This window comes from Bacillus sp. FSL K6-0042, assembly GCF_038006685.1.
GTDB classification, from domain to species: Bacteria; Bacillota; Bacilli; order Bacillales; family Bacillaceae_G; genus Bacillus_A; species Bacillus_A pseudomycoides.
Genome location: NZ_JBBOVS010000001.1, coordinates 3,775,371 through 3,833,041 on the forward strand (window position 1 = coordinate 3,775,371; position 57,671 = coordinate 3,833,041).

Annotated in this window: 46 protein-coding genes, 22 tRNA genes, 3 rRNA genes and 2 pseudogenes; 54 read left to right on the forward strand and 19 right to left on the reverse strand. The window is 39.1% G+C overall.

All coding sequences use genetic code 11. The features are described 5' to 3' along the window. Positions 1–218: 218 nt before the first annotated feature. A complete protein-coding gene (locus tag MHH45_RS19300; RefSeq protein WP_016112329.1) occupies positions 219–1,544 on the reverse strand; it encodes an ArsB/NhaD family transporter in 1,326 nt (441 codons plus the stop codon). A gap of 277 nt (positions 1,545–1,821) precedes the next feature. On the opposite strand from MHH45_RS19300, the gene kapD reads away from it, so the two are divergent. Next, complete coding sequence (kapD, locus tag MHH45_RS19305) at positions 1,822–2,445, forward strand: 3'-5' exonuclease KapD (protein ID WP_016112328.1); 624 nt, start codon at positions 1,822–1,824, stop codon at positions 2,443–2,445. Between the two features lie 42 nt (positions 2,446–2,487). Here the strand turns inward: kapD and MHH45_RS19310 are convergent, their stop codons facing one another. Further along, positions 2,488–2,871, reverse strand: coding sequence for a kinase-associated lipoprotein B (locus tag MHH45_RS19310; protein WP_016112327.1), 384 nt, complete (start codon positions 2,869–2,871; stop codon positions 2,488–2,490). A gap of 153 nt (positions 2,872–3,024) precedes the next feature. Here MHH45_RS19310 and MHH45_RS19315 point away from each other — a divergent pair. The 3 genes and pseudogenes from MHH45_RS19315 to MHH45_RS19325 all read left to right on the forward strand — a co-directional run. Beyond that, positions 3,025–3,162: pseudogene (locus MHH45_RS19315) on the forward strand (ThiJ/PfpI family protein); the annotation flags it as partial. Next, positions 3,161–3,337, forward strand: coding sequence for a hypothetical protein (locus MHH45_RS19320; RefSeq protein WP_003201612.1), 177 nt, complete (start codon positions 3,161–3,163; stop codon positions 3,335–3,337). The pseudogene MHH45_RS19315 and the gene MHH45_RS19320, both read left to right, overlap by 2 nt. 69 nt (positions 3,338–3,406) lie before the next feature. After that, positions 3,407–3,946 carry a superoxide dismutase family protein gene (locus MHH45_RS19325; protein ID WP_016132148.1) on the forward strand — a complete coding sequence of 180 codons (540 nt, stop codon included), beginning with the start codon at positions 3,407–3,409 and terminating at the stop codon, positions 3,944–3,946. A 35-nt stretch (positions 3,947–3,981) separates the two neighbouring features. Here the strand turns inward: MHH45_RS19325 and MHH45_RS19330 are convergent, their stop codons facing one another. Next, positions 3,982–5,133 carry a MalY/PatB family protein gene (locus MHH45_RS19330; RefSeq protein ID WP_016112324.1) on the reverse strand — a complete coding sequence of 384 codons (1,152 nt, stop codon included), beginning with the start codon at positions 5,131–5,133 and terminating at the stop codon, positions 3,982–3,984. Between the two features lie 117 nt (positions 5,134–5,250). Here MHH45_RS19330 and MHH45_RS19335 point away from each other — a divergent pair, with 117 nt between their 5' ends. Continuing rightward, positions 5,251–5,502 (forward strand): DUF1871 family protein, encoded by a 252-nt coding sequence (locus tag MHH45_RS19335; RefSeq protein ID WP_016132146.1) that lies wholly within the window; start codon positions 5,251–5,253, stop codon positions 5,500–5,502. A 201-nt stretch (positions 5,503–5,703) separates the two neighbouring features. Here the strand turns inward: MHH45_RS19335 and MHH45_RS19340 are convergent, their stop codons facing one another. Both MHH45_RS19340 and MHH45_RS19345 read right to left on the reverse strand, forming a co-directional pair. Continuing rightward, a complete protein-coding gene (locus MHH45_RS19340) occupies positions 5,704–6,543 on the reverse strand; it encodes an alpha/beta fold hydrolase (RefSeq protein ID WP_016112322.1) in 840 nt (279 codons plus the stop codon). Positions 6,544–6,652: 109 nt separating this feature from the next. Continuing rightward, entirely contained in the window at positions 6,653–7,639 is a 987-nt protein-coding gene (locus MHH45_RS19345) for a 2-hydroxyacid dehydrogenase (RefSeq protein ID WP_016132145.1), read from the reverse strand. A gap of 89 nt (positions 7,640–7,728) precedes the next feature. On the opposite strand from MHH45_RS19345, the gene MHH45_RS19350 reads away from it, so the two are divergent. From MHH45_RS19350 to yugI, 3 genes are all read left to right on the forward strand, one after another. Then, on the forward strand, positions 7,729–8,226 hold the full coding sequence (locus tag MHH45_RS19350) for an Lrp/AsnC family transcriptional regulator (RefSeq protein WP_003201624.1): 498 nt from the start codon (positions 7,729–7,731) through the stop codon (positions 8,224–8,226). Continuing rightward, a complete protein-coding gene (locus tag MHH45_RS19355; protein ID WP_016132144.1) occupies positions 8,223–9,413 on the forward strand; it encodes an aminotransferase in 1,191 nt (396 codons plus the stop codon). Before MHH45_RS19350 ends, MHH45_RS19355 begins: the two co-directional genes overlap by 4 nt. A gap of 305 nt (positions 9,414–9,718) precedes the next feature. Then, positions 9,719–10,063, forward strand: a complete 345-nt coding sequence (gene yugI, locus MHH45_RS19360) for a S1 domain-containing post-transcriptional regulator GSP13 (protein WP_016112319.1) — start codon at positions 9,719–9,721, stop codon at positions 10,061–10,063. A gap of 115 nt (positions 10,064–10,178) precedes the next feature. Here the strand turns inward: yugI and MHH45_RS19365 are convergent, their stop codons facing one another. Next, positions 10,179–10,412 carry a DUF378 domain-containing protein gene (locus MHH45_RS19365; RefSeq protein WP_088094264.1) on the reverse strand — a complete coding sequence of 78 codons (234 nt, stop codon included), beginning with the start codon at positions 10,410–10,412 and terminating at the stop codon, positions 10,179–10,181. 356 nt (positions 10,413–10,768) lie between these two features. On the opposite strand from MHH45_RS19365, the gene MHH45_RS19370 reads away from it, so the two are divergent. Further along, the gene (locus MHH45_RS19370; protein ID WP_016132143.1) at positions 10,769–12,121 is read left to right on the forward strand and encodes a glucose-6-phosphate isomerase; all 1,353 of its coding nucleotides are present in this window, start codon (positions 10,769–10,771) and stop codon (positions 12,119–12,121) included. Positions 12,122–12,423: 302 nt separating this feature from the next. Continuing rightward, on the forward strand, positions 12,424–12,834 hold the full coding sequence (locus MHH45_RS19375) for a YugN-like family protein (RefSeq protein WP_016112317.1): 411 nt from the start codon (positions 12,424–12,426) through the stop codon (positions 12,832–12,834). Here MHH45_RS19375 and MHH45_RS19380 read toward each other — a convergent pair. Both MHH45_RS19380 and MHH45_RS19385 read right to left on the reverse strand, forming a co-directional pair. After that, positions 12,824–13,819: a potassium channel family protein gene (locus MHH45_RS19380; RefSeq protein ID WP_016112316.1), complete on the reverse strand. Its 996-nt coding sequence runs from the start codon at positions 13,817–13,819 to the stop codon at positions 12,824–12,826. The two genes, MHH45_RS19375 and MHH45_RS19380, sit on opposite strands and share 11 nt — an antisense overlap. A gap of 104 nt (positions 13,820–13,923) precedes the next feature. Then, entirely contained in the window at positions 13,924–14,604 is a 681-nt protein-coding gene (locus MHH45_RS19385) for an MgtC/SapB family protein (protein WP_003201638.1), read from the reverse strand. A gap of 809 nt (positions 14,605–15,413) precedes the next feature. Between MHH45_RS19385 and MHH45_RS19390 the strand changes: the two genes are divergently transcribed. From MHH45_RS19390 to MHH45_RS19530, 29 genes are all read left to right on the forward strand, one after another. Next, positions 15,414–16,965, forward strand: a 16S ribosomal RNA gene (locus tag MHH45_RS19390). 145 nt (positions 16,966–17,110) lie between these two features. Next, positions 17,111–20,032: ribosomal RNA gene (locus MHH45_RS19395) — 23S ribosomal RNA — on the forward strand. Positions 20,033–20,134: 102 nt separating this feature from the next. Then, positions 20,135–20,250: ribosomal RNA gene (gene rrf / locus MHH45_RS19400) — 5S ribosomal RNA — on the forward strand. Together the 16S, 23S and 5S rRNA genes with 22 tRNA genes alongside form the textbook arrangement of a ribosomal RNA operon. 4 nt (positions 20,251–20,254) lie before the next feature. Next, positions 20,255–20,330: transfer RNA gene (locus MHH45_RS19405), tRNA-Val, on the forward strand. Positions 20,331–20,336: 6 nt separating this feature from the next. Further along, positions 20,337–20,412, forward strand: a tRNA-Thr gene (locus MHH45_RS19410). A gap of 9 nt (positions 20,413–20,421) precedes the next feature. Beyond that, positions 20,422–20,497 (forward strand) — tRNA-His (locus tag MHH45_RS19415). A gap of 24 nt (positions 20,498–20,521) precedes the next feature. Next, a tRNA-Leu gene (locus MHH45_RS19420) sits at positions 20,522–20,602 on the forward strand. A 29-nt stretch (positions 20,603–20,631) separates the two neighbouring features. Continuing rightward, a tRNA-Gly gene (locus MHH45_RS19425) sits at positions 20,632–20,706 on the forward strand. Between the two features lie 16 nt (positions 20,707–20,722). Further along, positions 20,723–20,811: transfer RNA gene (locus MHH45_RS19430), tRNA-Leu, on the forward strand. A gap of 3 nt (positions 20,812–20,814) precedes the next feature. Next, positions 20,815–20,888: transfer RNA gene (locus tag MHH45_RS19435), tRNA-Arg, on the forward strand. A gap of 10 nt (positions 20,889–20,898) precedes the next feature. Continuing rightward, positions 20,899–20,972: transfer RNA gene (locus MHH45_RS19440), tRNA-Pro, on the forward strand. A 14-nt stretch (positions 20,973–20,986) separates the two neighbouring features. Continuing rightward, positions 20,987–21,059 (forward strand) — tRNA-Ala (locus tag MHH45_RS19445). A 16-nt stretch (positions 21,060–21,075) separates the two neighbouring features. Further along, positions 21,076–21,152, forward strand: a tRNA-Met gene (locus MHH45_RS19450). A gap of 4 nt (positions 21,153–21,156) precedes the next feature. Continuing rightward, positions 21,157–21,233 (forward strand) — tRNA-Ile (locus MHH45_RS19455). 17 nt (positions 21,234–21,250) lie between these two features. Beyond that, positions 21,251–21,343: transfer RNA gene (locus tag MHH45_RS19460), tRNA-Ser, on the forward strand. A 26-nt stretch (positions 21,344–21,369) separates the two neighbouring features. Continuing rightward, positions 21,370–21,446: transfer RNA gene (locus tag MHH45_RS19465), tRNA-Met, on the forward strand. A gap of 2 nt (positions 21,447–21,448) precedes the next feature. Next, positions 21,449–21,524 (forward strand) — tRNA-Asp (locus MHH45_RS19470). 11 nt (positions 21,525–21,535) lie between these two features. Beyond that, positions 21,536–21,611: transfer RNA gene (locus MHH45_RS19475), tRNA-Phe, on the forward strand. A gap of 14 nt (positions 21,612–21,625) precedes the next feature. After that, positions 21,626–21,701: transfer RNA gene (locus MHH45_RS19480), tRNA-Thr, on the forward strand. A 10-nt stretch (positions 21,702–21,711) separates the two neighbouring features. Further along, positions 21,712–21,787 (forward strand) — tRNA-Lys (locus MHH45_RS19485). 12 nt (positions 21,788–21,799) lie between these two features. Further along, positions 21,800–21,870, forward strand: a tRNA-Gly gene (locus MHH45_RS19490). A 10-nt stretch (positions 21,871–21,880) separates the two neighbouring features. Continuing rightward, positions 21,881–21,957 (forward strand) — tRNA-Ile (locus tag MHH45_RS19495). Between the two features lie 4 nt (positions 21,958–21,961). Then, positions 21,962–22,036: transfer RNA gene (locus tag MHH45_RS19500), tRNA-Asn, on the forward strand. Positions 22,037–22,044: 8 nt separating this feature from the next. Beyond that, positions 22,045–22,135: transfer RNA gene (locus tag MHH45_RS19505), tRNA-Ser, on the forward strand. A 6-nt stretch (positions 22,136–22,141) separates the two neighbouring features. Further along, positions 22,142–22,213: transfer RNA gene (locus MHH45_RS19510), tRNA-Glu, on the forward strand. A gap of 464 nt (positions 22,214–22,677) precedes the next feature. Further along, a complete protein-coding gene (locus MHH45_RS19515; protein ID WP_016116844.1) occupies positions 22,678–23,550 on the forward strand; it encodes an RNA polymerase sigma-70 factor in 873 nt (290 codons plus the stop codon). Between the two features lie 247 nt (positions 23,551–23,797). Next, positions 23,798–24,241 carry a carboxymuconolactone decarboxylase family protein gene (locus MHH45_RS19520; protein WP_016116843.1) on the forward strand — a complete coding sequence of 148 codons (444 nt, stop codon included), beginning with the start codon at positions 23,798–23,800 and terminating at the stop codon, positions 24,239–24,241. Positions 24,242–24,706: 465 nt separating this feature from the next. Next, positions 24,707–25,651 (forward strand): L-lactate dehydrogenase, encoded by a 945-nt coding sequence (locus MHH45_RS19525; protein ID WP_016116842.1) that lies wholly within the window; start codon positions 24,707–24,709, stop codon positions 25,649–25,651. Positions 25,652–25,925: 274 nt separating this feature from the next. Beyond that, positions 25,926–26,357 carry a GNAT family N-acetyltransferase gene (locus MHH45_RS19530; protein WP_016116841.1) on the forward strand — a complete coding sequence of 144 codons (432 nt, stop codon included), beginning with the start codon at positions 25,926–25,928 and terminating at the stop codon, positions 26,355–26,357. On the opposite strand, the gene MHH45_RS28105 is transcribed toward MHH45_RS19530, so the two are convergent. Continuing rightward, on the reverse strand, positions 26,341–26,541 hold the full coding sequence (locus tag MHH45_RS28105; protein ID WP_139350079.1) for a TasA family protein: 201 nt from the start codon (positions 26,539–26,541) through the stop codon (positions 26,341–26,343). The genes MHH45_RS19530 and MHH45_RS28105 overlap by 17 nt on opposite strands. 538 nt (positions 26,542–27,079) lie before the next feature. Between MHH45_RS28105 and glgB the strand changes: the two genes are divergently transcribed. The 5 genes from glgB (at position 27,080) to MHH45_RS19555 (ending at position 35,337) form a co-directional block, all read left to right on the forward strand. Further along, positions 27,080–29,017: a 1,4-alpha-glucan branching protein GlgB gene (glgB, locus tag MHH45_RS19535; RefSeq protein WP_016116840.1), complete on the forward strand. Its 1,938-nt coding sequence runs from the start codon at positions 27,080–27,082 to the stop codon at positions 29,015–29,017. Continuing rightward, positions 28,965–30,095, forward strand: coding sequence for a glucose-1-phosphate adenylyltransferase (locus tag MHH45_RS19540; protein ID WP_016116839.1), 1,131 nt, complete (start codon positions 28,965–28,967; stop codon positions 30,093–30,095). Before glgB ends, MHH45_RS19540 begins: the two co-directional genes overlap by 53 nt. 18 nt (positions 30,096–30,113) lie before the next feature. Beyond that, positions 30,114–31,148 carry a sugar phosphate nucleotidyltransferase gene (locus MHH45_RS19545; RefSeq protein ID WP_016116838.1) on the forward strand — a complete coding sequence of 345 codons (1,035 nt, stop codon included), beginning with the start codon at positions 30,114–30,116 and terminating at the stop codon, positions 31,146–31,148. 332 nt (positions 31,149–31,480) lie between these two features. Further along, positions 31,481–32,917 carry a glycogen synthase GlgA gene (glgA, locus tag MHH45_RS19550; protein WP_016116837.1) on the forward strand — a complete coding sequence of 479 codons (1,437 nt, stop codon included), beginning with the start codon at positions 31,481–31,483 and terminating at the stop codon, positions 32,915–32,917. 11 nt (positions 32,918–32,928) lie between these two features. Continuing rightward, positions 32,929–35,337, forward strand: coding sequence for a glycogen/starch/alpha-glucan phosphorylase (locus MHH45_RS19555; RefSeq protein ID WP_016133373.1), 2,409 nt, complete (start codon positions 32,929–32,931; stop codon positions 35,335–35,337). Positions 35,338–35,748: 411 nt separating this feature from the next. On the opposite strand, the gene MHH45_RS19560 is transcribed toward MHH45_RS19555, so the two are convergent. After that, positions 35,749–36,471, reverse strand: a complete 723-nt coding sequence (locus MHH45_RS19560) for a lipase family protein (protein WP_016116834.1) — start codon at positions 36,469–36,471, stop codon at positions 35,749–35,751. 195 nt (positions 36,472–36,666) lie between these two features. Between MHH45_RS19560 and MHH45_RS19565 the strand changes: the two genes are divergently transcribed. Then, positions 36,667–37,449, forward strand: coding sequence for a MerR family transcriptional regulator (locus MHH45_RS19565; protein ID WP_016116833.1), 783 nt, complete (start codon positions 36,667–36,669; stop codon positions 37,447–37,449). Positions 37,450–37,486: 37 nt separating this feature from the next. Here the strand turns inward: MHH45_RS19565 and MHH45_RS19570 are convergent, their stop codons facing one another. Then, the gene (locus MHH45_RS19570; protein WP_016116832.1) at positions 37,487–38,269 is read right to left on the reverse strand and encodes a TIGR00266 family protein; all 783 of its coding nucleotides are present in this window, start codon (positions 38,267–38,269) and stop codon (positions 37,487–37,489) included. 591 nt (positions 38,270–38,860) lie between these two features. Between MHH45_RS19570 and cspD the strand changes: the two genes are divergently transcribed. After that, positions 38,861–39,061 (forward strand): cold-shock protein CspD, encoded by a 201-nt coding sequence (gene cspD, locus MHH45_RS19575; protein WP_001193049.1) that lies wholly within the window; start codon positions 38,861–38,863, stop codon positions 39,059–39,061. A 43-nt stretch (positions 39,062–39,104) separates the two neighbouring features. Here the strand turns inward: cspD and MHH45_RS19580 are convergent, their stop codons facing one another. Both MHH45_RS19580 and MHH45_RS19585 read right to left on the reverse strand, forming a co-directional pair. After that, entirely contained in the window at positions 39,105–39,836 is a 732-nt protein-coding gene (locus tag MHH45_RS19580) for a yteA family sporulation protein (RefSeq protein ID WP_016116831.1), read from the reverse strand. 216 nt (positions 39,837–40,052) lie between these two features. Then, positions 40,053–41,006, reverse strand: a complete 954-nt coding sequence (locus MHH45_RS19585) for a 1,4-dihydroxy-2-naphthoate polyprenyltransferase (protein ID WP_088094551.1) — start codon at positions 41,004–41,006, stop codon at positions 40,053–40,055. A 191-nt stretch (positions 41,007–41,197) separates the two neighbouring features. On the opposite strand from MHH45_RS19585, the gene MHH45_RS19590 reads away from it, so the two are divergent. The 7 genes from MHH45_RS19590 (at position 41,198) to MHH45_RS19620 (ending at position 49,226) form a co-directional block, all read left to right on the forward strand. Then, the gene (locus MHH45_RS19590; protein WP_016116829.1) at positions 41,198–42,592 is read left to right on the forward strand and encodes an isochorismate synthase; all 1,395 of its coding nucleotides are present in this window, start codon (positions 41,198–41,200) and stop codon (positions 42,590–42,592) included. Then, positions 42,589–44,343 (forward strand): 2-succinyl-5-enolpyruvyl-6-hydroxy-3-cyclohexene-1-carboxylic-acid synthase, encoded by a 1,755-nt coding sequence (gene menD, locus MHH45_RS19595; RefSeq protein WP_016116828.1) that lies wholly within the window; start codon positions 42,589–42,591, stop codon positions 44,341–44,343. Before MHH45_RS19590 ends, menD begins: the two co-directional genes overlap by 4 nt. Next, positions 44,340–45,152: a 2-succinyl-6-hydroxy-2,4-cyclohexadiene-1-carboxylate synthase gene (gene menH / locus MHH45_RS19600; RefSeq protein ID WP_016116827.1), complete on the forward strand. Its 813-nt coding sequence runs from the start codon at positions 44,340–44,342 to the stop codon at positions 45,150–45,152. The genes menD and menH overlap by 4 nt, the downstream gene beginning before the upstream one ends. Before the next feature lie 78 nt (positions 45,153–45,230). Beyond that, the gene (gene menB, locus MHH45_RS19605; RefSeq protein ID WP_003201443.1) at positions 45,231–46,049 is read left to right on the forward strand and encodes a 1,4-dihydroxy-2-naphthoyl-CoA synthase; all 819 of its coding nucleotides are present in this window, start codon (positions 45,231–45,233) and stop codon (positions 46,047–46,049) included. A gap of 317 nt (positions 46,050–46,366) precedes the next feature. Continuing rightward, positions 46,367–47,812, forward strand: coding sequence for an o-succinylbenzoate--CoA ligase (locus MHH45_RS19610; protein WP_077295618.1), 1,446 nt, complete (start codon positions 46,367–46,369; stop codon positions 47,810–47,812). Beyond that, complete coding sequence (gene menC, locus MHH45_RS19615) at positions 47,813–48,919, forward strand: o-succinylbenzoate synthase (RefSeq protein ID WP_077295616.1); 1,107 nt, start codon at positions 47,813–47,815, stop codon at positions 48,917–48,919. 4 nt (positions 48,920–48,923) lie between these two features. Then, positions 48,924–49,226, forward strand: coding sequence for a hypothetical protein (locus MHH45_RS19620; protein ID WP_016116824.1), 303 nt, complete (start codon positions 48,924–48,926; stop codon positions 49,224–49,226). 172 nt (positions 49,227–49,398) lie between these two features. Here the strand turns inward: MHH45_RS19620 and MHH45_RS19625 are convergent. Continuing rightward, a pseudogene (locus MHH45_RS19625) lies at positions 49,399–50,566 on the reverse strand (IS3 family transposase). 293 nt (positions 50,567–50,859) lie between these two features. Between MHH45_RS19625 and MHH45_RS28110 the strand changes: the two are divergent. Then, on the forward strand, positions 50,860–51,081 hold the full coding sequence (locus MHH45_RS28110; RefSeq protein ID WP_016133328.1) for a YjcZ family sporulation protein: 222 nt from the start codon (positions 50,860–50,862) through the stop codon (positions 51,079–51,081). 49 nt (positions 51,082–51,130) lie between these two features. Here the strand turns inward: MHH45_RS28110 and MHH45_RS19635 are convergent, their stop codons facing one another. The 5 genes from MHH45_RS19635 to MHH45_RS19655 all read right to left on the reverse strand — a co-directional run bounded on the left by MHH45_RS19635 (position 51,131) and on the right by MHH45_RS19655 (position 57,657). Continuing rightward, positions 51,131–53,101 carry an FtsX-like permease family protein gene (locus MHH45_RS19635; protein WP_016116822.1) on the reverse strand — a complete coding sequence of 657 codons (1,971 nt, stop codon included), beginning with the start codon at positions 53,099–53,101 and terminating at the stop codon, positions 51,131–51,133. Next, on the reverse strand, positions 53,098–53,850 hold the full coding sequence (locus tag MHH45_RS19640) for an ABC transporter ATP-binding protein (protein ID WP_016116821.1): 753 nt from the start codon (positions 53,848–53,850) through the stop codon (positions 53,098–53,100). Before MHH45_RS19640 ends, MHH45_RS19635 begins: the two co-directional genes overlap by 4 nt. A gap of 21 nt (positions 53,851–53,871) precedes the next feature. Beyond that, positions 53,872–55,842 (reverse strand): ABC transporter permease, encoded by a 1,971-nt coding sequence (locus MHH45_RS19645; RefSeq protein ID WP_088094364.1) that lies wholly within the window; start codon positions 55,840–55,842, stop codon positions 53,872–53,874. Positions 55,843–55,936: 94 nt separating this feature from the next. Continuing rightward, positions 55,937–56,959: a sensor histidine kinase gene (locus MHH45_RS19650; protein WP_016116819.1), complete on the reverse strand. Its 1,023-nt coding sequence runs from the start codon at positions 56,957–56,959 to the stop codon at positions 55,937–55,939. A 2-nt stretch (positions 56,960–56,961) separates the two neighbouring features. Beyond that, entirely contained in the window at positions 56,962–57,657 is a 696-nt protein-coding gene (locus tag MHH45_RS19655) for a response regulator transcription factor (protein WP_016116818.1), read from the reverse strand. Positions 57,658–57,671: the final 14 nt, after the last annotated feature.

Here is a 57,671-nt window from a genome sequence, read left to right on the forward strand (position 1 = left end):
GATATATGATGGGAAATAGAAAGGGAAAAGGCTATCGCATCTAGCGATAGCCTTTTTTGGATAGTGATTCTAAGCGAGCCACTTCCGCTTTTTATGGAATCCAGCTTCAGTGGCTAGAATCTCCGGTCGTTTCGCCCCCTCGGACGAAGCAAAAAGCGCTTCTTTGTCGGATGCTCCAACGCCCTGCGATTCCAAACGAGCAACTTCCGCTTTTTATACTACATTAAGTAACGCAGATAAATATAAATGTGAGAAACAATTAATGAAACAATCATAATTGGGAAACCGACTTTTAAGAAGTCCACGTAGCTAAATCGGTGTCCTTCACGGCTTGCGATTCCAGCAACGATTACGTTAGCGGAAGCACCGATTAATGTTCCGTTTCCACCTAGACAGGCTCCTAATGCTAATGACCACCATAATACATCGATTTGTGCATCAGAAGGTGATAGACCAAGACCGACTGCCATATCGTTAATAAGTGGAATCATTGTTGCAACGAACGGAATGTTATCGATTGTTGCTGAAGCAATGCCGGATACCCATAAAATAAGGATGGATGCGTAAGAAATATCTCCGCCTGTTAAACCGATTACTTTTTGGGCTAACATTTTGATAAGTCCGATATCAATAAGTCCACCAACGAGTACGAATAGACCAGCAAAGAAGAAAATTGTAATCCACTCTACGTGAGCGAATACTTCTTCAATTTCATGCTCTTTTACACCGATTAGCATAAGTACAGTAGCACCTGTTAATGCGATTACTGCGGCGTCAATGTGGAAAATAGAATGAGTCATAAAACCGAGGATTGTAAGTCCAAGTACAGTTAAAGATTTTTTCATTAGTACAGCATCTTTAATGTATTGTTTTTCGTCTAAGCTCATTAGTTTTTTAATTTGTACAGGGTCAGCAATTAACTGCTTGCGGTACATAAAGTAAATCATTATCGCGGTAACAGCGATAATAATTAGTACGATTGGGGCTAAGTTGAATAAGAAAGCATTAAAATCTAAATGCTTGTTTGCAGAACCAATCATAATGTTTGGTGGGTCACCAATTAATGTTGCAGTTCCCCCAATATTTGAAAAAATAATTTCGGAAAGTAAATATGGAACAGGATTTACTTGTAAAATGCGCGTAATAGATAAAGTAACGGGAACAACAAGAAGTACAGTTGTTACGTTATCTAGAAATGCGGAACCGAGCGCGGTAAGCAAAGAAAGAGAAATTAAGATTTTAATTGGATTTCCTTGTGCTTGTTTAGCGGCTTTAATTGCAACATATTGGAATACGCCTGATTTACTTGTGATGTTTACTAATATCATCATGCCGATCAGTAGCGTGATGGTTCCCCATTCAATATGTTTTGTAAAAGCGTTGTGCAAGTCGACGACACCAAAGATGACCATAAGTGCCGCACCGAGAAGCGCGATAACAGCACGGTTAATTTTTTCTGAAATGATAATGGCATATGTAATTAGAAAGACTGCGATTGCAAAGTAATATTGCCAGTTAGCGATTTCTTGCGTTGTTTCGTGCAAAAATTCCATCTCCTTTCGGGTACTTTTCTTAGTGTGTCATAAATTTCTGGAAGAAACACACTTAAAGCCATTATAAAGTAGAAAAATGTCGGATGTAAATGAAAGGGTTTGTTTTGTCATATTTTCTGTACAAATGAATTTTTCTTCTTTTTAAAAATATTTGTGGTTATTTGACATATACATAAGATACATCCAATCTGAATGTATCTTATGTAATAGCATTCGAGCCTGTTCGTGTAGGAGTACAAAGTAGACAGAATGATAAGGAAGGGATCGTATGGATGGACAACAATTTTTATTTTTGGATTTTGAGTTCACGATGCCTCAAAATAGGAAGAAACCAAAGGGTTTTTTTCCAGAAATTATTGAGGTAGGACTCGTATCAGTTGTTGATTGTGTAGTGGAAGATACGTATTCATCGTATGTACGACCGGAAACTTTTTCATGCTTAACAGAGCGGTGTAAAAAATTTTTAGGAATTAATCAGGAAGCGGTAGACGGAGGGATTTCTTTTTTGGAACTTGTCGAGAAACTTGTACAATATGAAAAACGTCGTCAAACAACAATTGTAACGTGGGGTAATATGGATATGAAAGTATTGAAGCATAATTGTGAGGCCATAGGTGCCGAGTTTCCTTTTTCGGGGCAATGCCGAGATTTATCACTCGAGTATAAACGTTTCTTTGGCGAACGGAATCAAACTGGATTATGGAAAGCGATTGAAGCGTACGGGAAAGTAGGAACAGGAAAGCATCATTGCGCGCTTGATGATGCGATAACGACCTATAATATTTTTAAACTAGTTGAAAAGGATAAAGAATATTTAGTAAAGCCATCTCCCCCGACTTTAGGTGAGCTCATCGATTTTTCAAAGGTGTTAAAGAAAGTGAGTACACAATAGCGACCAAATTACAAACTGTGTAATTTGGTCGTTTTGTTTTTTTTACAGCTTGTAATCTTGTTTTAACTGCTGGAGTACCTGCAAACTACGCCTCGCAAACGGACCGTCATTTTCTGAGAATTCATTCATTTGTGCTTCTAATGCGGATTGTAAGGATTCTTTATAATCCGGAATATCGCCCTCGTATTTTTTCACCATTTGCTGCGGGATATTTGTTTGCTCCCTGAATGCTAAAGCGCGTCTTTCATGGAAAAATGGAACATCCGCTTGTTTTACATTATGTAAATCACCTTGCGTCGGATGTTTTAAAATAGCTAACACTTTCACAACGTAACTTCCAGGACGGCTGTTTGTAATTTCACCGATATACTTTCCTGTTTTATAGATACCAGTAACGATATCACCAATTTGGAATGTTTCGTTCATATTTTTCACCTCAACTTTATAGTAAGGAAAGTGAGGAATAGAGTCAAAGAAATCATTTGCGGGAGAATGATTTTGAGAAGTTAGGTGTGCTTGTGATCAGAGAAATGTTATAATTCGAAATAATATAACAGAAAATTCTGAGGGATCGAAAGGATGAAGGTATGCATCGTTTGCTTCGATGAATTCACAGATATAGATGTATTTTTGCCGTGGGATTTACTGAATAGAGTAAACTTGATTGGAAGAATAAAAAATTGGGACGTTAAACTTGTAGGGAGGAGTGATCTTCATGATGCCTTTATATTTTCCGGAAGATAAAACAGAATATATTATTCCAGGGATTGTTTGTGTTTTATTTATAATCGGTGCGATTGCAACATGGCGCATGTTTATTCGCGTATCAAAGAGAGAGGCGGAACGTTTGGAGAAAGTGGAGCGCAAGCTGTTAGCGGAAAAGAAACACTAATTCGGTTTTGTATGTTTCCCTCTATGCTCGGACAATCTAAGGGCAGAATGTATTCTGGAGGGAATTGTGATGAAAAAGCAGCTTTTATTCGGGTGTTGTTTGCTGTTTCTTATGGCAGGTTGTGATAAAGGAAATCCGAAAGAAATCGATGTGAAATTATATAATGCTTCTGGTGATAAAGTTGGAACAGCAAAAGTGAAGCAGCAAACAAGTGGTGTGAAAATATCCATTAAGGCAGAAGGATTTTCGCCAGGTGCACATGGATTACATATTCATGAAATTGGAGAGTGTAAAGCACCACGTTTTATATCAGCTGGTAATCATTTTAATTTAGAGAAGAAAAAGAAACATGGACTTATGAATCCAAAAGGTGCAGAGAATGGTGATTTGCCGAATGTTATTGCGGATGATACAGGAAAGATTAAGGCGGAGATTGAAGCGCCTAATGTATCACTTCAAGAAGGGAAAACAACGCTGCATCGAAAAGATGGTGCGTCTATCATTATTACGGAAAAGCCTGATGATGGTATGACGCAGCCTGCTGGAAATTCAGGGAATCGAATTGCTTGTGGCGTCATTGTAGAAAAGGCAGCCGCTAAGAAAAAGTAGAAGCTACCTTTGAAAGGGTAGCTTTTTTTAGTTAATTATGAAAATACACACTTAAGTCTATGTAGTATTTCTTCAAGTTGTCTTCTTGAACAGCCGATGTTAATCCGAATATGCTGTTCTCCACCTGCTCCGTATTTTTCACCTGGTTCAACGATAATTTTCCCGTTTTCTTCAAGCTGTTTTGTTCGTTCTTTTTGAGATAGGTCAAGGCGAGAACAGTCGACCCATAGTAAAAAAGTACCTTCTGATTGAATAACGGAAAGGGTAGGGATATGCTGCTTGATAAATTCACAAGCAAATCGGGCATTTTCTTCTATATATAAACGCATTTCTACTAGCCAATCGTTACACTCTGTATAGGCGCTTTGCATTGCTACATAAGCAAATGTATTTAACCCATGAAAGCCTTGACGGTGTTGCACAGATGTAAAGGCATGTCGAAGTTTTTTGTCAGGAATAATAATAATAGATGCCTGTAAGCCTGCGATATTAAATGTTTTACTTGGCGCCATGCAAGTGATTGTACGCGCTGCTAATTGTTTTGACAATGAAGCAAGTGGCGTGTGTGTATGACCTGAGAAAATAATGTCTGCATGAATTTCATCTGAGATAACGGTTACATTATATTGTTCACATAGCATGCCGAGTTTTGTAAGCTCATCCTTTGTCCAAACGCGACCAACCGGGTTGTGTGGACTACAAAGAAACATAAGTTTTACACCTTGCTGAAACTGTGTTTCCAAATGTTCAAAATCCATTGTGTATGTGCCACCCTGTAAAAGTAATGGACTTTCCCATACATGACGGTTATTTTTTGTGATCATGTCAAAGAATGGGGGATAAATAGGTGGTTGTACAAGTACGGCATCATTTTCAGTTGTGAAAGCCTGTACACTAGTGCTAAGAGCAGGAACGATACCTGAACTAAATACAATCCATTCTTCTTTTATATCCCAATTGTATGCACTTTTTGTCCAACGACAAATAATATCTGTTATTTCTTCAGGTGGCATTGTATATCCGAAAATAGGATGCCCAAGGCGTTTCTGCAGTGCAGATTGAATTGGCTCTGGAATAGGAAAATCCATATCTGCAATCCATGCGTGTAACAATTCTTCATTCTTATATGTATCCCACTTTACACTATGTGTTCCCCGGCGGTTTACAGTTTTATGAAATTGCTGCATCTTTTTTGCTCCCTTCTACTTGAATCTATGATTTTGTAAAAGTTCCTCCCTTCTTCTAGAATAGCTGATATGATACGATAAAGAAAAGAGTGAAAAATAGGAAAAGGCGGGAAGTAGATGGGCGCATATGAAAAGATGGTGGAAATGGTGAAGAATTGGGATCCTTTTCAAATGGGATCGGAATTTTATGAAACAGAAGCAAGCGATGTTGTGTACGTGGTAAGTGCGTTTGACGATCCGAAATATATTGCAAAAAAAATACAGCATATTTATTTTATGTCGTTTGAAGAAATACCAGCTATTGAAAAATGCGAGAAATTAGCACAGGAATTACTCGTACTAAAAGAAGGCGGAAGTTGTTCATTGTAGGCTGTCGGAAGTTCCGACAGCTTTTTTTAGTAGGAAGTTTATCCCGCATTAACTGGCAGTAGCACTCCCACCTCAAGATTCAGCGAAAGCAAAGAAATTAGATCGGGGATGAAGACCTCCTACTGAATAAAGTTTCACTTTATATCGTACCTTGTAGAATGGTTGATATGTTGTGTCGAAGTGCCGATATATATATGAATACTATTGTGCTGAAAATGCTATGATTTCTTCATATACATGCTCTGGCTTTTCCTCTGGTAGCAAGTGTCCTGTATTGTCGTATGAAATAAATGTAGAGTTTGGCAAGTCTTTGTGTAGCCGGTGCCCGACATGAACGGGAACAACGCGGTCTTTTTCACCCCAAATGAGTAAGGTTGGGGTCTCGATTTTTCGTAATTCAGCTGATGATAAATCTCCTTCTCGGTCCCTGATCATTCGCGTTAAGGCAGGGAAAATGCGGTTATCATAAAAGGGAGCAGCGTACCCTTCCATCATTTCATCATCAATTAAAGAGTGGTCATGAACGACATTCATTAAATTATGAACGATGCCTCTTCTTATAATCCAATTTTTTACGTATAAATGAAAGAACGGTAAATAGGAAGAGTAGATGAGCGGGAACTTTGCTCGTGTTAAGTAGCTTGAGCTACATAGTAAGATTGTTTTTGTAATTAAATCAGGACGTATGCGATTGACATAGAGTGAGATTTGTCCGCCCATTGAATGACCGACTAGCACAATGTTTTGAAGTGCTAAGTGTTCCATTAAATCGATAATTATAGTTGCTAAATTATGATAGGAATATATAAATTGGTTGGACTTATCACTTTTTCCGAACGGTGGTAAATCAAGTGCGACAACTGTTCCTTCTTTTGCAAGCAGTGGGATAAGTCGTCGATAACTAAATGAGGATGAGAGAAAACCGTGAACGAGTACAAAAGTTGGTTTTTCCTCATTACTCTGGTGTTCATACAACTCGTAATGAACAGTAGTGCCGCGAGTGGAAAAAGTGAAGTAGGGATGCTCTAGCTCATGTTTCATTTTCTTTCACTCCATTGATTTTTTTCATATCATCTCCTAGTAGAAAAAGATTTATGTTAACAAAAAAAGGCAAGATGGGGGTCCATCCTACCTTTTTCAGTGCTAAGTGTTATCCTCGTATAATATTAGGCGGTGTTTTTCCTTGTAACCCTGCAACTAAATTCTCTGCAGCGGTCATTGCCATTTGGTGTCTTGTCTTTAATGTCGCAGATCCGATGTGCGGCAGCGTAACAACGTTTGTTAAAGATAATAACGGATTATCTTTTTCGACCGGTTCCTGTGTAAATGTATCGATACCTGCTGCAAAGATTTTCTTTTGTTTCAGTGCGTCGATTAATGCAGGTTCATCAACTGTTTTCCCGCGGGAAGCATTAATGAAAATAGCTGTTTCTTTCATTAATGAAAATTCTTTTTCTCCAATGAGCTGATATGTTTCTTCTGTTAATGGCGTTAAAAGAACAATGAAATCAGATTGCTTTAGTAGTGTGTGTAAATCACAATACGCGGCATCAAATTTTTGTTCGGCCTCTTCCTTACGACGCCGATTATAATAAAGGACATTCATATCAAATCCAAATTTTGCGCGCTTGGCAACAGCTTCTCCAATTCGCCCCATTCCAATAATCCCAATTGTACTATGATGTACATCCAGTCCGAAGTGTTTTTTTGTAATTTCGGCATTCCAATTACCGTCTTTTACATAAGAATCAAGCTCACATACGCGTCGTCCAGCTGATAGCATAAGAGCGAAAACAAGATCGGCCACTGTATCATCTAATACATATGGAGTATTCGTTCCAATCACGTTTCTGCCCTGCATCGCTTCTAAATCAAAGTTATCATAGCCAACAGAAATGTTGCTCACAACTTTTAAGTGAGGAGCTGCTCGCAATAACTCTTCGTCGATTTTTGTCCCAAAGTTAAGCAAGCCATGTTTATCTTTTATTTTTTCTAATAGAACTTCACGAGGAATCTTTTCATTACTATCCCATTTTTCATATTCACAATGCTCGGAGAGATATGTTTCTACAAATTTTGGAACGCGTTCAGCGATATATACTTTTGGTTTCACGGTTTCCGCCCCTTTCTTTTTCATTTTTACATAATTCTCTAAAAAAATCTTCTTTTCAAACATAAAAAGGTGTCTGTATAATTTAAAAACAAACAAAAGGAAGGATGAAGAATATGGTGACTGAAAAAGAATTAGAATTATTAGCTTGTCTTGAAAAAAGTAGTCGTTTATCCGTAGAAACTTTAGCAAAAATGTTAAATATAAAAGTAGAAGCAGTAAAAGAAATGGTTGAGAAATTAGAAAGAGAAAAAATCATTGTTGATTATGTTACACATATAGATTGGACAAAAGTAAAAGAACATAGTGGTTTAACAGCTATGATTGATGTGAAAGTTACACCGAAGCACGGTGTTGGCTTTGATTCTGTTGCAGAACAAATTTATCGTTATTCAGAAGTGAAATCGGTTTATTTAATGTCAGGGACATACGATCTTTCTATTACGTTGGAAGGAAAAAGTATGAGTGAAGTGGCAAGTTTTGTTTCTGAAAAGTTAGCAACAATTGAATCAGTTGTGTCAACAACAACACATTTTATTTTGAAAAAATATAAACATGAGGGACTTATTTATGACAAAACTGATGATGATAAACGGATTGTGGTGGCACCATGAAGCAGTTTGAACTATCAAGAGCAGCAGAATCTTTACAACCATCCGGTATCCGTAAGTTTTTTGACTTAGCGGCAGGTATGAAAGGTGTTATTTCACTAGGAGTGGGAGAGCCGGATTTTGTTACACCATGGCATGTGAGACAGGCATGTATTCGTTCGTTAGAAGAAGGATACACAGCATATACTGCGAATGCAGGATTATTGGAGTTACGTCAAGAAATAGCAAAGTATCTTCAAAAGCAATTTCATGTTTCCTATAATGCAGATGAAGAAATTATTGTTACAGTTGGAGCGAGCCAAGCGTTAGATGTTGCGATGCGCGCTATTGTAAATCCTGGCGACGAAGTGATCATCATTGAACCGAGCTTTGTATCATATGGCCCACTTGTTACATTAGCTGGAGGAGTGCCAGTTCCGGTAGCAACTTCATTAGAGAATGCATTTAAAGTACAGTCGGAGCAAATTGAAGCAGCGATTACAACAAAAACAAAAGCAATTTTACTTTGTTCTCCAAATAATCCAACAGGAGCACTTCTAAACAAGTCTGAATTAGAAAAGTTAGCAGTAATCGTTGAAAAATATAATCTCATTGTATTATCTGATGAAATTTATGCGGAGCTTGTATATGACGAGGCTTATACGAGTTTTGCGAGCATAAAAAATATGCGTGATCATACGATTTTAATTTCAGGATTTTCAAAAGGATTTGCGATGACTGGATGGCGCCTTGGAATGATTGCGGCCCCTGTCCACTTTTCAGAGTTGATGCTGAAAATTCATCAATATTCAATGATGTGCGCACCAACGATGTCACAATTTGCAGCATTAGAAGCGCTTCGTTTTGGAAATGATGAAGTCATTCGAATGAGAGAAAGTTATAAAAAGCGCCGTAATTTTATGACGACATCGTTTAATGAAATGGGTTTAACGTGTCATGTGCCAGGCGGAGCATTCTATGTGTTTCCTTCGATTTCTTCAACAGGATTATCCTCAGCAGAATTTGCGGAACAATTATTGCTAGAAGAAAAAGTTGCAGTTGTACCTGGAAGTGTGTTTGGTGAGAGCGGTGAAGGGTTTATTCGATGTTCATATGCAACTTCGCTTGAACAATTAATGGAAGCTATGAAGCGAATGAAACGATTTGTAGAAAATAAAAAAAGGACAAAACAGAATACGTTTTGTCCATAAAAGGGGGGGAATACTAGAAAGCCATGTGTTAGTATTCTATCCCAATATTTGAAAATTATACTTACTAAAGGAAACTTTTTCATGAATTTTGAATGAAATGGGAGCTGGTGGTATAATTTACTAATATAGAGTGAAGTTTTTCTCAAGTGGGATATTTCTTTCCGCTTGAGAATGAGTCTTCACCAATTGGATATTTATGAGCAGTTACTCACTTTGCGTATACATGCGTTTAAATGTTGAGGTGGGTACTTTTACTGCAACCTGCAAATAGCAGGGAAACTGGTAAACGTATGGGAGTGTTTCATATGTCAGAACAATACACAACAGGAGTGGTTGTAAAAGGGAAAGTAACTGGAATTCAAGATTACGGTGCATTTGTAGCATTGGATCAAGAAACACAAGGACTTGTGCATATATCTGAAATTACAAATGGGTATGTAAAAGATATTCATGATTTTTTAAAGGTTGGAGATATAGTAGAAGTAAAGGTACTTTCAATTGATGAAGAACACAGAAAAATGAGTTTATCGTTAAAAGCAGCAAAGCGTAAGCAAGGAAGAATTATCGTACCAAATCCATCTGATAAAGGATTCAATACGCTTCGTGAGAAGTTAACAGAGTGGATTGAAGAATCACAGTTAATAAAATAAAAGAGAATCGCTAATTTAGCGATTCTCTTTTATTTTATTATGATATATATTAGCAAATATGATTGCATGCAATCATATTCGTATGTCGGATGGGAAGTACGAAGTCCGTGCCTTATTATCGAACTTCGCGTGTTTCTGGGTGTGTTCCGAGATTTTCGGATGGTTTAAATAATAAGCCAAGGTTAATCAGCCCAGAAATACCAACGATACCGTAAATGATTCGTGCAAGTGCTGAACTTTGCCCACTGAAGATAGCTGCTACTAAATCAAATTGAAAGAATCCAATTAGTCCCCAGTTGACGGCACCAATTACAGTGAATACTAAAGCAATACGTTGTAAAGTACTCATCTTGAGTAATCCTCCTTAAATTTGAAGCATAAGCAAGCCTTTAGTTTTCGTGAGTAGTAAGAATCCACCTATATGAGGTTGGTGGGTATAAAGCGAAATCCGAAAATGGAAGTGCACCTTATACAACTTAACTCTGTTATAGAATGACTCTCCTTTGTTGTTTTTATACACAAAAAAATATTCATCATATGATGTATATACATCTATACTTTAAAATGCGGATTTTTATGCAAAAAATGAACTTTTTCTAAAAAATACATATTGGTTACGTTTACAATTCTCCAATTGCTTGATTTACAATCCCAGTTTCGCTAAAGTGAATACAGAAATACATATACATAATTGGAGGGAAAAAGATGAGCACACATGTGACGTTCGATTATTCTAAAGCGTTATCGTTCATCAGTGAACAAGAACTAACTTATTTACGTGATGCAGTAAAAGTATCACACCATGCAATCCATGAAAAAACTGGAGCTGGGAACGATTTCCTTGGGTGGGTAGAGCTTCCGCTTCAATATGACAAAGAAGAATTTGCTCGCATTCAAAAGAGTGCAGAGAAAATTAAAAATGACTCTGACATTTTACTTGTTATAGGTATTGGTGGTTCTTACTTAGGAGCACGTGCAGCAATTGAAATGTTAAACCATTCTTTCTACAACACGCTTTCTAAAGAACAACGCAAAACTCCACAAGTGCTATTTGTTGGACAAAACATTAGCTCCACTTATATGAAAGATTTAATGGATGTATTAGAAGGTAAAGATTTCTCCATTAACGTTATTTCCAAATCAGGTACAACAACAGAACCTGCAATTGCATTCCGTGTTTTCCGTAAATTATTAGAAGAGAAATATGGAAAAGAAGAAGCGCGTAGACGTATTTATGCAACAACTGATAAAGCGCGTGGTGCTTTAAAAACATTAGCTGACGAAGAAGGATACGAAACATTCGTAATTCCAGATGATGTTGGCGGTCGTTTCTCTGTATTAACACCAGTTGGTTTATTACCAATTGCAGTGAGTGGTTTAAATATTGAAGAGATGATGCAAGGTGCAGCTGCCGGACATAATGACTTTGCGAAATCTGAGCTGGAAGAAAACCCTGCTTACCAATATGCAGTTGTACGTAATGCTCTATATAATAAAGGAAAAACGATTGAAATGCTTGTTAACTATGAGCCAGCACTTCAATATTTTGCTGAGTGGTGGAAACAACTATTTGGCGAAAGTGAAGGGAAAGATCAAAAAGGAATTTTCCCATCTTCAGCAAACTTCTCTACTGATTTACATTCATTAGGTCAATACATTCAAGAAGGACGTCGTGACTTATTTGAAACAGTTCTTAAAGTAGGAAAATCTACACATGAACTAAAAATTGAATTAGATGAGAGCGATTTAGATGGTCTGAACTACCTTGCTGGTGAAACAGTAGACTTCGTAAACACAAAAGCATACGAAGGTACATTACTAGCTCATAGTGATGGCGGGGTACCAAACTTAATCGTAAACATTCCAGAATTAAATGAATACACATTCGGTTACCTTGTATACTTCTTCGAAAAGGCATGTGCGATGAGCGGTTACCTATTAGGCGTAAATCCATTTGACCAACCAGGTGTAGAAGCATACAAGAAAAACATGTTTGCTCTTCTTGGAAAACCAGGATTCGAAGAATTAAAAGCAGAATTAGAAGAACGTTTGAAGTAAGAAAAGCGGAAGCGGCTTGCTCAGAACCGCAGGGCATTGGAGTTCTCGACGAAGAAGTGTTTTTTACTTCGACCGAGAGAGTGAAATGACCGGAGGTTCTAGCCGCTGTATGTAGCTGAACAAAGAAAAGCGGAAAAAGCTATCGGGATAGTCCCGATAGCTTTTTTTATTGGAAAGATTGGGATGAGACTTGTCGAATGTTGCTGAATAGACGATAAGTTGTGTCGAATCGCCGATATATCGATATTAGAACAAATATGAATCGGGCATGCTAAGGAAAAAGTCTAGGAAGGATGAATAGCTTGATTCCAATTCAATCAAATTTAGAAGGCCATACATATGCCCTTTTTAAATTAGAAGAAGTATTAAAACCGCTTGGTTATAGTATCGGCGGCAATTGGGATTACGAGAAAGGATGCTTCGATTATAAAATAGATGAGGAAGATGGGTATCAATTTTTAAGAGTACCATTTACAGCAGTTGAAGGAGAGCTGGATGTACCGGGAGTAGTTGTTCGCCTTGATACACCGTATCTTCTTTCACATGTATACCAAGACGAACTGGATGATCAGGTAAATACATTAGCAGCTGGAGCAAGTGGGTTAGATCAATTTGCAGAGCCACAAGATGCAGATGGGAATATAAAAAGAAAATATATTGATATTGGAAAGGCATTAGTAAAAGAGTTGGAAAAGCATCTCATTAATGTTTAATTACGATAAATACGTCGCTTTCAATAGTAACGAAGGAATGAATGGGATTGATGTGATATTGTTCATTCCGCTGCACACCTAGCAGTAGGATGCCTTGTTTTAAAAGGAGGCTACTGCAAGCCTCGAAAGTTTTTCCGCTATAAGATGTAGGAACAGTCATCAGCTGCAATTTACTTTCCGAGATTTCATTATAAAGTGTAAATAATACACCTGAAATAGAAGGGAATAAAAGAGATGCAGTAAAGACGTAGCTTGTTAATTTATTTCCTTCTATAATTTCTGTCGCTCCCGCTCTAGTTGCATTTTGAACTTGTTCAGAAGTGAGTAGTTCAGCGATACAGTGAATATTTGGATTCAGTCCTTTAGCAGTTAAAATGTTTAAAATTGATTGTGTGTCAGCTAAGCTTTCATTTTTTTCTTTATCTGCCGTTATTAAAATCGTATGGGCTGTTTTAATATTTGCTTTTAATAAAGTTTGATCATGGTGTGGACATCCTTTAATAAACTCTAAGTGATGGAAAGGTTTTGGAAGCAACGGAAGGGTTTCGTCGATGAGTACGATATCAAGGTCTGGTTGTAACACATGCATTTGGCTCACGACTTGTTTTGCGCGCTCATTCCAGCCGACAATAATCATATGACCGTGACAAGAAGCAGCTTCTTCGCCTTTAATTTTCATATATTGCTTACTAATCATTTCGGTAGCGAATAATACCATATAATAGGAGCAGAAACCTGTGCCTAATAAAATGAGAATCATGCCTGTAAGTTTTCCTACAGGTGTATGCGGAACGTAATCACCGTAACCGACAGTAAAGGTTGTAACAAGTGCCCACCAGATTCCATCAAACCATGTAGAAAAGTAAGTGGGTTCTAATTTATATATTAGAAAACCAAAAACAGTAATAAGTACAACAATGAAGCTAATTAAGCGGAAAATAATGGAGTCGCGAAATACATCTACTAGGTTAGCTCGTGATTTCAAACTTATATTCCTCCTCATTTTGTATAGCTACATTGTTACCATTATGAAAAAAAGAAAAACTCTCTGTTTTGTAAGAGAGTCTTTTCAGTAGTTCATAAGGAATACTACATACTTTCAACTTCCGTTTGCTGTACACTTTCTAAATGTTGCAGCGCATAATAGACGTCAGCTGTATGTCTTTTTTGATCGACAGACAATTTTAGTTGTAAAAAGTGTGAACCATTTTCTAATGTTTTGAGTTTCATGTTTTTTACTTTTATGTCCATTGCTTTTATTTCTTCAATAACAATAGGGATATTGTTCATATTGCTTACAACAAGTTTGACAGCGATATCTCGTTGCCGGAGTGACCTAGGACCTAAAACTTTCATTGTTAATGGAATGAGTTCGACGCTAATCATAAGAAAACACATGCCGAAAATTGCTTCAAGATAAAAACCAGCCCCCACAGCGATTCCAATACCGGAAGCTCCCCAAATCATAGCGGCGGTAGTTAAGCCTGCAATACTGTCATTTCCTCTTCTTAAAATAACACCGGCACCTAAAAAACCAATTCCAGATACAATTTGAGCTGCAAGGCGAAGGGGGTCCATGTTGATATGATCTGTATGAGGTAAGTTATAAGCTGATTTAATAGAAACAATCGTGAGGAGACAGCTAATAATTGAAATGACTAAGCACGTTTTTAAGCCAAGTGGTTTTCTTTTTAATTCACGTTCTAAACCGATAGCAAATCCTAAAATAGCAGAGAGACCTAACTTGATTAGTAAATCGGTATAGTCCATATGTATATTCCTCCTTGTGAGTTTGTTCGATGTAGTGGTGATGACAATCTATCAATAGAAAGTTCATCTTATAAAGTTGTGAATTGTATCTTTGTAAAGAATATGGATAAGAAGTTATAAACGCGTTGAGACGAACTGAAATGTAGAGAAAAACGGTGTTGATGGAAGATAAGCTGTATGTAAAGAAGAATATTCTATATAAAGTGAAACTTTAATCAGTGGGGGGGGTCTTCATCCCCCACTGATTATTAGTTGAACCAATCGGGCTTTTACGGACAGTTGATCCCCCACCTATCTTCCTCATTTCTCTCTGAACCTTGAGGTGGGGGTGTTACTGCCCGTTAATGCGGGATAAATACAAATTGAAAAACCGACACAAACCTTTTTTAGGTGGGAGAGAGAATCCGTCCATGCATAGAAGCGCCAACCCCATGCCAGGTGAAAGCAAGGAGAGGAACCGAATGCAGGTCACTTCTTGTTCTGTAATAGCAATGATTTATATGTTGGAAAATCAAAATGGATATATATATTATTAATTATATGACGTAAATAGAGAAACTTGGCTATTTTTTATAAAAAAGTTTTAAAAGGGTGTTGCATTTCATTTTTCCACATGATATATTAATAACCGTCGCTGATGCGAAACAGCAGAAAGCGAAAAAAGAAATTAAAAAACTTAGTTGACATCGAAAAATGAAGATGTTAACATAAGGAAGTCGCAAATGAGCGGCAAACAAGTTCTTTGAAAACTGAACGAAACAAACAACGTGAAACGTCAATTTTTATTTTAGATGCTAGACAAACTAACTTTATTGGAGAGTTTGATCCTGGCTCAGGATGAACGCTGGCGGCGTGCCTAATACATGCAAGTCGAGCGAATGGATTAAGAGCTTGCTCTTATGAAGTTAGCGGCGGACGGGTGAGTAACACGTGGGTAACCTGCCCATAAGACTGGGATAACTCCGGGAAACCGGGGCTAATACCGGATAACATTTTGCACCGCATGGTGCGAAATTCAAAGGCGGCTTCGGCTGTCACTTATGGATGGACCCGCGTCGCATTAGCTAGTTGGTGAGGTAACGGCTCACCAAGGCAACGATGCGTAGCCGACCTGAGAGGGTGATCGGCCACACTGGGACTGAGACACGGCCCAGACTCCTACGGGAGGCAGCAGTAGGGAATCTTCCGCAATGGACGAAAGTCTGACGGAGCAACGCCGCGTGAGTGATGAAGGCTTTCGGGTCGTAAAACTCTGTTGTTAGGGAAGAACAAGTGCTAGTTGAATAAGCTGGCACCTTGACGGTACCTAACCAGAAAGCCACGGCTAACTACGTGCCAGCAGCCGCGGTAATACGTAGGTGGCAAGCGTTATCCGGAATTATTGGGCGTAAAGCGCGCGCAGGTGGTTTCTTAAGTCTGATGTGAAAGCCCACGGCTCAACCGTGGAGGGTCATTGGAAACTGGGAGACTTGAGTGCAGAAGAGGAAAGTGGAATTCCATGTGTAGCGGTGAAATGCGTAGAGATATGGAGGAACACCAGTGGCGAAGGCGACTTTCTGGTCTGTAACTGACACTGAGGCGCGAAAGCGTGGGGAGCAAACAGGATTAGATACCCTGGTAGTCCACGCCGTAAACGATGAGTGCTAAGTGTTAGAGGGTTTCCGCCCTTTAGTGCTGAAGTTAACGCATTAAGCACTCCGCCTGGGGAGTACGGCCGCAAGGCTGAAACTCAAAGGAATTGACGGGGGCCCGCACAAGCGGTGGAGCATGTGGTTTAATTCGAAGCAACGCGAAGAACCTTACCAGGTCTTGACATCCTCTGACAACCCTAGAGATAGGGCTTCCCCTTCGGGGGCAGAGTGACAGGTGGTGCATGGTTGTCGTCAGCTCGTGTCGTGAGATGTTGGGTTAAGTCCCGCAACGAGCGCAACCCTTGATCTTAGTTGCCATCATTAAGTTGGGCACTCTAAGGTGACTGCCGGTGACAAACCGGAGGAAGGTGGGGATGACGTCAAATCATCATGCCCCTTATGACCTGGGCTACACACGTGCTACAATGGACGGTACAAAGAGCTGCAAGACCGCGAGGTGGAGCTAATCTCATAAAACCGTTCTCAGTTCGGATTGTAGGCTGCAACTCGCCTACATGAAGCTGGAATCGCTAGTAATCGCGGATCAGCATGCCGCGGTGAATACGTTCCCGGGCCTTGTACACACCGCCCGTCACACCACGAGAGTTTGTAACACCCGAAGTCGGTGGGGTAACCTTTTTGGAGCCAGCCGCCTAAGGTGGGACAGATGATTGGGGTGAAGTCGTAACAAGGTAGCCGTATCGGAAGGTGCGGCTGGATCACCTCCTTTCTATGGAGAATTGATGAACGCTGTTCATCAATATAAGTTTCCGTGTTTCGTTTTGTTCAGTTTTGAGAGAACTATCTCTCAGAAATAAATGTATGTTCTTTGAAAACTAGATAACAGTGTAGCTCATATTTTTTAATTTTAGTTTGGTTAAGTTAGAAAGGGCGCACGGTGGATGCCTTGACACTAGGAGTCGATGAAGGACGGGACTAACGCCGATATGCTTCGGGGAGCTGTAAGTAAGCTTTGATCCGAAGATTTCCGAATGGGGAAACCCACCATACGTAATGGTATGGTATCCTTACCTGAATACATAGGGTATGGAAGACAGACCCAGGGAACTGAAACATCTAAGTACCTGGAGGAAGAGAAAGCAAATGCGATTTCCTGAGTAGCGGCGAGCGAAACGGAATCTAGCCCAAACCAAGAGGCTTGCCTCTTGGGGTTGTAGGACATTCTATACGGAGTTACAAAGGAACGAGGTAGACGAAGCAGCCTGGAAAGGCTCGTCACAGAGGGTAACAACCCCGTAGTCGAAACTTCGTTCTCTCTTGAATGTATCCTGAGTACGGCGGAACACGTGAAATTCCGTCGGAATCTGGGAGGACCATCTCCCAAGGCTAAATACTACCTAGTGATCGATAGTGAACCAGTACCGTGAGGGAAAGGTGAAAAGCACCCCGGAAGGGGAGTGAAAGAGATCCTGAAACCGTGTGCCTACAAATAGTCAGAGCCCGTTAATGGGTGATGGCGTGCCTTTTGTAGAATGAACCGGCGAGTTACGATCCCGTGCGAGGTTAAGCTGAAGAGGCGGAGCCGTAGCGAAAGCGAGTCTGAATAGGGCGTTTAGTACGTGGTCGTAGACCCGAAACCAGGTGATCTACCCATGTCCAGGGTGAAGTTCAGGTAACACTGAATGGAGGCCCGAACCCACGCACGTTGAAAAGTGCGGGGATGAGGTGTGGGTAGCGGAGAAATTCCAATCGAACCTGGAGATAGCTGGTTCTCCCCGAAATAGCTTTAGGGCTAGCCTTAAGTGTAAGAGTCTTGGAGGTAGAGCACTGATTGAACTAGGGGTCCTCATCGGATTACCGAATTCAGTCAAACTCCGAATGCCAATGACTTATCCTTAGGAGTCAGACTGCGAGTGATAAGATCCGTAGTCAAGAGGGAAACAGCCCAGATCGCCAGCTAAGGTCCCAAAGTGTGTATTAAGTGGAAAAGGATGTGGAGTTGCTTAGACAACTAGGATGTTGGCTTAGAAGCAGCCACCATTTAAAGAGTGCGTAATAGCTCACTAGTCGAGTGACTCTGCGCCGAAAATGTACCGGGGCTAAATACACCACCGAAGCTGCGAATTGATACCTATGGTATCAGTGGTAGGGGAGCGTTCTAAGGGCAGTGAAGTCAGACCGTAAGGACTGGTGGAGCGCTTAGAAGTGAGAATGCCGGTATGAGTAGCGAAAGACGGGTGAGAATCCCGTCCACCGAATGCCTAAGGTTTCCTGAGGAAGGCTCGTCCGCTCAGGGTTAGTCAGGACCTAAGCCGAGGCCGACAGGCGTAGGCGATGGACAACAGGTTGATATTCCTGTACCACCTCTTTATCGTTTGAGCAATGGAGGGACGCAGAAGGATAGAAGAAGCGTGCGATTGGTTGTGCACGTCCAAGCAGTTAGGCTGATAAGTAGGCAAATCCGCTTATCGTGAAGGCTGAGCTGTGATGGGGAAGCTCCTTATGGAGCGAAGTCTTTGATTCCCCGCTGCCAAGAAAAGCTTCTAGCGAGATAAAAGGTGCCTGTACCGCAAACCGACACAGGTAGGCGAGGAGAGAATCCTAAGGTGTGCGAGAGAACTCTGGTTAAGGAACTCGGCAAAATGACCCCGTAACTTCGGGAGAAGGGGTGCTTTCTTAACGGAAAGCCGCAGTGAATAGGCCCAAGCGACTGTTTAGCAAAAACACAGGTCTCTGCGAAGCCGTAAGGCGAAGTATAGGGGCTGACACCTGCCCGGTGCTGGAAGGTTAAGGAGAGGGGTTAGCGTAAGCGAAGCTCTGAACTGAAGCCCCAGTAAACGGCGGCCGTAACTATAACGGTCCTAAGGTAGCGAAATTCCTTGTCGGGTAAGTTCCGACCCGCACGAAAGGTGTAACGATTTGGGCACTGTCTCAACCAGAGACTCGGTGAAATTATAGTACCTGTGAAGATGCAGGTTACCCGCGACAGGACGGAAAGACCCCGTGGAGCTTTACTGTAGCCTGATATTGAATTTTGGTACAGTTTGTACAGGATAGGCGGGAGCCTTTGAAGCCGGAGCGCTAGCTTCGGTGGAGGCGCTGGTGGGATACCGCCCTGACTGTATTGAAATTCTAACCTACGGGTCTTATCGACCCGGGAGACAGTGTCAGGTGGGCAGTTTGACTGGGGCGGTCGCCTCCTAAAGTGTAACGGAGGCGCCCAAAGGTTCCCTCAGAATGGTTGGAAATCATTCGTAGAGTGCAAAGGCATAAGGGAGCTTGACTGCGAGACCTACAAGTCGAGCAGGGACGAAAGTCGGGCTTAGTGATCCGGTGGTTCCGCATGGAAGGGCCATCGCTCAACGGATAAAAGCTACCCCGGGGATAACAGGCTTATCTCCCCCAAGAGTCCACATCGACGGGGAGGTTTGGCACCTCGATGTCGGCTCATCGCATCCTGGGGCTGTAGTCGGTCCCAAGGGTTGGGCTGTTCGCCCATTAAAGCGGTACGCGAGCTGGGTTCAGAACGTCGTGAGACAGTTCGGTCCCTATCCGTCGTGGGCGTAGGAAATTTGAGAGGAGCTGTCCTTAGTACGAGAGGACCGGGATGGACGCACCGCTGGTGTACCAGTTGTTCTGCCAAGGGCATAGCTGGGTAGCTATGTGCGGAAGGGATAAGTGCTGAAAGCATCTAAGCATGAAGCCCCCCTCAAGATGAGATTTCCCATAGCGTAAGCTAGTAAGATCCCTGAAAGATGATCAGGTTGATAGGTTCGAGGTGGAAGCATGGTGACATGTGGAGCTGACGAATACTAATAGATCGAGGACTTAACCATATAATATGAAGCAAATGTTATCTAGTTTTGAGAGAACATAAAAAAACGTGTTGACTTTTTTAATCAATAAAGTATAATAGTGTTTGTCTCAAATGAATATAGTCTGGTAATGATGGCAGAGAGGTCACACCCGTTCCCATACCGAACACGGAAGTTAAGCTCTCTAGCGCCGATGGTAGTTGGGGCCTTGCCCCTGTGAGAGTAGGACGTTGCCAGGCAAATGGAGGATTAGCTCAGCTGGGAGAGCACCTGCCTTACAAGCAGGGGGTCGGCGGTTCGATCCCGTCATCCTCCACCATATATTGCCGGCTTAGCTCAATTGGTAGAGCAACTGACTTGTAATCAGTAGGTTGGGGGTTCAAGTCCTCTAGCCGGCACCAGCAACTATGGCGGTTGTGGCGAAGTGGTTAACGCACCGGATTGTGGCTCCGGCATTCGTGGGTTCGATTCCCATCAGTCGCCCCATTTTTTCTTAAAAAATTATATTATGCGGGTGTGGCGGAATTGGCAGACGCACCAGACTTAGGATCTGGCGCCTTTGGCGTGGGGGTTCGACTCCCTTCACCCGCACTTTTAATAAAATATCTCATACATGTCTTGCGGAAGTAGTTCAGTGGTAGAATACAACCTTGCCAAGGTTGGGGTCGCGGGTTCGAATCCCGTCTTCCGCTCCAATTTTCAATATGACATGCCGGGGTGGCGGAACAGGCAGACGCACAGGACTTAAAATCCTGCGGTGGGTGACCACCGTGCGGGTTCGACCCCCGCCCTCGGCACCATATGCGCCCGTAGCTCAATTGGATAGAGCGTTTGACTACGGATCAAAAGGTTAGGGGTTCGAGTCCTCTCGGGCGCGCTTTTATTAACGGGAAGTGGCTCAGCTTGGTAGAGCACCTGGTTTGGGACCAGGGGGTCGCAGGTTCAAATCCTGTCTTCCCGATATTTTTAAAACATGGGGCCTTAGCTCAGCTGGGAGAGCGCCTGCCTTGCACGCAGGAGGTCAGCGGTTCGATCCCGCTAGGCTCCACTTATAACTTTATTATGGCGGTGTAGCTCAGCTGGCTAGAGCGTACGGTTCATACCCGTGAGGTCGGGGGTTCGATCCCCTCCGCCGCTACCATAAAGGACCTTTAGCTCAGCTGGTTAGAGCAGACGGCTCATAACCGTCCGGTCGTAGGTTCGAGTCCTACAAGGTCCACCATTTAAAGTAAATTCCCTGGAGGTATACCCAAGTCTGGCTGAAGGGATCGGTCTTGAAAACCGACAGGCGGCGAGAGTCGCGCGGGGGTTCGAATCCCTCTACCTCCTCCATTTTTTAAAAAAGAATATTGTATCGTCGCGGGGTGGAGCAGTCTGGTAGCTCGTCGGGCTCATAACCCGAAGGTCGCAGGTTCAAATCCTGTCCCCGCAACCAATGGTCCCGTGGTGTAGTGGTTAACATGCCTGCCTGTCACGCAGGAGATCGCCGGTTCGACCCCGGTCGGGACCGCCATTTTACATAAAGGCTCGGTAGCTCAGTCGGTAGAGCAGAGGACTGAAAATCCTCGTGTCGGCGGTTCGATTCCGTCCCGAGCCACCATTTTGAAATAGCAAGCCGGCTTAGCTCAATTGGTAGAGCAACTGACTTGTAATCAGTAGGTTGGGGGTTCAAGTCCTCTAGCCGGCACCACTTTCAAAATGAGCCATTAGCTCAGTTGGTAGAGCATCTGACTTTTAATCAGAGGGTCGAAGGTTCGAGTCCTTCATGGCTCACCATTTTAGTTTCATGCGGGTGTAGTTTAGTGGTAAAACAAGAGCCTTCCAAGCTCTGGTCGAGAGTTCGATTCTCTTCACCCGCTTTTTCCATTGGGGCCTATAGCTCAGCTGGTTAGAGCGCACGCCTGATAAGCGTGAGGTCGATGGTTCGAGTCCATTTAGGCCCACCATTATTCCGCAGTAGCTCAGTGGTAGAGCTATCGGCTGTTAACCGATCGGTCGTAGGTTCGAGTCCTACCTGCGGAGCCATATTATATAGAGAAGTACCCAAGTGGCTCAAGGGGCTCCCCTGCTAAGGGAGTAGATCGCTAACGCGGTGCGAGGGTTCGAATCCCTTCTTCTCTGCCAGAAATTGGCCCGTTGGTCAAGCGGTTAAGACACCGCCCTTTCACGGCGGTAACACGGGTTCGAATCCCGTACGGGTCATACTAAAAGAGATAGCATAATCTGCTATCTCTTTTTTTATTTGTTATAAGGATTTTTTAAAACTAAAGTAGACTTTGATAGGTAAGAAAAATAATTTAAAGGGGAATAGGGTATGTAAAAGGTGGGTACAAAAGTTCACCTTTTTATTGTGTAGTGTGCCCAGTATACATATATTTTTTGTTTCATATTCCTATTTTGATGAAGTTATCTGTTGTACAATTTTTATGTAAGAATTTACACAAGTTGTAATCATTGCTTCCTATGGATAAAAACTATCAAATAGTATTATGTCAGTGATATTTAAGAGCTTGCATAAGATTAAGAATCGTTCCTTTCGTAACAGAAAGATAATCTTTTAATTATAACAAATCATATATTTTTATCCCGCTATTCGTGCGCAGTAAGACCCCCACTGATTAAAGTTTCACTTTATATTGAAACACGCTATAGAATGGAGTGATAATATGGATTTTGAAACTTTGTATCGAACGTATCAACCTTTAGTTTACTCGGTTGCATACCGTCTGCTGGGCTCTGTTAGTGATGCGGAGGATGTTACTCAGGATATATTTATCAAAGGTCAACATACGGACCAAGAATCCATTAGAAATATGAAAGCGTATTTAATAAAAATGACGACAAATCATTGTTTGAATATACTACAATCGGCTCGAAAAAAGAGAGAAGTGTATACAGGAGAATGGCTTCCCGAGCCGGAAATAGATACGGCGAAACTAAATCCTGTGGAAACTATCATTCAAAACGAAAGAGTATCCTATGCATTTCTTGTACTGTTAGAGAATTTAACACCTGTTGAAAGAGCCGTATTTGTCTTAAGGGAAGCGCTTAGTTACGATTATCGTGAAATAGCGGAGATTTTAAACAAATCAGAGGCAAATTGCCGAAAGATTTACAGTCGTTGTAAAGAGAAGATACAGCACGAAGTACCCGTAAATCCACAACAATCAGATCATACAGAAAAAATGATACATACCTTTATTCATGGTTCAAAAACAGGGGATTTTGAGGAATTTATTAATTTGCTGACAGTAGATGCAACACTTGTCACCGATGGAGGCGGTAAAGTACGTGCAGCTATATTTCCGATTCTGGGCAAACAGCGTATCCAGATATTTCTGGAGGCTATTGTTTCACGAGGATTCTTTCAATTGGAGCTTCTCCCAACTATCATAAATGGTCAATTTGGTATTTTAGCAAGAAATAAAGGCCGTGCAGAGAAAGCCATATGTTTTGAATGGAATGAAAGTGGAGAATCCATTAGAAGAATCTACATTATAGTTAATCCTGATAAATTAAAGCATATTCCAGTTCTATAGCATGTAATTGAAAAAGAGATCTTTATTTTTTAAGATCTCTTTTTTATTTTGTCACAAATTGAAAAGCTTATTTGTCTTATAGGTGACAGGATATAAAAGGGATGCTATGTATGTTTTTTATTAGGGATTCTGTCATGAATTAAAATATTTTACGGCAGATAGTGATTTTAAATAATTCATGAAAGACCTTGTTAAATATCCTGGTGTCAAAGTACAAACTAATTTTATTTTATGGAGGGAATATACAATGGAAACAAGATTTTTAATGGGAAAGGTAAATCCGGAAGGTTATAAAGCAATGGTAGGTTTAGAAAAATACTTGATGACTACAAGTATTGATGAAGTATTGAAAGAGCTAATTAAAATCCGGGCTTCTCAAATCAATGGATGTGCGTATTGCATTGATCTTCATACGAAAGATGCACGAAAACTAGGGGAAACAGAACAACGTATTTACGCTCTTAATGCTTGGCGTGAAACACCATTCTTTACGCAGGAAGAACGTGCTGTGCTTGCTTTGACAGAGGCAATTACACTAGTAGCGGAAACGCACGTTCCTAATGAGGTATATGAAGAAGTAAGGAAATTCTTTGAAGAAGAGCAAATTGCTGAAATCATTATGCAGATTGTTACTATTAATGCATGGAATCGAATTGGAGTATCTACTCGTTTAATGCCGGAAAAAAGATAAGATGGAGATGTTACTAATATTTTGTAGAGGCACCCTCATACCGTCAACTAGCTAAGAAAAAGGAGGTTCCAAAAACGAAAAAATAAGTTATTCTTTCTGGAAATACTGCTGAAAGGATAGCTTTTTCGTTTTTGAGTATAAAGAAATTGTAATTGGAAGGATATATAGCTATTGCAAATTATGTAGGATCTAATCTTTAATAGGCGAACGATAAAATATAATGAAATAAGCTTTTCACAATCTAAAGAAAAGGCTTCCATTGAAATTGATTCCACACCTAATATCATAACTTTCCACTGTCTGTGAAAAAGTTCACAAATAGGTCATAATTTGTGAATGTATTCACAATAAATCGTGCTACAATATGAGTGTAAAGAAGTTAAACAACATTAAATTAGTATTTTAATTAATTACTTAAACAATAATAAAAAAAATAAATGTGAACAATAGAGAGGGGAAATTACCATGAAAAAAGGTATCAATCGTGTAGTATTAGTAGGAACAGGAGCTGTAGGTTGTAGTTATGCTTACTCAATGATTAACCAAGGTGTAGCTGAAGAATTTGTACTTGTGGATGTAAATGAGGCTAAAGCAGAAGGGGAAGCAATGGACTTAAGCCATGCAGTACCATTCTCTCCATCACCAACAAAAGTTTGGAGCGGTAGTTATGCAGATTGCAAAGATGCAGATTTAGTTGTTATCACTGCTGGATTACCACAAAAGCCAGGTGAAACTCGTTTAGATTTAGTTGAGAAAAATACAAAAATCTTTAAGCAAATCGTTCGCGGCATTATGGATAACGGATTTGATGGTATTTTCCTAATCGCAACTAACCCGGTTGATATTTTAACTTATGTAACTTGGAAAGAATCTGGATTACCAAAGGAACGCGTAATCGGTTCTGGTACAACTTTAGACTCTGCTCGTTTCCGCTACATGTTAGGTGACTATTTAGATGTAGATCCACGTAACGTTCATGCATATATCATTGGTGAGCACGGTGACACTGAACTTCCAGTATGGAGCCACGCTACTATAGGTGTACAAAAACTAGAAACAATCTTAGCGAACAACGAACAGTATAACCAAGAAGATTTAGATAAAATCTTTGAAAATGTACGCGATGCTGCTTACCATATTATCGAGCGTAAAGGTGCAACTTACTACGGAATTGGTATGTCACTACTTCGTGTAACTAAAGCGATCTTAAACAACGAGAACAGTGTACTAACTGTATCTGCATACCTTGAAGGTCAATACGGCGAGAAAGATGCTTATGTAGGTGTTCCAGCTGTCATTAACCGCGAAGGTGTACGTGAAATCGTGGAGCTTGAGTTAAATGAAGAAGAAAAAGCGAAATTTACTCACTCTGTAAAAGTATTAAAAGAAACAATGGCACCAGTACTATAAGGATAATTGATAAATAATTCAGAAGCGGGAAATTGCTTCCGGCTTCTGAATTTTTATATAACTTTATATAAATTCCTTTTCCAGTTTCCCTGTATATCCCCAAAATATACACCCCCTTTTGCTGGAAAAGGGTCGTTTATAGGAAAAGCACCCTATTTTGTATAGAGTGCTTTTTTTTTTTTTGTATGGAAATTAAATCCATAAAATGGAGAGTTTATAGCGAGCTTAAAGAATTATTTCATGAGAGCGTAATAAAAATGAGGGGGATAAAGTTATGATAGAAAGAGCTAATGCTGAAGAAACAACATACATACTATCTAATACAGTATTATCTGCTAATGAAGGTATTCAAAATCATGGAACAATTTCCGGTGGAAAAGCGATACAGATGATGACAGGTCTTATTGAAAAAGGGGCGTATTATCTTGTATACAAAGAGAATGATTCAATTGCTGGATGGATATTAGTAGGGACAAATACGGATTATTTTACAGAAAAGGAAATTGGTTTTATTTACGATGTATACGTCTTATCTGAATTTCGAGGTAAAGGGATTTCCAAAAAGCTAATTCAGGCTGGAATTGAAGAGTTGAAAAGAAATGGATATGAGGAAGTACGTCTTAATGTATTTTCCACAAACTTTGCTCAAGAGATTTATGAAAAGATAGGTTTTACTCCGTTACAAACAGTTATGGTTTACAAGTAAATAAGAAATGAAAAAACAAGAAAAGTACCGAGAATCGGTACTTTTCTTTGTTTTCAGTTTTGAAGTTCTTCTTGAACGAATTACCTGGCTTTAAATCTTTCATATTGACGGTAACAGTAGGATTAGATAAATATATTATACCAGCTTGTAATGCGTTATTTTGATGTTTCAGGGTTGTTAAAATAGGAGAAGCGCTATGCTATAATAAGCCCCCATGTTTAGAGTGAAATATATATCGCCTTACTAACAATTAGATAAAATATAGTATTTAAGTGAGGGGATAGTTAGAAAGCATGATTTCCAGTAAATGTTTTACCCCGTTATTCGTGGGCAGTAATACTCTCACCTCAAAATTCAATGGAAACAAAGAAGTTAGGTGAGAGATAAACTGCCCGTAAAAACCCAATTGGTGAGAGCTGATTAAAGTTTCACTTTATGAGAAAACATTTGTTTCAAAATAATAAAGAAGGAAAGAAACTAGAAAAATAGAGAACTTCTTACCATTGTATATTTTTGTAAAAAATAAAAAAGAACGAACAAAAAATAAAACGCTTTCAATGAATATTCGTCAAAATTCGATAAATTTGACGAAAAATTAAAGTGTTACCTTTAATTTCCGCGAAAAAACGTATATATATTTAAAAATGCACAAGGATATTTCAGTTTCCTATCGAATGTTTAAAAAGTAATGAAAATTCCGCCATCTTAGTGAGGTGAACATATTGAGTGTAACAGATTGTATAGAAGAGAGTGTGTATGAATTTCATACAAAGCAGTGTTATGAGAGCTATAACATATTTGGCGCGCATCTTGTAACGGAAGATGAAATACAAGGCGTACGATTTACAGTATGGGCTCCTCATGCGAAAGCTCTGAGTGTAGTTGGCGATTTTAATGATTGGGATATTGAAGGGCATAAGATGCGAAAAATGGCAGAAGAGGGTATTTGGTCATTGTTTATACCGCATTTGGGGGAAAATGAAATATATAAGTATGCGATTGAAACCAAAGGTGGCGAAACAATTTTAAAAGCAGATCCCTATGCAACATATGCAGAAGTAAGACCAAATACGGCATCTGTTATTTTTGATATAAAGGGATATAAATGGAATGATAAAAATTGGTTTCGAAAGAAGAAACGAAAATTAATGTATAAGGAAGCAATGGCAATTTATGAGTTGCATTTTGGTTCATGGAAAAAGAAAGAAGATGGCTCTCTGTACTCGTATCGAGAGATGGCAGAGGAGCTCATTCCTTATGTGGCGGAACATCAATTTACCCACATTGAAATTATGCCGCTTGTGGAACATCCATATGACCGTTCCTGGGGATATCAGGGAACCGGATATTATGCGGTGACAAGCCGGTTTGGTACACCGCATGACTTCATGTATTTTGTCGATGAATGTCATAAATATGGAATCGGTGTCATTTTAGATTGGGTCCCGGGTCATTTTTGTAAAGATGCTCATGGGTTGTATTTATTTGATGGAGCGCCGACCTATGAATATAAAGATTTGGATGTACAGGAAAATCACGTTTGGGGCACAGTAAATTTTGATTTAGGAAAACAGGAAGTGCGTAATTTTTTAATTTCAAATGCACTGTTTTGGATGAAGTATTACCATATTGACGGCTTTCGTGTCGATGCGGTTGCGAATATGTTGTACTGGGAAAAAGAAGGGAAGCAGCAAAGTAATGAATACGCCGTTTCCTTCTTGCGTGAGTTAAATGAGGCAGTATTTGCAGAGGACGAAGAATTTTTGATGACCGCAGAAGATTCGACAGCTTGGCCACTTGTGACTACGCCAGTGTATGAAGGCGGACTAGGGTTTAATTATAAGTGGAATATGGGCTGGATGAATGATGTTCTAAAATACATGGAGTGTGCACCGGAATACCGGAAATATATTCATGAGAAAATGACATTTTCTTTGCTATATGCTTACTCCGAAAACTTTATATTACCGCTCTCTCACGATGAAGTCGTTCACGGAAAAAAATCATTGTTAAATAAAATGCCAGGAGACTACTGGGAAAAGTTTGCACAACTGCGTTTATTATACGGGTATTTCTTTACGCATCCTGGAAAGAAATTACTCTTTATGGGTGGGGAATTTGGTCAGTTTGACGAATGGAAAGATCTCGAGGATCTAGATTGGAATTTGCATGATTTTGAAATGCATCGTTATATGCATGATTACTTTAAAGAGCTCATAGCATTGTATAAGCGCTCTAAACCACTTTGGCAGTTGGATCATTCGCAGGAAGGATTTCAGTGGATTGATGCCGATAACAAAGAACAAAGTATTTTCTCGTTTATTCGTAAAGGGGATAAGGAAGACGATATCTTTGTTGTGGTATGTAATTTTACTAATATTGTGTATGAAAATTATAAAGTAGGTGTACCAGAGTTCAAGTATTATAACGAGATTTTAAATAGTGACGCAGCAATATATGGAGGCTCAGGGCAGGTAAATAAAAAGCGCCTAAAGACAATTCTAGAGCCGTATCATAATCAGTCTGCTCATGTAGAAATAACAATTCCACCATTTGGCGTATCCATTTTAAGACCAGTGAAAGCGAGAAAGGGGAGCAAAAAACAAGATGGTTCAAAAGCAGACGTGCGTAGCAATGTTACTAGCAGGAGGAAAGGGTAGTCGTTTAAGTGCTTTAACAAAAAATTTAGCAAAGCCAGCTGTTCCGTTTGGCGGTAAGTACCGAATTATTGATTTCACATTAAGTAATTGTGCAAACTCTGGTATTGAAACAGTTGGAATTTTAACGCAGTATCAGCCGCTTGAGCTTCATAGTTATACTGGAATCGGTAATGCTTGGGATTTAGATCGTGTGAATGGCGGCGTGACCGTATTGCCTCCGTACTCGGAATCTTCAGGAGTGAAATGGTATACAGGAACAGCGAGTGCTATTTATCAAAACTTAAACTATTTGCATCAGTACGATCCGGAATATGTTCTGATTTTGTCAGGAGATCATATTTATAAAATGGATTACAGTAAAATGTTAGATTACCATATTGAAAAAGAAGCAGATGTTTCGATTTCAGTTATTGAAGTACCTTGGGATGAGGCAAGTCGATTCGGCATTATGAATACGAATGAGGATATGGAAATTGTTGAATTTGAGGAAAAACCACAATTTCCAAAAAGCAATCTTGCTTCGATGGGAATTTATATCTTTAATTGGGCTATTTTAAAAGAATATTTAGAGATGGATGCAAGAAATCCAGAATCTAGTAATGATTTTGGAAAAGATGTCATCCCGCTTTTATTAGACGAAGAGAAAAAGCTCATTGCTTACCCATTTGAAGGGTATTGGAAAGATGTTGGAACTGTAAAAAGTTTATGGGAAGCAAATATGGACTTGCTTCGAGAAGAATCGTCCTTACAGTTAAACGATCATAGCTGGCGCATTTATTCGGTGAATCCAAATGAGCCGCCGCAGTATATTGCTGAAGGGGCAAAGGTAGAAGAATCATTAATTAATGAAGGGTGCGTTGTTGAAGGGGATGTAAAACACTCTGTTTTATTCCAAGGAGTAACGGTTGGAGAAGGGAGTATGGTAATCGATTCGGTAATTATGCCAGATGCATGCATCGGTAAAAATGTTGTCATCGAAAGAGCGATTGTCGGATCGGGTATGGTCATTGAAGATGGGACAATTATTCGTCCAGAAAAAAATATCGATGATGTTGTACTAATAGCTGAGGGGAAATAGAGAAGGAGGATAAGATGAATGGGAGAATCAATGTTAGGAATTATTAATGCAACAGGGAGTTTTCCGTCCTTAAAGAAAGTAACAGGGCACCGTTCGCTGGCAGCACTACCATTTGGAGGACGTTATCGTCTCATTGATTTTATGCTTTCGAATATGGTTAATTCCCATATTCATAGTGTAGCGATTTTTACGAGTCATAAAAATCGTTCCTTGATGGATCATCTCGGATCAGGAAAACAATGGGATTTAGATAGAAAACGCGACGGCTTATTTTTATTTCCTCCGAATTGCCAATGTGATCAAGATGAGTTTGGTTCCTTCGCTCATTTTAGAAGACATATGGACTATTTTCTGCGCAGCAGACAAGAGTATGTTGTTATTACAAATAGTCATCTTGTTACAGCATTAAATTTCCAAAAGGTATTAGAAAGACATATACATACGGGCGCAGATGTTACAGAAGTATGCCATGAAGGCGTATCGCTACAAACTTATGTGCTTAAGAAACAGTTATTATTAGATTTATTTGAAATATATAAAGACATGGAACACTATAGTTTGTTTGATGTAGTCAAAGAGAAACGAGGAGAGTCGCTGTACATTACTACATATGAGCATACAGGGTATGTAGCAGTAATCGATTCGATTGAAAATTATTATAAACATAGTTTAGAAATTTTGCAGCCTTCTATTTGGAAGCAGTTGTTTACGAAAGAGGCTCCGATTTTTACAAAAGTAAAGGATGAACCACCAACACGTTATATAAAAGGAGCGCAGGTGCAAAACACAATGATTGCAAACGGCAGTGTTATTGCAGGAAAAGTTGAGAATAGTGTTGTATTTCGTTCTGTTAAGGTTGGGAAAGGTTCGGTTATTCGAAATAGCATTATTATGCAAAAGAGCCAAATTGGAGATAACTGTATATTAGACGGCGTTATTATTGATAAGGATGTTAAAATTGAGGATGGTGTGGTTTTAACAGGAACGCCTGATAATCCATACGTTCTGGAAAAGAGCAGTGTTCAAAGTCAAAATATTACTAGTTATTCTTAAAAGCTCTATGTAAGTTAAGTACAAATTGGAAAACTGATAAAAACATTCTTTTTAAGGTGGAAGAGAGCATCCGCCCATGCATAGAGGCGGTCAGATCCTTTTCCTGCCCTAGGCCAAGTGAAAACAAAGAGAGAAAACAAGTAGCAATCATCTTTTGTTCTTCGTAGCAGCGACTTATATGTCGAAAAATCAAAATGGATATATATAGCCAGTGAAATTCTATCCAATAGGGATTCACTGGCTCATCATGATATGAATTTAAAATCCGAAGGGAGGAAGCTGTAAGAAGGGCGGATCATGGTGTACACGCTTTTCAGACAGTGGAACAACACGTGAATATTTTATTTGCAGTATCAGAATGCGTACCGTTTATTAAATCAGGTGGCTTAGCAGATGTGGCGGGTGCACTTCCAAAAGAATTGAAAAAATTAGGAGTAAACGTCCGTATTATCCTACCAAACTACAGCCTTATTCCCAAGCACTTGCGAGAAGCATGTACGCTTCATAAGGTAATCAATGTGCAGCTCGGCTGGCGAAATCAATATTGCGGGATTTTAAAAGGGGAGCAAGGCGGGATTACGTATTATTTAATCGACAATGAATATTATTTTAAAAGGGATTCTCTTTATGGACATTATGATGATGGAGAACGTTTTTCTTTCTTTTCTAAGGCGGTGTTAGAGTGTATGCCGCACCTAGATTTTGAAGTGGACATCCTTCACAGTCACGATTGGCATACAGCGATGGCGAATTTTTTACTGCGTGAAAAGTATGGGGATCATCCATTGTATGAGCATATTAAAACTGTTTATACGATTCATAATTTGCAGTTCCAGGGTGTGTTTCCTCGTGAAGTTATGCATGATTTACTGGAACTTGGTGATGAATATTTTGATAGTGAACAGCTTGAATTTTATGGGAACGTTAACTTTATGAAAGGCGGCATCATCGCTTCAGATCGCATTACAGCGGTTAGCCCGACGTATAAAGAAGAGATCCAATATGAATTTTTTGGTGAAAAATTAGATGGTTTGTTACGGAAATATAATGATAAGTTGAGCGGGATTATAAATGGTATTGATACGAGCGTATATAATCCGAAAACGGACTCATTTATTACCACGCAGTATGATGCAGAATCATTGTATGAAAAACAAGAAAACAAACGTGCATTACAGCGCTATTTTGGTTTGTCGGAAAAAGAAGATACGCCAATTATTTCGATGGTAACGCGATTAACAAAGCAAAAAGGCCTTGATTTAGTACGTACTGTCTTTCATGAAATGATGGAAGACGATGTACAATGTATCATTTTAGGATCAGGGGATTCTGAATATGAGCAGTTTTTCGAATGGATGGCATATGAGTATCCAGAAAAAGTGAAAGTGTATATCGGGTTTAATGAAGAGCTAGCGCATCAAGTATATGCAGGGAGCGATTTATTTTTAATGCCATCATTATTTGAACCATGCGGACTCGGACAGCTCATTGCACTGGCATATGGTGTGATCCCAATTGTAAGAGAGACGGGAGGATTGAACGATACAGTTCAGTCTTATAATGAGAAAACAGAGAATGGAAATGGCTTCAGCTTTAGAAATTTTAACGCTCATGACATGTTACATACGGTTCGTCGTGCACTGAAGTATTATCATAATCAACCAGTATGGAATCAGCTTGTAAAACAAGCGATGACAGAGGATTATAGCTGGAAAAAGTCAGCTCTTGAATATAAGGAACTATATAAAAGTTTGCTGAAACACTCTTAGGTGGTGAAAAAATGTTTACTCATGTTGAAAGCTTTAAAGTAGCCTTTTTAGAAAAACTAGAAACGATGTGTGGAAAAAGTTTCAAAGATTCTACCAGTCGTGACCAGTATAATACACTTGGTCGTATGGTACGTGAGTATATGAATCAGCATTGGATTGCAACAAATGAAAGGTACCGGACAGGGAATCAAAAGCAAATGTATTACTTGTCTATTGAGTTTTTACTTGGTCGTTTGCTCGGTAGTAACTTACTAAATCTAGGTATCCGTGATGTATGTGAACAAGGCCTTTCAGAGCTTGGAATTTCATTAAAGGAATTGGAAGAAGGTGAAGCGGATGCAGGGCTTGGCAATGGAGGACTTGGCCGCCTTGCAGCCTGTTTTCTCGATTCACTTGCATCTTTAAATCTTCCAGGGCACGGATGTGGTATTCGTTATAAGCATGGCTTGTTTGATCAAAAAATTGTGGATGGATATCAAGTAGAATTACCAGAACAGTGGCTCCTTCATGAAAATGTTTGGGAAGTAAGACGACACGATCAAGCGGTAGAAGTGAGCTACTTTGGAAATGTAGAACCGATAGAAATGAATGGTCGCCTCGAATTTCGTCATACGAATGCAGAAGTGATTATGGCAGTTCCATATGACGTTCCGGTTGTTGGATATGAAACGGATACTGTGAATACACTTCGCCTTTGGAATGCAGAGCCGGTTCCTTTTCCACAAAATTGTAAAGATATTTTGAAATATAAACGTGAAACAGAAGTGGTATCAGAATTTTTATACCCGGATGATACGCATGATGAAGGGAAAATACTACGTTTAAAGCAGCAGTATTTCCTTGTATCAGCAAGCTTACAAAACATTGTTCGCATGCATAGAGAGCGAAATGGAACGCTTCGTAATTTACATGAGAAAATCGCGATTCACATTAACGATACGCATCCCGTTTTAGCAATTCCAGAACTCATGCGTATTTTACTAGATGAAGAAAAGCTTGCTTGGGAAGAAGCGTGGGATATTACGACTCAGACAATTTCTTATACGAATCATACGACATTATCAGAAGCACTTGAGAAGTGGCCAATCCATATTTTTAAACCGTTATTACCACGGATTTATATGATTATTGAAGAAATCAATGAACGCTTTTGTCATGAACTGTGGGAGCGATATCCGTATGAGTGGAAGCGGATTGAAGATATGGCAATTATCGCGCATGATCTTGTCAAAATGGCACATTTAGCAATTGTCGGAAGCCATAGTGTAAATGGCGTGGCAAAAATTCATACGGAAATTTTAAAGCAACGTGAAATGCGATTGTTTTATGATTTTTATCCGGAGAAATTTAACAATAAGACAAATGGAATCGCGCATCGGCGCTGGCTTATGAAGGCGAACCCGCAGCTTGCAAATCTCATTTCAGAAGCAATTGGAACGGAATGGAAGAAGCAACCGATTCAGTTGCAATTAATGCAAAGCTTTCAACATGACACTGCTTTTCAAGACAAGTTGCATGATGTAAAGCAAGAGCGTAAATATATTTTAGCAGAGCAAATTCAAAACAAGATGGGGATTATCGTTGACCCGAGTTCCATTTTTGATGTACAAGTAAAACGATTGCACGCTTATAAAAGGCAACTATTAAATGTGTTACATATTTTGTATTTGTACAATCGTTTAAAAGAAGATTCAAGCTTTTCGTTTTATCCGCGTACATTTATTTTTGGAGCGAAAGCATCGCCAGGCTATTATTATGCGAAAAAAATTATTAAATTAATAAATGAACTTGCTAGAAAGGTAAATCAAGATCCATATGTGAGTCAATATATGAAAGTTATCTTTCTAGAAAACTATCGGGTTTCTTTAGCTGAAGATATTTTCCCAGCAGCAGATGTAAGTGAGCAAATCTCTACAGCAAGTAAAGAGGCATCAGGAACAGGGAATATGAAGTTTATGATGAATGGTGCAATTACGCTCGGAACGCTGGATGGGGCCAATATTGAAATAAGAGAAAAAGTAGGAGATGAAGCCTGTTTTATCTTTGGTCTAACAGCGGAAGAGGTGCTTCATTATTATCAAAATGGTGGATATCGTGCAAATGATTACTATCACCATAATATGCACATAAAAAAAGTAGTCGATCAGTTAATAAATGGCTTTTTCACAAATGTTGCAGCCGAATTTGAAGCAATTTATGATTCTCTTGTTATTCAAAATGACGAGTACTTTGTCCTTCGTGATTTTAGTCCATATGCAGAGCGTCAAGAAGATGTAGGAAGAGCATATGAAAACCGAAGAAAGTGGCTAGAAATGTCTATCATTAATATTGCACAATCAGGATACTTTGCTAGTGATCGAACGATTCTGCAGTATAGTAATGAGATTTGGGGTATTGGTGATAGGGTTAAGCTTTTGTGAGTTGAAGATATAAATTAAAAATCTTTCTTTTTAGGTGGGGGAGAGGATCTGGTCGCTTTATATGTTGGAAAATCAAAATGGATATATAGGAATAAGACAGAGTCCCTTGTGAAGATTTTGAGGGGCTTTTATTTATTTGAATGGAATTCGTAAAGTAAAAATAGCTTGGGAATTTTCCAAGCTATTTTTACTTAGTTTGCTACTGAGATATAAGGATTTACTGAATACAAAACACCAGTCCCACCGTATTCCTCTGTAGCAAAGTATGAGAATGTACAGAAACCTGTGACCGTAAAAATTATAACGAGAAAAATTGCAAAGAAATATTTTAGCATGTAAGGTCCTCTCATCCAAAAGTAATTACATAGATTATTATAATATAATAGTATATTTTTTCCAAATGTTTCTGTATCAAAAATGAGAAGTCAGACATGTTTTGTATGTTGACATGGCGTGGTTGTTGGTGATGGATTTTGTATTTTTCGTAAATGTCAAGTTGTGATGAACATGTGTATACTCCCAGTCTTGGTCATGAAAATGCACTTTGCGCGGTGGAAGAAGCGGGACCACATCGAATAAATTAACGAAGCGAAAGCTGCTTGCTACTTGCATTTTGTAGTAGTTTCGAAAGGTGATATCTCCAACCTTTGGAGAGGCGAAGTTATAGAGACCGTATTGTGCAAACGCAGTATTAACGCGTGCATCTAATATGTGTAGTGTGGCAAGTGCTCCGCCTAGGCTATGCCCTGTGGCGAGTAGTTTTTTATCTGATGGTAAAGATACGAGCATATCCATAATCGTATCACGGCATGATTCATAAACAGAGAGAAAGCCGTTATGGACGTTTCCGCTATTTAAGGCGTATGGATAAAGTTTTTGGTTCACAAGTGAATCAATGACCCACTCTGGATCGGATTGGGTCCCTCGAAACGCTACGATGACTGTATCTTCAGATTCTAATATGAATCCAAACCACTCTGTTGTTTGCATAACCTTAGCCTGAAAACCTTGTACATATTGAAATCCTTCAGGTATTTGAAAAATCCCATTTTGTTTATATTGATCATATGTTAACTCGCAACAAGAAGCTAGCAATATGGCAGTATCTTTATCAAAGGATAAAGGAGCACGCATCAGAGAAGCCCTCCTAAAGAAGAAGTAATAGTTCAATATATGAGTGGGAATGGGGAATCATTCTTTGAGTGGCTTGAAAACAAAGTGCAATGAAAAATGAATGTTTTTTACAAATTAATACTTGAACCTCCAGTTACGTGAGGTAGTATGATTTGAGTAACCACATCGGTAAAAAGAATGTAGGGGGGATTTAAGATGAGTAAAAGTGAAAACTATTTAATTGGAGAGTTTTCGAAAAGAACAGGCATATCAATACGGACGCTACATTATTACGATGAAATTGGATTACTTAAACCCGAAAAACATCCTAGTTCCGGACGTCGAATATATAAAAAGCAAGACATCTTAACGTTGCAAAAAATAGTAAGTCTAAAATTTTTAGGATATAGTCTAGACGAAATATCTGCAATGATAAATATGTCTAGCCTTAATGTAAGTTTAAAAGAAACATTACAAAGTCAGAAACAAGCTTTTGAAGAGAAAAAGGAGCATATCGAAATTTCTTTGAAAGCAATTAATCGAACAATTACTTTATTAGAAGATGAAGGGCAAGTAGATAGTGACATTTTAATGAGTTTAATTTGTAATATACAAAAAGAAAGTGAACAACGCCTATGGCTTGAGGAATATATGGATAAGGAAGTCGTTGATCGATTATACGATAAATCTGAAGAAGAGATGGTGGCATTGGATAAAGAATTTATTCAGTTGTCGAAGGAGGTAAAGAGATTATTTGGAAAACCAGTCCATGATCCAGAAGTACAAAAGCTTGTCGATCAACATATGAAGGCAACTCTTACATATGTTGGAGAAGAAGCGGTAAATTCTTTAAGTGGATTAGAAAATATGGAAGATCAGTATGGGAATATGATTCCATCACCATATACAAAGGAAGAAGAGGAGTGGTTAAATGGGGCGATGGAGTATTATATGATTCAAAATGGTATGTACAGTCCTACAGGAGAAAAGGATAAGTGAAAAAATCGCTACGTCTTATGACGTAGCGATTTAGATTTTACTCTTTTCCATCAAGGAGGCGACCAAGTCCACCTAAAACGCTACCTTCCCCGCTGCTTTGAGCTGCAGGACTTGTAAGACGCGCTGCTAAACGGCTTAATGTTAAGGATTGAAGCCAAACTGTTCCTGGTCCTTCTAATGTAGCGAAGAATAAACCTTCTCCGCCAAATAACGCAGTTTTTACGTTGCCTACGAATTGAATGTCGTAGTCAACATCTCTTGTCATTGCAACAAGACACCCTGTATCAATGCGGAGTCTTTCACCGGGCTTAAGCTCACGTTTGTATACTGTGCCACCTGCGTGCATGAAAGCAAGGCCATCACCTTCAAGCTTCTGCATAATGAAGCCTTCACCGCCGAAGAAGCCGCTACCAATTTTTTTCGTGAATTCAATTCCGATAGAAACACCTTTTGCGGCGCAAAGGAATGCATCTTTTTGACAAACTACTTTGCCTTGATATTCTGTTAAATCAACTGGAACGATTTTTCCAGGGTAAGGTGCAGCAAATGATACGTGACGTTTGCCATGACCTGTATTTGTAAATACGGTCATAAACATACTCTCACCTGTAACGAGTCGTTTTCCGGCACCCATTAATTTACCAAATAGGCCGCTAGACTTTCCGGCACCGTCACCGAAGATTGTTTCCATTTCAATATGGTCTTCCATCATCATCATTGCTCCAGCTTCTGCAATTACGCTTTCTTCTGGATCTAATTCAATTTCAACAAACTGCATATCATCGCCATATAATTTATACTCAATTTCATGTGCCTTCATTATTTTCACCTCATATGTAGTGGATACTAATATTGTACAGAAATTAATGAGATTAGAAAACTATCGTTTTGTTAATTTTTAAAGAAAAATCTGTTTTGATTGTTCAACATATAAGTCACTGCTACGAAAAACAACAGGTGACCTGCTCGCGCTTGCCCCTCTAAAAAGAAAGGTTTTATATCAGTTTTTTAATTTATCCCGCATTAACGGACAGTAACACTCCCACCTCAAAATTCAGCGAAAGCAAAGAAGTTAGGCGGGAGATGAACTGTCCGTAAAAGCCCGATTCGTTCAACTCATAATCAGTGGGGGATGAAGAAAACCCCCACTGATTAAAGTTTCACTTTATATATAGTTTACATATTTTGTGAACCTTTTAAAAAAATATGAGAAAAATGCTGAAATGAAAGTGTTCTCATTTGACCTTTTTGATAGAGCGTGATATAGTGAAATCACTATTGAGCTACATAATGTGGTACGGAAATAAAGCGTGTTTAATTCAAGGCATCAGGTCTGAGATACATTCATGTCCTTTATATCCACCTTTTCATGTGGATTCATAGTTTCATTTTTATTTAGGAGGTACATGACATGCAAACAGGTAAAGTTAAATGGTTTAACGGCGAAAAAGGTTTTGGTTTCATCGAAGTTGAAGGTGGAGACGATGTATTCGTACATTTCTCAGCTATCCAAGGCGACGGCTTCAAAACTTTAGAAGAAGGTCAAGAAGTTTCTTTCGAAATCGTTGAAGGTAACCGTGGACCACAAGCTGCTAACGTTACAAAAAACTAATTAGCTAGCGAGAAAAAAGCATTCCGAATTTCGGAATGCTTTTTTATTCTTTTGAACTAGACTCATTCGGAGATAACTCACCTTTATAAGTTTTTTCTTCAAAATCATCCAGCATCTGTTCATATTCTTCATGCTCTTCTGTTGCATACACCTGTGGGTTCTTTCCATACATATCTGTTCCGATGAAGTTTTCAAAGTCTTCTACGTAACCGCGTGGTTCTTCAGCATCTACATACATCTCATCAAAGTTTTTCGAGTCGCGGCGTTCTAAATCAGATGGTGTTTCTGATGTTCCGTATAAAGCAACATCTTGCCAAGCATCCTCTGCATCGTATCCTACGGCACTGTCCATATCGTATTTGCCAAACGGTGGCTCTACTAATTCTTCTTCAACGGGACGTGCGCTTAAGTTTAATTTATTCGTTGTATGTTCTATACAGGTCGTAGCAGTTGGCATCGCTTCTAATCTTTCTAGTGGAATTTCTTCACCAGAAACTTCGCAAACCCCATATGTGCCAGCTTCGATTTTTTGCAAGGCATGCTTCGTATCTTGCAGTTGCTTATGCCAAAATTCAATAAGCCCGAAGTCTTTCTCGCGTTCATATAATTCGGTAGCCATATCGCCGGGATGATTGTCATAAGCGGATAATTCTCCAACAGATTCCCGTTCAGAGGCGCGGTCTTCGCCTTCATGACTTTGCAGCGTTTGTTCAATTTCGTGCAGTTGCTTTTCTAAAATGGATTTAAAATGATTGATTTGTTGTGGAGTTAACATAGTATCCACCTTCCTACAATTCGGTTTCTTTATGTAGTATGAGCTTGATTGCGGGAAATATCCCGGTATTTGAGTGAGTCGATCGTGCTGTAAAATGTCGAGCGATCGATATGTTGTGTCGAAGTGCCGATATATGAGGAGAAACGGTCGATATATTTAAAAAATCGCCGATATATTTTGAAAATGGAAAAAGGAGCTGCTCTAGCAGCTCCTCTTTTATAGGAAATAACCAAGTAATAGTCCGATTCCCATTAAGAAACCAAAGATTGTATTTGTTTTTGCCGTCGCGATCATCGCAGGTGCCATTTCCATTGGAATCCTTTTGCCGATAAATCCTTTTGTCGCTTTAAATGCTTTCGGGGCACTTAGGAAAACAATCAGCATCCATGGGGACACGATTCCGACAATGATCAGGGAAATTGTCCAAATGTAGGAAACAATAAACATGGAAGCAAGGACACCAATTGCGTTCTCACGTCCAACAATAATCGCTAATGTATTACGGCCATTTTCTTTATCTCCATCTAAATCACGAATGTTGTTGGAAAGTAAAATCGCTCCAATTAAAATCGCATTTGGAATAGATACTAAAATAATTTCTGATGTTACAGTTCCTGTCTGAATGAAAAATGAAATACCAATAATAATAACACCCATAAATAATCCTGCTGTTAATTCTCCAAAAGGCGTATAGGCAATCGGAAGTGGGCCGCCTGTATAAAGGTAAGCAACAGCCATACAAACAAGACCGATTGCAGCAAGCCACCAGCTAGAGTTCATACAAATATAAACGCCTAATAGCATTGCGATACCGAAAAATCCAAATGCTAAATTAAGGACTGTTTTTGGTTGAATACCGTCGCGGACAATGGCACCACCGATACCAACTGAACCTTCGTGATCTAATCCTCTTTTATAATCAAAGTATTCATTAAACATGTTTGTTGCTGCTTGAATGAGAAGACAAGCAAGAAGCATGATAAAGAAAAGAGGGAGATGTATTTGATTGATACCCCCTACTTGCATTGCATAAGCTGTTCCAATAAAAACAGGAACAAAAGCGGCTGTTAATGTATGAGGACGTAATAAACTCCACCAAATGCGCCAGCCTGTTTGTTTACTTGGCTTTGGCGACATAGGAGAGGAATTCGTTTCGACTTTCATTTCCATGTTGAATCCTCCTTGTCACATAATATACACAATTAAGTGTAGGAAAAGCAGCATTTAGTGTCAACGTTTATTTTCTAGGAAGAGAAGGGGAATTTCTCAGAAATGCTAAACGTTGACAGGGCTTTCGTTTGAGGTGTATCTTAAAATCAAGCGTATTTATGACTATTTTTCGCCCATAGGGGGGAGACTTTGTGATTCAGACGAAACAAAAAGATTTACAAGAAGTGATTTTGGCAGCTATTAAACATGCGACGAATGAAAAAACATTGGTCAGTTTTGTAAAACAAATAGATTGGATGGATCCGCTTCTTTTTTATGCAGCAGGAAAAAGGATTGCATACGAAAATAGATGTTATTTTGCAGACCCATCTCAGCATGTCATATTTGCTGGAATTGGCTCTGTTTTCACTATAGCAAATTCTTCTGACAAACGCTTTCAAAATGCCCGCGAAAAGTGGAGTGAAGTGCAAGAGAAAGCAATTGTTCACAGAGAAGAGTATGAATTTGGAACGGGTCCACTTTTATTTGGTAGCTTTTCATTTGATCCAGAAAAAGAACAAACGGATCTTTGGGAAGAATTTAAAGATACAACATTATCGTTACCGGCTTTTCTTTTAACGGTAAAAAATGAAAAAGCATGGTTAACAATGAATACATTTATTTCAGCTGAAGACTCTGCACAGGAAGTGTGTGAAGAAATTGTTTCTTTGGAAAAAAGAATTTTAGAAGAATGCAAATGCCCGCTTACAGAAGCGAAATTAACAGTAACTTCTAAAGTAGAAGTTGATCCGAAGAGCTGGATGGATGCAATTGTAAAAGTGCAGGATGAAATGAAAAAAGGAATTGTACAAAAGGTTGTATTGGCAAGAGAATTAAAACTAACGATGGATCAGAATATTGATTCTGCTCGTGTTTTAGAAGCGCTCCGTATTGGGCAACCGGATTGTTACGTGTTTTCCTTCGATTATAAAGGAGCATGCTTTTTAGGAGCAACGCCTGAGAGATTAATTCGAAAAGAAGGCGGGAAATTTACATCGATGTGCCTTGCTGGTTCGATTGGTCATGGTAATTCTATAGAAGAAAGTAAGCAAAATGGTAATGCACTTCTTCATGATGAAAAGAATTTAGCAGAGCATGGTTATGTAGTAAATATGATTCGTGGCGTATTAACAGAGCATTGTGAATCCGTTACTATTCCGCAGCGTCCAGGTTTATTAACAACAAAAAATTTACTACATTTATATACACCGGTTGAAGCGAAAGGTGAAGCATCACTTCTTTCAATGGTGGAAGAACTGCATCCAACGCCAGCACTTGGTGGTACGCCACGCCACGCGGCGATGAAGCTCATCCGTGATGTAGAGTTATTAGACCGTGGATTGTACGGAGCACCAATCGGCTGGATAGATGACAAAGGGAACGGCGAATTTGCGGTAGCCCTGCGCTGCGGGCTATTAAATGGTGACAAGGCATCCTTATTTGCCGGCTGCGGTATTGTGATTGATTCAGTACCACAGCTTGAATATGAAGAAACAAGTTTGAAGTTTAGACCGATGCTTGGTGCTTTGGAGGAATTAATGAAATGAATAATCATATAGAAGCATTATCATATTATTTAGGCGCGTTTGTGGACGAACTGGCGCGTCTAAATGTATATGATGTTGTCATTAGTCCAGGTTCGCGGTCAACGCCGCTAGCCTTGCTAATGGAGCAACATGAACAGATAAAAACATATTTGCATGTAGATGAACGATCAGCTGCTTTTTTCGCGCTCGGTATTGCGAAGGCGAAGAAGCGTCCTGTAGCGATTTTATGTACATCAGGAACAGCGGCAGCGAACTATTATCCAGCAATTTGTGAAGCCTTTCATTCGCGTGTGCCATTGCTTGTCTTAACAGCAGATAGACCACATGAACTAAGAGATGTTGGTGCCCCGCAGGCAATGAATCAGCTGAACCTATATGGCTCCTTTGTGAAACAGTTTATGGAGATGGCACTGCCAGAAGCTAGAGAGCCGATGTATCATTATGCTCGTATGACAGCCGGACGTGCTGTTGCAATTGCATCTCTTGCACCAAGGGGACCTGTCCATATTAATTTTCCACTTCGGGAGCCGTTGATCCCTGACTTTTCTTTAGAGGAATTATGGGAAAAAGGACGAGGTGAATATACAGGGGCAGTTCATCAAGGGAATATGGCGATGACGAGTGAATATGTAAGTTCTCTTACAGAGCGCCTTTCGAGTATGGAAAAGGGGCTTATTATTTGTGGAGACGATAGTCATCCAGAGATTGCTGAAGTTATCACGCAGTTTGCTGAGAAAACTGGATATCCAATTTTGGCAGATCCGCTTTCAGGTCTTCGGAGCGGTAATCATGATAAATCATTGGTAATCGATTGCTATGATACATTTTTACGAAATGAATGGTTGAAGGATACATGGAAGCCAGATGTCATTATTCGTTTCGGTGGTATGCCAGTATCTAAGGCATTAACGCAATATATAAAGAAACAAACGGCTGCTGTCCATATTGTTGTAGATGAATCAGGAAAATGGAGAGATCCAGCTCTTGTAGCAACGGAAGTGGTATGTGCAAGCGACGTCTCGTTTTGTAAAGCAATGATAGATAATATGCAAAAGCGAGAACAGAATGATTGGTGCGAGATGTGGAAACATATAAACGATGCGACGAAGAAAAAGCTTCGTGAAATCGAAACATATGAAACAGCGTTTGAAGGAAAAGTGATTACAGACATTGTGCATGTGTTACAAGAGGAAGCGACGTTATTTGTCAGCAATAGCATGCCAATTCGTGACACAGATACATTTTTCTTTAACATAGATAAAAAAATTCATGTCATGGCAAACCGTGGTGTGAATGGGATTGATGGGATTATTTCAACATCCTTAGGAGCGAGCACTGTTTGTGAACCGCTCGTATTAGTCATTGGTGATTTATCATTTTATCATGACCTAAATGGACTCTTAGCAGCAAAATTACATGATTTAAACGTAACAATTGTCGTTGTTAATAATGATGGTGGTGGCATCTTCTCATTCCTACCACAATACAAGTCAAAAGAACATTTTGAATCATTATTCGGAACGCCGCTTGGGCTTGATTATGAACATGTTGTTAAAATGTACGGTGGTTCATTCTCGCGTGTAAATGACTGGGATGCATTTCGTCATGAAGTAAAAAAAGGGACAATGGAAAAAGAGTTACACGTTGTGGAAATTTGTACAAACCGAGAAGAGAATTTACAATTGCACCGTGATTTATGGGCAAGTACATCGAAGATTGCTACGGAAATTTTGCAAGGTGAATCGGAATGAAAGTAGTGCTGCAAGGTATAACGTATGAATATGAAGTGGTCGGTAGTGGAGAGCCACTTCTACTTCTTCATGGTTTTACGGGGAGCATGGAAACGTGGCATTCGTTTATTCCTGCATGGAGTAAACAGTTCCAAGTCATCACAGTTGATCTTGTGGGACATGGAAAAACGGAAAGTCCTGAGGAACTTACGCATTATGATATTCAAAATGTAGCACTTCAAATGACGACACTACTCGATCATTTGAATATTGAAAAAGCACATATACTCGGCTATTCAATGGGCGGAAGACTGGCGATTACGATGGCATGCTTATATCCAAACCGCGTGAAATCTCTTTTATTAGAGAACTGCACAGCTGGACTTGAGATGGAATCGGACCGGAAAGAGCGCCGAGCGCGCGATGAACAGCTTGCAGATCGAATTGAATTAGAGAGAATAGAAGCTTTCGTAAATAGATGGGAAAATATCCCGCTGTTTGCAACGCAAAAAAAGTTATCACAAGGTGTGCAAGAACAAGTAAGGAAAGAGCGACTTGCTAATAACCCGAAAGGACTCGCAAATAGCCTTCGGGGCATGGGAACAGGAGCTCAGCCTTCTTGGTGGAGTCAGCTTGAAGAGCTCAAAATGCCTGTCTTGTTAATGAATGGAGAGAGCGATCAGAAGTTCTTTCACATCTTACAAAATATACAAAAACGCATCCCTCACGCGAAATTTGTCAAAATTGATGGGGCTGGTCATGCAATTCATGTGGAACAACCGCAAAAGTTTGGTACAATAGTAGAGGGATTTCTCAAAACCATACAGTGACACTTTTTTCTTTTGAGGAAAGTAGAACTTATAGAGGCTAGTGGACAACCATTAGCACAATAAAAGGAGGTAAGAATAATGGCTATTGAATGGGTAAAAGAAGGCAATTATGAAGATATTATTTATTCCACATACAATGGTATCGCAAAGATTTCGATTAACCGTCCTGAAGTACATAATGCATTCCGTCCTAAAACGGTAATGGAGTTAATCGATGCATTTGCACAAGCACGTGATGATGCAAATGTTGGCGTTATCATTTTAACAGGTGAAGGTGGACGTGCATTCTGTTCTGGCGGCGACCAAAAAGTTCGCGGTCATGGTGGATATGTAGGTGAAGACCAAATCCCACGCTTAAACGTATTAGACTTACAACGTTTAATTCGCGCAATCCCTAAACCAGTTATCGCAATGGTAGCAGGTTATGCAATTGGCGGTGGACACGTACTTCATATCGTATGTGATTTAACAATCGCAGCAGACAACGCTGTATTCGGACAAACTGGTCCTAAAGTAGGTAGCTTTGATGGCGGATATGGAGCTGGTTATTTAGCTCGTATGGTAGGTCATAAGAAAGCTCGTGAAATTTGGTACCTATGCCGTCAATACAGTGCACAAGAAGCACTTGATATGGGCTTAGTAAACACAGTTGTACCATTAGAAGAGCTAGAAGCAGAAACAGTCCAATGGGCAGAAGAAATCTTAGCAAACAGCCCAATGGCACTTCGTTTCTTAAAAGCTGCATTCAATGCAGATACAGACGGTTTAGCTGGTATCCAGCAACTAGCGGGAGACGCAACGTTATTGTACTACACAACTGACGAAGCAAAAGAAGGCCGCGACGCGTTCAAAGAAAAACGTCGTCCAGACTTCGGACAATTCCCTCGTTTTCCGTGATTAAAAGCGGAAGCGGCTCGTTCAGAATGTGAGAGGGATGGAGCTTCTGACGAAGAGGCGTAGTTTGCCTTGCAGGAAGAAGAGAAGCCACCGAACATTCTAGCTGCTGTAGCTGGATAAAATTAAAAGCGGAAGCAGCTCGTTCAGAATAGGAGAGGGATGGAGCTTCTGACGAAGAGGCGTAGTTTGCCTCGCAGGAAGCAGCGAAGCCATCGACTATTCTAGCTGCTGTAGCTGGATAAGATTAAAAGCGGGAACAAAAACAAGAGACTTGATTGTACATCAAGTCTCTTTCTTTAATGGAAGGAGAATGTGTAATGGAGACAATGCCCAATTGGTTAATGCAACGTGCTTTTTTAACACCAGAGCGCACTGCGATTGAGACAAAAGAGGAGAAGATTACATTTTTAGAACTGCATGAAAAAGTAGGATCTGTTTGTGAACACCTTTCATACTTACAGATAGCAAAAGGTCAAAAAGTGGCTGTTCTGATGAAAAATGGTACCCAGATGATTACAGTAATTCACGCCTTATCTTATATTGGGGCAGTAGCTGTACTTCTAAATACACGTCTTTCAAGAGAAGAGCTACTTTGGCAAATGGATGATGCTGAAGTTGTTTGCTTAGTAACGGACCAAGAATTTGAAACAGAACAGGTACTAGTATATGCATTTGAAGAGGTAGTGAACGGACCGAAGAAAACTGCAGTCGTTCAAGAGGAGTTTTCTTTAGAAGAATCGATGACAATTATTTATACGTCAGGAACAACAGGAAAGCCGAAAGGGGTTATCTTAACATACGGTAATCACTGGGCGAGTGCCGTTGGATCATCACTTAACTTAGGGCTTCGCGATGATGATTGTTGGTTAGCGTGCATGCCAATGTTTCATGTAGGCGGATTATCTCTGTTAATGAAAAATATTATGTACGGTATGCGGATTTTACTCGTTCCGAAATATGATCCTGATTTCATTCATGAGGCAATAAAAACGCGGGGGATAACAATCATATCTGTCGTTTCTAAGATGTTAATGGATTTATTAGAAAGACTTGGAGAGGAAACATATCCGAGCTCTTTACGTTGCATGTTATTAGGCGGAGGACCAGCACCAAAGCCACTTTTAGAAACATGTGTAACAAAAGGAATCCCTGTGTACCAAACATATGGTATGACAGAAACATCCTCGCAAATTTGCACACTTTCAGCTGATTACATGCTAACGAAAGTTGGTTCAGCAGGAAAACCGCTTTTCTCATGCCAGCTTCGAATTGAGAAGGATGGAGAAGTAGTGCCACCGAATGTTGAAGGAGAGATTGCTGTAAAAGGACCGAATGTGACACATGGCTATTTTAAACGTGAAGACGCAACGCGTGAAACAATAATAGACGGTTGGCTTCATACTGGAGACCTTGGGTATTTAGATGAAGAAGGATTTTTATATGTATTAGATCGTCGTAGTGATCTCATTGTTTCAGGCGGAGAAAATATTTATCCAGCGCAAATTGAAGAAGTACTGCTTGCAAATCCTAAAGTGGCGGAAGCAGGAGTTGTTGGGAAAGCAGACGAACAGTGGGGACAAGTGCCTGTTGCGTTTATTGTTAAGGCTGACGATATAACAGAAGAAGAACTGATTAAATTTTGTGAAGAAAAATTAGCGCGATATAAAGTACCGAGAGAAGTGCATTTCTTACTTGAATTACCACGTAATGCTTCGAAAAAATTGTTAAGACGGGAACTAAGGCACCTGCTGGAGGAGATGTAAATGAGAATTAAAAAGGCGACGCTTTATGTAACAGAAATGCCTCTTGTGATTCCTTTTGCAGCAAGCTACGGAACGTATGAAACGCGGGAAAGTATTGTCATTGAACTTGAGGATGCGGACGGATATATCGGGTTTGGGGAAGTTGTTGCGTTCTCAGAGCCATGGTATACAGAAGAAACTGTAACAACGGCACTTCATATGCTTCAAAATTTTTTAATACCAGATGTATTGAAAGCTGAAATTACACATCCAAATGAAATTCCGAGTCTCTTTCAGCATATAAAGCGTAACCGTATGGCGAAAGCGGGAATAGAAGGCGCTGTATGGGATTTGTATGCGAAACGCGAAAACAGGTCATTAGCGACTTTACTTGGAGGAACACAGCCAGAAATTGAAGTCGGTGTTGTGATTGGGTTAGATACGATTTCTAATATGTTAAAACGAATTGAAATGTATGCAGAAGAAGGATATCAACGTTTTAAGGTGAAAATCAAACCGGAATTTGATTATGAGCTAATAAAGGAAATACGAAGAGTCTTTCCAAAGATTCCATTAATGGTCGATGCAAATTCAGCGTATACGTTAGGGGATATTGAGCGATTAAAACGATTGGATGAATTTCAGTTAATGATGATTGAACAGCCTTTAGCGGATAACGATTTTCTCGATCACGCTAAGCTCCAAAAACAAATAGAGACACCTATTTGTTTGGACGAGAGTATTCATAGCTTAGAAGATGCAAGAGTAGCGATTACACTTGGAAGCTGCCGCATTATAAATATTAAACCGGGACGAGTTGGTGGTTTAACAGAATCGATCCAAATTCATGATTATTGCAAGGAACATGGTATTCCTGTTTGGTGCGGCGGTATGGTTGAAATGGGGATTTCACGTGCGCAAAATATTGCGTTAGCATCACTCCCGAACTTTACGATTCCGGGTGATATTTCAGCTTCAAGTAGACACTGGGAGCGAGATATTATTTCACCAGAAGTAACATTGCAAGGCGGGAAAGTAATTGTTCCAAAAGAGCCTGGGTTTGGATATGGCGTAAACCGGGAAAGATTAGAAGAGATTACGAGAAAACGGATTATATGTGAGAGGTGAATGTATGAGGCAGCGGGAAGATATATTGCGGGTTATACAGGCATATTTGTTAAAGGTGTCATTTGTAAAAGTTGCATATATTTTTGGGCCTCAAGTAAGGAAAGAAGTAACAGATCAATGTAGTCATCACATTGCGATTGAAACGAAGAATGCTTCGCACAAACAATTTCAGTGGTTATGTTTTGAGTTGATAGAAGAGCTGGAGGGAAGAGTGAAATTTGATGTGGTACATTTAAATTCGCTCTCTAATCTACAATTAAAAAAGTGTATATTGCAAGAAGGAAAGCTGTTTGTACAGCGTATATAAAGTGAAACTTTAATCAGCCCTCACCAATCGGGCTTTTACGGGCAGTTCATCTCCTGCTTAACTTCTTTGCTCTCACTGAATGAGGTGGGAGTGTTACTGCCCACAAATAGCGGGATAAAGAGCCTACGATGATTTGAAGTGAACCCCGAAAACGGGACACATATCAAAACACCTAAACCATCTGTTCCCTATATTCTTTAGGGGATAGGTGGTTTAATTTTTCTTGAATTCGCACACAATTGTAGTAATGAATGTATTCTAGCACAATCTTTCGCACAGTTGTGTTGGATACTTTTGTTATCTTTTGTGAGTAGAAAGCTTCGCTTTTTAAATGACCAAAGAAGCTTTCCATGACGGCATTATCATGGCAATTTCCTCTCCGGGACATGCTGGTGATAATGCCTTTTTCTTTGGCATATGCTTGAAATTCCTTCGCAGTATAAATACTTCCTTGATCCGAGTGAAGGATGACATCTTTTACTTTTCGCCCTCTCATTGCTTGTTTTAATGTCTTCATCGCTAATGTTAAAGTTTGTGATTCACTGATGACATAACTAATAATTTCACGATTAAAGGCATCCATAATCGTTGATAAATACAATGTACGCTCTCCAAATAATAGGTAAGTCATAGGTAAGTCACATCCGTAAACCACTTTTCATTTGGGGCTGATGATTCGAATTGACGTTCCAATCGATGAGGAGCTACGACTGGTTCAGCACCATTGATATATTTCTTTTTCTTACGACGAACTTTTGAGAGTATATGATATTGTTTCATGATCCGTAATACTTTTTTATGATTGACACACAGCCCCGTTTTTCGAAGAGTGGCGGTCACTCTTCGATATCCATACCGTAATTTATGCCTAAGGCAGACCTTCTTTACTTTCTCTTCTATCTCGTCTTTAGGGCGTTCGGTTATCTGTAACCAACGATAAAATGTGGAACGTGGTAATTCTAATACTTTACACAGTTCTTGTACGGTTAATTTTGTTTTTAATTCATTCCATAGGGTAATAACGGTATGTGGTTTCAGCTCCTTTCGATTTCCAGATACTTTCCCCATACAAGTAATTTTGTTTTTAAATGTTTATTTTCTAATCGTAGCTGTTCCAATTCACTTAGCTCTTTTGGTCCTTTTCCATAAGAATATTGTTTTCCTACAGGTTGTTGAAAACGATACGTTTGATCTGTACGATACCATTTCATCCATGTCTTAATTTGGGAAACATTTTTAATTCCGAGTGTCTCCATAATGGTACGATTTGAATAACCATCCTTTTTCATCTCAATCACTTTCCACTTTATTTCTTCTGGGTAATGTACTCTTTCTTTCAAATGAAAAACACCTCCGTTGAATTTGCATACTTAGTATGCGAATTCAGGAGATGTTTTTTTCATGTACCACTATTCGGGTTCACTTCAATTCCATTATCGTAGGTTTTTTTGTGATTTGTGGGCATTAAGCCTTTCATTGATGATTTAATTGTATCCTTTCACAAGACAAGCCCGTTTTTGGGGAAACAAGCTCCCGATTCTACATGTAAACATAATATAAATTGAATCCGCTCATTTAGAACATGATAGGATCCCCTTGTTGTTACGAATGATATTAAAGGAGGAATAGAGTAATGAGTGATAAATGCGATGACAGATGCGATGACAGATGCGATGACAGACATGAACATCACCATAGACACATAAGACACGGCTTCGGTGGCGGTTTTGCGCTTCTAATTGTGTTGTTTATTTTATTGATTATCATCGGTGCTAGCTGCTTCGGTGGCGGTTGCGGCTATGGCGGTGGCTTTGGCGGCGGCTATGGTGGCTTTGGTGGTTACGGATACTGCTAAACAAAAACTATTGGAAATAGCCTTGTGCACGCGCACAAGGCTATTTTATTCACAATTTAAGGCGTTGTGATAATTTATTCATGTAAAGGGAGCGGATTAAAAAGAAGAAAATGATCTCAATAATCCCAAATAAAGTGAGTACAAATAATAGTTCTTTGAGTAAAGAAAGGGCAAGTAATGCTTGTAAAAATTGAATTGCAAATATTGTATGGACAGTAGCAACCACATAAGGTACGAAAAATAAAATAGCCAGTTGAATTGTTGCAGAACGGAACATTTCAGATTCTGTTAATCCAATTTTTGTAATGGTAATATACTTTTGTTCTTCCCTTGTTAAATCGTTATACATACGGAAATATAAGACACTTGCGGCTCCAATAAAGAAGATAATGCCGAGAAACGTTCCAATAAAGAAACTAGAAACATTACTTTTTTTGCTGTATGCTAGTTCGTCACTAGATGTAAAAAGGCTGAATGGGACAACAGTATGTTGTTCTTCTTGCTCTTTGTTCTTCAATAAATCATTTCGATCTTTATCTAGACTATTTATTATATTTTTGGTAGGGATAAGAGTGTCTTCCCAATTTTCAACAAGATAGTTATAAATGGTAATCGTTTCAATATGCGGAAGCATGTTGTCAATTACGTAATCTTGCATCACAATTGTATGCGGAAGAGCGTATTGCGGCTCTACTCCTGGATTTAAAAATCCTTTAATGTGAAATTCTTTTTTATTAGATTCTAAAGTAATGGTTTGTTGCTTCGCGAACGGATTGGTTATTAAATTTAATAGTGTTGGTGAATATCTAGAAATTACATATGCATCGGCTGGATCTAACTGAACTTCTGGTTGCTTCAACAGTTTAGCTAGTGTATTATAATCACTCATTTTCATAATAACAATGTCTTGTTCTAGAGCTTTATCTTTTAAAACTCTAAATTTATATTTTTGATATTGAAATTGATGATTTGTAAGTTCTTGTTCTATTGTAGCAATATGTTTTTGTTCGAATGAATTCCCCTCATTAGATGTATAGGTGAATGGGACAGGGTATTGTTCCAGAATAGAGGCCCTTGTGTAATTATTCATAGCAAAGAGCGGTGTAATAATTGTGAAAGCAAGCGCAGATAACATAGTAACAATAAAGAGCATATTAATATTACCACGCGTACGTGCAACTAAATCTGAAATCCATAACATATTCATTTGTTTCATGTAAAATCTTCTTCTCTTTTTTAAAATAGATATAAAGAGAAGAAACGTTTGAGAAAAGAATAAATACGTTCCAATTATTACAAGTGGCAATATGGATAAAATAATGAAGACTACAGAGCCATCCTGTACGTTTTTTTCGGTGAAATATCCTTTCGGGTATCCAGCGATATAATAGCATAGTCCTAAACAAGCTAAAGCAAATAAAGAAGTGAGAATAGAAGGCCGTTTTTCTTTTCCTAACTTTTGCTCGTTTTTAATGAGACGAATCGTTTTACGTGTACGAACGAACATAGGTGTAAACGTAGAAACGATAAAAAACAGAATGATGAAAGTTACAGTTGTGACGATAATTGCTTTCGTTGGCCAATATAAGTAGAGCCCTGTTGCACCTGTTAATTTGGACGTAACCAATAGAAAAAGGTTAGAAAAAACAAGACCACCTTGAATACCAGCAAAAATGGCTAATAGTCCGATTATCATATTTTCCGTAAACACAAGTCGCTTTAATTGTTTATTGGAAATACCGAGAACGGTTAAAATACCAAATTGTTTTTTACGTACATTTAAAAATGTTCCAATCGAATACAGCAAGAAAAAGAACGAGAACATGACGATAACAAATTGCGCCATTCCAATTAGATTCATCAAAGGTCCTTGTTCATGTAAGTTCTGTAAACGCGGATGGTACGAGTATACAGTAAGTGAGAAGAAAACCATTATCGAAAAAGCACTGCTTACAAAATAAGCAAAATATGCTTTAGAATTACGCATGACATTTTTAAATGCAAATTGCCAAAACGTCATCCACGTCTTCCTCCTAATAAAGCCAACACATCTAATATTTCTTGATAGAACTTTTCTCGATATAATCCGCGGTGTAATTCATTATAAAGCTCGCCATCTTTAATAAAAATAACGCGGTTGCAATAGCTAGCTGCAAATGGATCATGAGTTACCATTAAAATGGTCGCTTTTTCTTCTTTATTTAACTTTGTAAATAACTCCATTACATCAATGGCAGCTTTTGAGTCTAAGTTTCCAGTAGGTTCATCAGCAAGCAAGAGCGATGGATGATGAATAACAGCGCGAGCTACAGCTGTACGCTGCGCTTGTCCGCCAGAAACTTCAAAAATCCGCTTATTTAAAATATGATCAATTCCAAGTTTATTTGAAATATTATCCAGTTTTTTATCCATTTCTTTAAGAGGAACATTATCTAACGTTAATGGTAATACAATATTCTCACCGATTGTTAACGTATCTAATAAGTTAAAGTTTTGAAAAACAAACCCTAGTTCTTGGCGGCGGAAAACAGCTAGCTTTTCACGGCGGAATGTATGAGGTTGTTTTCCGTTAATAAACACTTCACCAGCAGTAGGAGAATCAATTGTTGAAATGACATTTAAGAAAGTAGATTTACCGCTCCCTGAAGGACCCATAATTGCGACAAATTCACCTTTATCTACATGTAAATTTATATTTTTTAAAGCAGTATGAGGGACTTTGCCCTCATACACTTTGGAGACATTTTTAATGTGTAATACTTCTTCCATAAAAAATCACCTTTCTATTTCTTAAAACTTAATATGCTGAGATAATTTTTGCATATATAGGGAACGAATTAATAAGAAAAAGAGAATTTCAATCGTTCCAAAAATCGTAAGGACAACCGTAACTTCAGCAAATAATGATAGGTTTATGATCTCTTGTAACATCTTTGTAGCAAACATCGTATGGATGGAGGCCATAATATAGGGAACAAAGAATAAGATCGCAAGCTGAATGGTAGCTGAGCGTTTCATTTCAGATTCCGTTAAACCGATTTTTGTAACGGTAATATATTTTTCTTGTTCATTTGTTAAATCCGTATACATTCGGAAGTAAAGTACACTTCCAGCTCCGATGAAGAAAATGACACCAAGGAACGTACCGATAAAGAAGAAAGAAGCGGCGCCTAATTTGATTTCGTATAGCGAATTACTCGCTTCCTCCATGATATATAAAGGCTCTTTAGATGCGATACTCTCTCGGTCTTTCTGCAATTTTGTTATAAATTCCGCTGCGATTACATGTGTTTTTTCCCAATTTTGTACTTGAACGCTATACAGTTCCATATGTTTGATGCTACTCGATAAGGAGCGTACTGTATCATCAGATAAAATTAACAATTGTGATGCCAGTCCAGTTGGGATTACACTAAAAGTTTCAAATCCCTTTACATGTAAGGTAAAGGAATTTTGAGAAAGTGTAACGTTTTTTTGTTCGACCTGTCCCTCCAGAGGGCCTAGCAAGTTTTGATATCCATGTCCAGGAAGGATGTATGTTTCATTCCCCTTTACAGAAAGGCGTTTGAGATTTAAAGCAGTAGCAAGCTGGTTATAGTCACTTTGCTTTAATACATACACTTCTCTTTCATAGGGAGTCGTTTTATCTTCTTTCAATGACACTGCATATAAATCGGTTTTAAACGTTTTATATGTAAACTCTTCTTTGCTCAGTCGCTTTTCTAACCAGTCTATATGTTGAGAGGCCATGGGATTAGCATCATATGAAAGGTAGGTAAATGGGAATGGACTATTTTTGGCTACCTCCAATTTTATAAATTTCCCAAACCCATATATGAATGTAATCATTGTAAATGCGAGAGTAGATAACATAGCTACAATAAAAAGCATATTAATATTTGTTCGAATACGGCTTGCCAAGTCTGAAATCCACAGCATATTAATTCGCTTCATGTAAAATTTTCGTCTTGTTTTCAAAATGCGAATGAGCAGGAAGCAAATTTGTGAAAAGAAAAGGTATGTTCCAATTGCCACAAGTGACGGAATGACGAAAATACTAGAGAACATGTAAATCGATCCTATGTCTATACCGAGCGATAAAAAGAACTGTGGATTTCCGGCTAGTACATATCCCGATAGCAAACATAGAGCACCAAATAAAGAAATAAGTATAGATGGTTTTCGCTCTTTTTGCTTTACTTTTCCTTCTTTTAAAAGGCGTACTGCTTTTCGTGTGCGAATGAGCATAGGAGTAAAAGCAGAAACAATGATAAAGAGTCCAAGAAAGGTTGTTGTTGTTAAAATGATGGCTCCTGTAGGCCAATATAAATACAATCCTGGAACGTGTGTAATTTTTGCTGTTACTAATAAGAAAAATTGTGAGAATACGAGTCCGAGTTGAATGCCAACAAAGATGGACAATATCCCAATTAACATATTTTCCATAAAAACAAGACGTTTTAATTGCTTTCTCGATATTCCTAAAACGGTTAAAACTCCAAATTGTTTTTTACGAACTTTTAAGAAAGTGCCGATGGAATAAAGCAGAAAGAAAAAGGAAAAGCACACAATGACCACTTCTGAAAATACCATTAACCCTGTAATTCCATCAACTGTACTTAAATTTTGTAACCGAGGATGAAATAAATATACTGCAAACGAAAAGAAAATGGCAATGGAAAACGCACTGCTTAAAAAGTAGGCAAAATAAGCACGGGAATTTCGCGTTACGTTTTTAAATGCAAACTGCCAAAAAGTCATGCTGTATACCTCCAACTAGAAGAAAAAGATGTAGTCATGTTGCAAAAAATGTATGAGAGTGAGTTCTCATACATTTTGTTGAAATTGTGTATGTTCATTCTTCAATCACCTTCCCCGAGCCGTCTGCTTGATGATTTAAAGCGTTATGGAAGATGATTTTAATGCTAGTTCCTTTGCCTACTTCAGAGTCTAACTTCACGGAATGACCTAAATAAGAGCAAATTTTACTGACAATATAAAGCCCCATACCAGTTGATTCTCCGAAAGTACGTCCATTTTTCCCTGTGTAAAATGGTTCAAATACTCTTCGAACATCTTCCTGAGGGATACCAACACCTTCATCACGAACTTCTAAAATAATATCTTTTCCATTTCGATAAGCAGACAAGAAGACTTTCTTTCCGCGTTCACCAGAATAACGAACAGCATTTGTCATTAATTGGTAAATGATAAACTTTAACCATTTTGCGTCCGAAGCAACTTTAAGATCGGAATGAACTTCTAAAACAGGGAAGACTCCGTTGCGAATAAAGAGTTCCTTTAAGCCATTGATATTTTTCGTTACAGCATCTTTTAAGGAGAGTGTTTCTACATGGAAATCCTCGTGGAAGTTATTCAGCCTCGCCATATATAACGCCATATCAAGTCCTTGATTTAATCTTTCTAGTTCTTTCTTAAACTTCGGAATGAGATGTTCATCTTCCATTTCTAGTACCATCAGCTGCATAATAGAAACTGGCGTTTTCATTTGATGTACCCAGTGATTAATAAACAATTGGTGTTCTTGTTGTTTGACTTCATATGATTGCAGTTCTTTTTGGAATAGACGATACTGAGTCCGAACAAGCTCATTTACGCCGTGTGGCATTGGGGCAGTTGCTCTTTCAATAAACGCATCTTCCATTTTTTCTGGTGGCTCACTTAATCTGTGGTACATTCTGCGGTTGCGAACATAGCGATAAGCGAGAAAGCAAATAAATAAATATAAGCTTAATACAATAAAGTAGAATTTGTTGTTTTGGAATCCATCTACAGCATCATAGAGAATAAAAATGATACCGAAGTTTAGTGCATATAATAGAAAAAACGCAAAATGATCACGCAAAAATAACTTCATTCTTATTCACTCCAAGTTGCGTTAAAACGATACCCTAATCCGCGTACTGTTTCAATTGCATTTTCAATACCAAGCTCATTAAATTTCTTACGAAGACGTGTAATGTTTACATTCAATGTGTTTTCTTCAACGAAGCTTTCATCGTCCCAAAGTGCAGCTAATAGATCTTCGCGGTTTGCTGTACGAGGGTGTTTCGATAATAACATTTCCGCCAAGATAGCTTCTTTCTTTGTAAGAAGAACTTGCCCCGTTCCAAAATGGATTTCTGGTCGTTCAGGAAATAATTTCAAACCTTCTACTTCAACAATACGCTCAGAAATATTTGGAGCATAATCACCATAAATACGGCGTAATTGACCTTTAATTTTCGCCATTACAACATCGTAGTGGAATGGTTTTGTAATATAATCATCCGCACCGCTTTCAATCGCCATAATTTGTTCCATCTCACCAGCACGAGCAGAAATGAAAATAATCGGGCAAGTAGATTCATGACGAATTTGACGGCACCAGTAGAAGCCATCGAACTTCGGTAAGTTGACATCTAGAAGTACTAGGTGTGGTTTCACTCTATTAAAAGAATCCATAATATCATCAAAGTTATCAGCGACAACAGCCTCATAACCATATTTTTGAATGTGAGACTGAAGTAAAGATGAGATATTTGGATCGTCTTCAACAATTAAAATTTTATACATATGTATATTCCTCC

Excerpts from the sequence above, each read along its gene's own strand:
- cspD (WP_001193049.1), top strand. The coding sequence starts at position 38,861 with ATGCAAACAGGTAAAGTTAAATGGTTTAACGGCGAAAAAGGTTTTGGT.
- MHH45_RS19650 (WP_016116819.1), bottom strand. The coding sequence starts at position 56,959 with ATGAAGTTATTTTTGCGTGATCATTTTGCGTTTTTTCTATTATATGCA.
- MHH45_RS19335 (WP_016132146.1), top strand. The coding sequence starts at position 5,251 with ATGGGCGCATATGAAAAGATGGTGGAAATGGTGAAGAATTGGGATCCT.
- MHH45_RS19520 (WP_016116843.1), top strand. The coding sequence starts at position 23,798 with ATGGAAACAAGATTTTTAATGGGAAAGGTAAATCCGGAAGGTTATAAA.
- MHH45_RS19570 (WP_016116832.1), bottom strand. The coding sequence starts at position 38,269 with ATGAAGGCACATGAAATTGAGTATAAATTATATGGCGATGATATGCAG.
- yugI (WP_016112319.1), top strand. The coding sequence starts at position 9,719 with ATGTCAGAACAATACACAACAGGAGTGGTTGTAAAAGGGAAAGTAACT.
- MHH45_RS19365 (WP_088094264.1), bottom strand. The coding sequence starts at position 10,412 with ATGAGTACTTTACAACGTATTGCTTTAGTATTCACTGTAATTGGTGCC.
- MHH45_RS19525 (WP_016116842.1), top strand. The coding sequence starts at position 24,707 with ATGAAAAAAGGTATCAATCGTGTAGTATTAGTAGGAACAGGAGCTGTA.
- MHH45_RS19560 (WP_016116834.1), bottom strand. The coding sequence starts at position 36,471 with ATGCGTGCTCCTTTATCCTTTGATAAAGATACTGCCATATTGCTAGCT.
- menD (WP_016116828.1), top strand. The coding sequence starts at position 42,589 with ATGAATAATCATATAGAAGCATTATCATATTATTTAGGCGCGTTTGTG.
- menH (WP_016116827.1), top strand. The coding sequence starts at position 44,340 with ATGAAAGTAGTGCTGCAAGGTATAACGTATGAATATGAAGTGGTCGGT.
- MHH45_RS19580 (WP_016116831.1), bottom strand. The coding sequence starts at position 39,836 with ATGTTAACTCCACAACAAATCAATCATTTTAAATCCATTTTAGAAAAG.
- MHH45_RS19555 (WP_016133373.1), top strand. The coding sequence starts at position 32,929 with ATGTTTACTCATGTTGAAAGCTTTAAAGTAGCCTTTTTAGAAAAACTA.
- MHH45_RS19340 (WP_016112322.1), bottom strand. The coding sequence starts at position 6,543 with ATGAAACATGAGCTAGAGCATCCCTACTTCACTTTTTCCACTCGCGGC.
- MHH45_RS19350 (WP_003201624.1), top strand. The coding sequence starts at position 7,729 with ATGGTGACTGAAAAAGAATTAGAATTATTAGCTTGTCTTGAAAAAAGT.
- MHH45_RS19385 (WP_003201638.1), bottom strand. The coding sequence starts at position 14,604 with ATGGACTATACCGATTTACTAATCAAGTTAGGTCTCTCTGCTATTTTA.
- MHH45_RS19645 (WP_088094364.1), bottom strand. The coding sequence starts at position 55,842 with ATGACTTTTTGGCAGTTTGCATTTAAAAACGTAACGCGAAATTCCCGT.
- MHH45_RS19540 (WP_016116839.1), top strand. The coding sequence starts at position 28,965 with ATGGTTCAAAAGCAGACGTGCGTAGCAATGTTACTAGCAGGAGGAAAG.
- MHH45_RS19565 (WP_016116833.1), top strand. The coding sequence starts at position 36,667 with ATGAGTAAAAGTGAAAACTATTTAATTGGAGAGTTTTCGAAAAGAACA.
- MHH45_RS19370 (WP_016132143.1), top strand. The coding sequence starts at position 10,769 with ATGAGCACACATGTGACGTTCGATTATTCTAAAGCGTTATCGTTCATC.
- MHH45_RS19345 (WP_016132145.1), bottom strand. The coding sequence starts at position 7,639 with ATGAAAAAGAAAGGGGCGGAAACCGTGAAACCAAAAGTATATATCGCT.
- MHH45_RS19325 (WP_016132148.1), top strand. The coding sequence starts at position 3,407 with ATGAAAAAGCAGCTTTTATTCGGGTGTTGTTTGCTGTTTCTTATGGCA.
- MHH45_RS19610 (WP_077295618.1), top strand. The coding sequence starts at position 46,367 with ATGGAGACAATGCCCAATTGGTTAATGCAACGTGCTTTTTTAACACCA.
- MHH45_RS19635 (WP_016116822.1), bottom strand. The coding sequence starts at position 53,101 with ATGACGTTTTGGCAATTTGCATTTAAAAATGTCATGCGTAATTCTAAA.
- MHH45_RS19530 (WP_016116841.1), top strand. The coding sequence starts at position 25,926 with ATGATAGAAAGAGCTAATGCTGAAGAAACAACATACATACTATCTAAT.
- MHH45_RS19585 (WP_088094551.1), bottom strand. The coding sequence starts at position 41,006 with ATGGAAATGAAAGTCGAAACGAATTCCTCTCCTATGTCGCCAAAGCCA.
- MHH45_RS19355 (WP_016132144.1), top strand. The coding sequence starts at position 8,223 with ATGAAGCAGTTTGAACTATCAAGAGCAGCAGAATCTTTACAACCATCC.
- MHH45_RS19330 (WP_016112324.1), bottom strand. The coding sequence starts at position 5,133 with ATGCAGCAATTTCATAAAACTGTAAACCGCCGGGGAACACATAGTGTA.
- MHH45_RS19320 (WP_003201612.1), top strand. The coding sequence starts at position 3,161 with ATGATGCCTTTATATTTTCCGGAAGATAAAACAGAATATATTATTCCA.
- menC (WP_077295616.1), top strand. The coding sequence starts at position 47,813 with ATGAGAATTAAAAAGGCGACGCTTTATGTAACAGAAATGCCTCTTGTG.
- kapD (WP_016112328.1), top strand. The coding sequence starts at position 1,822 with ATGGATGGACAACAATTTTTATTTTTGGATTTTGAGTTCACGATGCCT.
- MHH45_RS19310 (WP_016112327.1), bottom strand. The coding sequence starts at position 2,871 with ATGAACGAAACATTCCAAATTGGTGATATCGTTACTGGTATCTATAAA.
- MHH45_RS19655 (WP_016116818.1), bottom strand. The coding sequence starts at position 57,657 with ATGTATAAAATTTTAATTGTTGAAGACGATCCAAATATCTCATCTTTA.
- MHH45_RS19620 (WP_016116824.1), top strand. The coding sequence starts at position 48,924 with ATGAGGCAGCGGGAAGATATATTGCGGGTTATACAGGCATATTTGTTA.
- MHH45_RS19640 (WP_016116821.1), bottom strand. The coding sequence starts at position 53,850 with ATGGAAGAAGTATTACACATTAAAAATGTCTCCAAAGTGTATGAGGGC.
- MHH45_RS19515 (WP_016116844.1), top strand. The coding sequence starts at position 22,678 with ATGGATTTTGAAACTTTGTATCGAACGTATCAACCTTTAGTTTACTCG.
- menB (WP_003201443.1), top strand. The coding sequence starts at position 45,231 with ATGGCTATTGAATGGGTAAAAGAAGGCAATTATGAAGATATTATTTAT.
- MHH45_RS28110 (WP_016133328.1), top strand. The coding sequence starts at position 50,860 with ATGAGTGATAAATGCGATGACAGATGCGATGACAGATGCGATGACAGA.
- MHH45_RS19545 (WP_016116838.1), top strand. The coding sequence starts at position 30,114 with ATGGGAGAATCAATGTTAGGAATTATTAATGCAACAGGGAGTTTTCCG.